The sequence below is a fragment of the Bacillus sp. bc15 genome (assembly GCF_900142585.1).
In the GTDB taxonomy this organism is placed as follows: domain Bacteria; phylum Bacillota; class Bacilli; order Bacillales; family Bacillaceae_G; genus Bacillus_A; species Bacillus_A cereus.
In genome coordinates, this window is the sequence record NZ_FRBJ01000003.1 from 57,672 (window position 1) to 115,342 (window position 57,671).

Genomic DNA, 57,671 nt, shown 5'->3' on the forward strand with positions numbered 1-57,671 from the left:
AAACAAAAAGTACAATACACTAGGGTATCCTCGTATTGCCGTTTTAGCTGTCGTCGCTCAATATGCATTTGCAAGCTACGCTTACGGCGTCGCGCATTTACCTTATATTATTTATCCTGACGTAACTGTATTTACAAGCTTTACAACGACAGAAACGTTCTATGCACTGCTCATTCTATACGCAATTGGGATTGCAATTTTATTACCAGGATTTATTTTCTTCTGGAATTTATTCTTGAAGGATCGTACTTTTTTGAAGGAAAAATAATATAGTCTTGGGGTCTGTTCCAAAAGGCATTTTGGGATGGGCTCCTTTTGTCATGTTTTGTCGATAAGTCGATATATTTTAAAAATCGCTGATATATTTTCAGTTACGCCGATATATTTCAATAATCGCTGATATATTTTCAGTTACACCTATATAAATCTCATTTACTACCTTACTGCCCAATCAATTAATAGACTCCTATCACAATAGTTATTTCACTACTAGTGACACTTGTCCTTTAGCATGAAAAACACATATTCGCTTCATCTCGTTATACGTCTAGTTCTTCTTATTTTTTGCTGAATATACTACCAATATAACCTTGAGACAAGCTACATCTATTCAAGGGAAAATAGAAAGGTAGGCAAAATATGAGCATTGAAATATGGATTACTATTATTGTATTCTTCTTAACGATGATTGTTATCTTTTGGCGGCCTCGAGGTTTAAATGAGGCGTGGCCAGCAGCAATCGGAGCTGGTATCATCATAATTACTGGACTTGTATCAAAACCAGACGTCATGGATATTATAAGTAAAATTGGCGGTGCTTCCATAACAATATTAGCGACCATCGTCATGGCAGTTATATTAGAAAGCTTCGGCTTTTTCCATTGGTCCGCAGCGAAACTAGCAAATTTAGCAAAGGGTTCTGGACGCCGCTTATACTGGTATATTCAATTATTATGTTTTCTCATGACTCTTTTATTCAATAACGACGGTAGTATTTTAATTACAACTCCAATTTTAATTCTTCTTCTAAAAAATCTTCAATTAAAACCTCATCAGCAAATTCCTTATTTATTAAGTGGTGCTTTAATCGCTACGGCATCTAGTGCACCAATTGGTGTAAGTAATATCGTAAATTTAATCGCATTAAATATCGTTAATATGACTCTTTATATGCATACTGCTATGATGTTTGTACCTGCAACATTAGGCTTATTATTTATGTCATGGCTCATGTATACAGTTTTGAAGAAAAAACTTCCGAAAAAATTACCTGTTTCTTCATATGATATTGAAGAAATTTTCTTCACGAAAAACTTCCATCCACTAAAAGGAAATAATTCTGTTGATACGAAACAAAAACGGACAAGATTCATGTTAAAAGTATTAGGTTTCGTCTTCCTTATGCGCTGCCTTCTATTCGTTGCATCCTTCTTATCCATCCCAATTGAAATCGTCGCAGTACTTGGTTCACTCGTTCTTCTCATTTGGAGATGGTACTACTTACGAACAAATCCTGTCGACATTTTGAAAAAGACACCGTGGCACATTTTAATTTTCGCCTTCTCTATGTACGTCATTATTTACGGACTCCACAACGCAGGATTAACAGCTGCACTTGTACAATGGCTCGAGCCAATTGTGAATCAGCATCTACTCTATGCTAGCTTTGCAATGGGCGGACTTGTATCCATCCTCTCTAACGTCTTCAATAACCATCCTGCCCTTATGATTGGTACAATTACATTAACAGAAATGGGACTAGATCCAGTCACATTAAAAACAATCTATCTTGCAAACATCATTGGTAGTGACATCGGTTCACTATTACTACCAATTGGTACACTAGCTTCACTCATTTGGATGTATATTCTGAAACAAAACAAAATTAAAGTAAAATGGAAAGACTATTTAAGTGTATCCCTTATCGTTATCCCGCTCACAACAGTCGTCACACTATTCCTCTTATTCTACTGGGTACATCTCTTCTTCGCCTTATAAAGTGAAACTTTAATCAGTGGGGGTTTTGTTCATCCCCCACTGATTATTAGCCTTCACCAATCGGGCTTTTACGGGCAGCCCGACCCCGACCTAACTTCTTTGCTTCCGCTGAATTTTGAGGTGGGGGTCTTACTGCCCACAAATAGCGGGATAAACAACAGAAGCCCCATTTGCTACCGTCTTAGCAAATGAGGCTTCTTCTATAATAAAGTTAGGTACTACAGTGTGATCAATCAAGTAAAGAGGTGTAACATGTTATTGATATAAATGACTACCAGCTTCTTTAAATTCTTCTGCTTTCTCTTTCATTCCTTTTTCAATTGCTTCTGTCGTTTCTAAATCATTTTCTTTTGCATACTCACGAATATCATGTGAAATTCTCATACTACAAAACTTCGGTCCACACATTGAACAGAAGTGAGCTGTCTTTGCCCCTTCTGCAGGCAACGTTTCATCGTGATATTCCATCGCACGTTCAGGATCTAAAGATAAATTAAATTGATCGCGCCAACGGAATTCGAAACGTGCTTTTGAAAGTGCATCATCACGCTGATGAGCCGTTTTATGTCCTTTCGCAAGATCAGCCGCATGCGCTGCAATTTTGTACGTAATAACACCCGTGCGTACATCATCTTTGTTTGGCAAACCTAAATGTTCTTTCGGCGTTACATAACAAAGCATCGCTGTTCCAAACCAGCCAATCATCGCAGCTCCAATCGCCGATGTAATATGGTCATAACCGGGTGCAATATCTGTCGTTAGCGGCCCAAGTGTGTAAAACGGCGCGCCCTGACAAATATCAAGCTCTTTCTCCATATTCTCTTTAATTAAGTGCATCGGTACGTGTCCAGGTCCTTCGATCATAACTTGCACATCATGTTTCCAAGCAATTTTGGTTAATTCACCAAGTGTTTCAAGCTCAGAAAACTGTGCTTCGTCATTTGCATCTGCAATAGACCCTGGACGTAATCCATCTCCAAGAGAAAACGAAACATCGTACTGCTTCATAATTTCACAAATCTCTTCAAAATGAGTATATAGGAAGTTTTCTTTATGATGGAATAAACACCACTGCGCCATAATCGAACCACCACGCGAAACGATACCTGTCGTACGCTTTGCAGTAATTGGAATGTAACGAAGTAATACACCAGCATGAATCGTAAAGTAATCCACGCCTTGCTCCGCCTGCTCAATTAACGTATCACGATATACTTCCCACGTTAAATCTTCTGCAATTCCGTTTACTTTTTCCAGCGCTTGATAGATCGGTACAGTTCCAACTGGTACAGGCGCGTTACGAATAATCCACTCACGCGTCGTATGAATATTTTTACCTGTAGATAAATCCATAATCGTATCTGCACCCCAGCGCGTTGCCCACGTCATCTTCTCTACTTCTTCTGCAATAGAAGAAGATACAGCAGAGTTTCCGATATTTGCATTTACCTTCACGTGGAAATTACGCCCGATAATCATCGGTTCTGCTTCCGGATGATTAATATTCGCTGGTAAAATAGCACGCCCTTCCGCAATTTCCTTACGAACAAACTCAGGCTCTACTCCTTCACGAATTGCAACGTATTCCATCTCAGACGTAATAATGCCATTACGCGCATAATGCATTTGCGTAACATTTGCACCTTGCTTCGCTCTAAGCGGCTGGCGATCCATTTGCGGGAAAACAGGTGTATGTTTCGAAGCCACTTTCACACCATCATCCTCTGGTTTCACCTCGCGCCCTTCATATGCCTCTACATCCCCGCGCTCCATGATCCAAGAATGACGCGGCGTTGGAATTCCCTTTTCCAGCTCCACTTTATACGCCGGATCCGTATAAGGACCGCTCGTATCATACACACGGACTGGAGGATTTGGGATGCCGTTCGTTTCGCTTTGTTCAATCTCACGCATCGGCACTTTCATGCCTGCGCGTGGTCCATCCACATATACTTTCTTACTCCCTGGTAAACTCGATTTCAATTCAATTTGCTCAGCTGAAACAGACTGTTTCATAACCTTTGTTGCCTCCCCTGTTCGTGACAAGGACGAGATATGGCCAGCGCATGCCAAAATAAAAAGAGCCAGGTCCATAAAAAAATAAGGACCTGGCTCATAAAGACATCATTATGTAAAGCCGTTAACTTCCCTACGCTGGTACGAGCCAGATCAGGTCCAAAGGGTTAAGAAGATCACGCGCTTCTCTCTCAGCCTACGCATACGTTAGGCACCCCTAGTTTATCACTGATTTAATTTTCAATACTTTCCCATCATACACGATAATCTGAAAAATGCAAAGGTTATTTCTTTTTCTATTTATGGAATCATCCACGTTAAATAATATGCTTGAACATACGTCATAATACCAACAATAATTACGAAGAACACCCTATTGTAAAAATAGTTTATGACTTAACATAGGAGTTTAAAAACATCTTCACCACAAAGAGTGTTGAGAATTTCGACCATTGTATTGAGAAAATGAAGAATACTAATATACAAGAGTTTAAGAGCTTTACGAATGGATTAGCCCGGGATATTGAAGCTGTCAGAAATGCGGTAACTTATGAGAATAATAATGGTCTTGCCGAAGGGAGCATAAACAAGTTAAAGCTTATTAAAAGAATCATGTATGGTCGATGCAAATTCTCCACATTGCGGACAAAGATTCTACTTTTGGAGAGAATGAGACTTTTCAACTAACTCCGGAAAGAACCATTTTTTACTTGCCAAATACATTCATCAGTCCCGTTTGACAAAGAGCCTTTGTCTCTGCTGCATTTGGCTACAACTGCTACTGTTACCTGCCATACAACCTGCAATAGAGATAGGTAACAATTTACTATACAAGGAACAAAATTGACCTGCTCCTCCATTTAGTGATTTAACTACCTTTATTATTCAGAGCTAAAACTCAAAGAAAAATCTCTTACATTTATTGTGACATTTTTACTTAATATGTTAATTTTTTTGTTGTCTTGTTAGTTAAAGGGGTACTTAGTACAAAAAATAACCGTAGATAGTAGCACGAACACTGTTCTTGTTATAATTAATTTTTTTCAGAACGTCTATAATCCTCTTTTAAAAAATATATGTAAATATAATAAAAAACGAATGATTAATAGAAATATTCTACGCCACTCGTTTTTTATCGGACTTCTTTTTACTGTACTTTTATTTTCTTTATGAGTTATTAGAAAAATAATTGTCTATATAAGTCTTTATTTTTTCAAAATTCTTTTCCATAAATAAGATTGCTGGTACTTCAATTATTGGAAGATTATTTTCATTATCAAAAGCTGGACACGGTTTGGGAACTACCAAATAGTCAACTGAATTTTTATCCCTAATATAATTAATTGAAACATCATAATACTTAGAAAAATATTCCTTCAAATCATCCTGATTCCTTAAAAATGGTAGAGAAAATATTGAACCATAATTTATACCAGCGTCGACAATTAATACAAAGCATATTTTTTTCATGATACACCCTCCTCGTATAATAAGTTTTAAGTTAATAACTGTTCCTTGAAAATTAAATAGTTTTTATCTTCAAGAGCTACATCAAAAAAATGATGTATGGGTAAAATTTAGTCTTGGATACTGGGGGATTTCCCCAGATAATGGAAGTATGAAAATGGATCCATCGGGAATATGCTTACTCCTCCTGTAGTTCGACCACGTTAAAAGACTGTGACCCAGACCAAAATGCACTGCATACGCACAAGCTGTATCGGTTTCCTTCACTTACCTCTCATAGTGGTGGGAGGGGCAGCTTAGATGAAGGCAATCATTGAATACTCATACGCGAGGTTGTGGCTATGTTTTTGACTCTAGGGAGATCCCACAGTATCCAAGCTCATTCCAAATACTATTCAAAGAAAGGAGATCCTTTCTTTGAGATTATTCGTAGCTATTGATGTAAGCTCTGAAAAACCTGATGTATGTTTTCTTGACAGTCATGACACTGTTTTGAAAGAAATTTGTCTTTCAAACGATGTGAATGGTGCCAACGCCATTAAGGAGGATGTTCTCCATTTTCACCAGTTGTACAACTATAAAAAAATTGTCATTGGCATGGAATCTACTTCCGTCTATAGTTTCCATCCTTCCATGTTCCTAACGGAAGATAAGGATTTGAGGGCTTTAGACGTGGAAGTGGTCGTATAAAATCCAAAAGCCATCCATCGGTATAAAAAACTCTTTGAAGAAGATAAGACCGATAAAATAGATGCTTTCCGTATTGCCGATTTTTTACGAATCGGACGGTATAATAAATTTCTTATCAAGGAGGAAAAATACGTTGCCCTTCAACGTTTAACACGATCTAGATATCAACTCGTTCACCAGCAAACAGAATGTAAGCAACACTTTCTGGAGAACCTTTACTACAAATGTAATACGTTATCGAAAGAGTTAAATACCTCTGTTTTTGGTGCGACGATGATGGAAATACTCTCAGATTCCCTTTCGTTGGATGAAATCGCAGAAATGGATCTAGAAGCACTCGCTACTCTTCTTCAGAAAAAGGGGAAAGGACGCTTTAGCGACCCGGAAGATTTAGCGAAAACCATCAAGAAAGCCATACGTGAATCCTACCGACTAGGTAAGGTCGTTCAAGACTCTGTGGACGTTGTATTAGCCACTTATGCACGATTGATTCAAACATTGAAAAAACAAATCAAAGAAATAGAAAAAAGCATTACTGCTTTTTTCGAAGCCATTCCAGAAGCGAGATATTTAACAAGTGTTCCAGGCATTGGAGTCGTATACGCCGCGGGAATCATTGCGGAAGTTGGACAAATTGAACGCTTTGAGAACGAAGCACAATTGGCCAAATACACCGGTCTTTACTGGAAAAAATCGCAATCTGGAAACTTTGAATCGGAACGAACACCCATGACACGAACGGGAAACCAGTATCTTCGTTATTACATGGTTGAAGCTGCCAACTCTGTACAACTTCGTGAAGCTACTTACCGTGCTTATTATTTAGAGAAATATGATGAAGTTCCGAAATACAAACATAAAAGAGCCCTTGTCTAAAGCCGTAACTAGATTCGCTAAATTGTTTTTCAAATATTGAACCAAGCACTTGACTGATTGCTTGTTGAACAACCCTATCCACTACTGTCGGTATTCCCAATTTGCGCATCTTCCATAAAAAGAGCCAGGTCCATAAAAAAATAAGGACCTGGCTCATAAAGACATCATTATGTAAAGCCGTTAACTTCCCTACGCTGGTACGAGCCAGATTAGGTCCAAAGGGTTAAGAAGTTCACGCGCTTCTCTCTCAGCCTACGCATACGTTAGGCACCCCTAGTTTATCACTGATTTAATTTTCAATACTTTCCCATCATACACTATAATCTGGAAAATTCAAAATTTATTTCTTTTGTTGTTTATGGAATCATCCACGTTAAATAATAAGCCTGAACATAAGTCATAATCCCTACAATTATTACGAAGAACAAACTATGCTTCACTGTAAAACGGAACAAATCCGATTCTTTTCCAGCAAGACCAACTGCTGCACAAGCAATCGCAATCGACTGCGGGGAAATCATTTTACCTGTTACACCGCCTGTTGTATTTGCTGCAACGAGAAGCACTTCAGATACGCCGACTTGCTGCGCTGTAATGGCTTGTAAATTCGAGAACAGTGCATTCGCAGACGTATCAGACCCTGTTAAGAATACGCCAATCCAGCCTAAGAAAGGTGAGAAGAACGGGAATAGTCCGCCAGTTCCGGCTAATGCTAACGCTAACGTAGAAGATAGACCAGAATAGTTTGCGATAAATGCAAACCCTAGTACGAATCCGATAGATAGAATTGGCATTTTTAATTCACTTAACGTTTCTTTAAATGTCACTACTGCATCTTTTACATTCATTTTCAAAATAAACATGGAAATGATACAAGCAATTAAAATCGCCGTTCCGGTTGCTGATAATACATCAAACTTCAGAATTGCCTCGTAAGGCGTTGGTTTATTTACAATTGGTTCTGCTTTCATTACTAGATTATGCAGACCTGGAATTTCAAACTTAAATACAAGACTTGCTAAAGCCCCTCCTGGAGCGAATAATGCCTTAAAGAAACTTTGGCTCCAAATGACTACCATAACCGTTAATACGATAAATGGAGACCATGCTTTTACTACTTTTCCAAACGTTAATTTCGGCATCGATGCTGCTGTCGTTGTTGCTGCTACTTCACTATTTGCTTGCCCGGATTGATAGATTTCTTTCGGCTGCCAAACTTTTAAGAACAGCGCTAAACTAATTAAACTTACAAGTGCCGATGTAATATCCGGAAGTTCCGGCCCTAAAAATGTCGCTGTAATGAACTGCGTAATCGCAAATGAACTACCCGCTACAAGTAACGCAGGCCACGTTTGTCTTATCCCTTTAAATCCATCCATTAAAAATACGATAAAGAATGGAACAAATAATGATAGGAATGGTAATTGATGTCCAGCCATTTGTCCAATTTTATGTGGATCAATACCTGTTACTTGTCCAGCAACTGTAATCGGAATTCCCATCGCTCCGAACGCCACTGGTGCAGTATTTGCAATCAAACAAAGACCTGCTGCGTATAAAGGATTTAACCCAAGACCCGCAAGAAGCGCTGCTGTAATCGCTACTGGCGCTCCAAATCCTGCCGCTCCTTCTAAAAATGCTCCAAATGAAAATCCAATTAAAATAACGAGTAGACGATGATCATTCGTAATCGATAATACCGATGCACGAATCACATCGAATTGGCCTGTTTTTACAGAAATTTTATATAAAAATACCGACATAATAATAATCCAAGCAATTGGCCATAACCCGTACAAAAAACCGTACCCGGTTGCTGCCATTGCCATCATGAACGGCATTTTATAAGCGAATAACGCTACTAAAACTGTAAGTACAACTGTAATAAATCCTGCCACATACCCCTTCATGCGAAAAATCGCTAAAGCTAAGAAAAAAAAGATAATCGGAATAAGTGCTACTGCTGCTGAAATCCAAATATTACCGAACGGATCATAAACTTGTGTCCATGTGTTCATTGTCCTCTCCCCCTAAAGAATCCCCTTTTAAATAAATACAACCTTATCAATAGACTATCAGGTCATCATACCTTTAAGTCTAAAAATAAAAAAACGTTTAAGAAAACGTTTTCAAAAACTTTCATTTATACTGTACCATAACAATTTCTATTAAAAAAGATTTTTTTGAAAATTTTATTATTTAACAGGAAATCTTACAAAATCGTCACGTTCTTGTAATGTTCATCGATAGGAAGTTTGCCAAAATTATTGCATAATAATAGTATAACAACAGAAATTATTCATGAGGTGATATATATGAACGGAAATAAAATATTAGCTGCGTTATCATACTTTAGTGTACTATTTGCCCCTATCTTATTCCCTATTATCGTTTGGATTGTAGGAGACGCTGAAACAAAACCACATGCAAAACGTGCTCTATGGACACACATCATTCCAAGTATCGCTACATTCATTGGCTTAACTATTTTAGGAATTATGGGTCTTGGATCTGATCAACCAGATGTAACACTTGGAATTGGATCAATGATTGTCTTAGCTATTTGCGGAATCATCAGCTTATACTACTTCATCTGGAACATTGTAAAAGGAATTAAAGTACTGAAAGCTTAATTTGAAACAAACGTTTGTTTAAAAAAGGACCCTTGCAAATTGCAAGGGTCCTTTTCCGTTCACTTTATCTTCTGCGTTTCTTCTTTTTTCTCATCATTTTCTTTCGGCGCGTATTCACTTTATCCGCTATAATGTGGAGCGTACTTGCCACAACAATTCCCATTAAGAACGTTACAATTTCAACCTCATGTTTCTTCGCAATTTCTATTAAATTACCATCCAGTGCGATTACATTTAATAGGAATAAAAATGGAGAAAAGACGATTAACATGTACGCAATACGAATCACATCACCAAGTATAATCGTATGCGTAAAGAAAGATCGATGCGGCATTACTTTTTTATAAGGATACCAAAATATACGTAAGAAACCCCATTTGTTATAAGCATTACTGTACGTATCTAAATCCGGTGTTAAAAATGAAGTACCTACTAAAAAACCAATTGCAAAAGTTAATAAAAAATCAAAATTTGTTAATCCATACGAAAAAAGCAAAAACAAAACAACCGGAAGGGATATTAAGTTTATTTTCGTATGCGTTCTTCCTGATGGCATAATGCACTTCCTCGCTTACGTTCGTCCTGTCACCTTATGACAGGTTTCACCTATTGACCTAATTTCTGATCGATAAATGTTGTGTCTATATCCGAACCAAACCATTCTGCCAACTTCACTCGTGCCTTATCTTTCACATCTTCATTGACGTATAACGACACCTGTATTAGTGCGGCCGTTAACGCCCCTAAATCATCCGTATAGCCAATTCCAGCAATGAAATCTGGAATCGCATCAATCGGTGCAATAAAATAAGCAAGTGCTCCAATTACAATAATTTTCACTCGTTTTGGAACATCGGGTCTTTGCAAAACGTAAAACAGTAATAAACTTGTATAAATGACCGACTGCCCTGCTTGCTTTGCAACATGTTTTACTTTCTCCCAAAACGCTTCAACTGAAAATTTTTGTTTCATGTAAAAGCCTCCCTATTTTTAAAAAGAAATAAGCTACAATATGTTATCAGTAAAAGTTCATAGAAATTACACAAAACCTATCAATGAACTTTCATTGTAACAAACAAACTAAAAAAGAACAAGTGTTCGTTAATTTTTACACAATTTCCTTCATATAATAGATTTCTAGATAACCCTTACCCATCTTCGTTTCTTATTTCTCAACAAAGAAAATTTTCACTTCTACTTAACATTCTGCTCTATCTTTGTTATATTTTCTAGTTGACGGACATATAAACGAATGTTAAAGTTTTCTCTGGTAGTGACAAATCTTATACAAAAAATGTAAAATGTTATAGTGTTTCTCAGAAATGAATTTTGTTGTATAATACAGAAATGACGTTATGCTTATGAGCAACAAAAGAAACCAAAAGGGTATGCATAGTTATAGTCGTATATGGGTGAATATAGAACCTTTAATTATGGCCAAGAAAACTATGTATTTTTTATTTTAGCATTTTTCGCTCCAAAATCGACCAAGCCTGATAGAGAAAGGGTGGAAATGAATGAAAGAAACCTTGAAATCACAATTTCAAAATGTGCGTTTCACTGTATTCGTAGCATTAGCCTTATGGCTGAAAACTTACATTATTACACGCACAAGCTTTGATTTAAAACTTGAATCTTTCATGCAAGAATTCATTTTATTCCTTAGCCCATTAGCAGCATCATTACTGCTTGTTGGTCTTGCATTATTTGCAAAAGGGAAAAAACGTAACTATATAGCACTTGGAATTAATTTTATCTTAACAATCGTTCTTGTTGGTAACGTAATGTTCTACGGATTCTACAATGACTTCGTTACTTTACCAGTACTCGGACAAACATCTAACTTCGGAAGTTTAGGTTCTAGTGTGAAAGAATTATTTAACTACAAAATTATTCTTGCATTTGCAGACATTATCATATTCTTCGTTCTGTTGAAGAAAATGAAGAACTTTGCACCTACAGAGCGTGTAGCACGCCCGATGCGTTCTCTATACTTCGTATCAACAGTTGCTATTTTCTTCGCAAACTTAGGACTTGCAGAAGCTGAACGCCCAGAACTATTAACACGTTCATTCGACCGCGTTATGCTTGTTAAAAACTTAGGATTATATGTACACCAAGTATACGATCTTGGCTTACAAGCAAAATCAAGTTCACAAAAAGCATTCGCTGACGGTAGTAAATTACAAGAAACAGAAAACTACGTAAAAACAACACAAAGTAAACCAGATCCAAATATGTTCGGTACTGCAAAAGGGAAAAACGTAATTGTTGTCTCTCTTGAGTCATTACAAACATTCTTAATTGGTGCAACAGTTAACGGACAAGAAGTTACACCATTCTTAAACCAATTTACGAAAGAAAGTTATTACTTTGATAACTTCTTCCATCAAACTGGTCAAGGTAAAACATCTGATGCTGAATTCCTAGTAGATACTTCGTTATATCCACTAGACCGCGGTGCTGTATTCTTCACACACGGTAACAATGAATATACAGCAACTCCAGAAATTTTACGTCAGCAAGGGTATCACACGTCGGTATTCCACGCAAACAACGCAACATTCTGGAACCGTAACATTATGTATCCAGCACTTGGTTATGATCGTTACTACAACGAGCTTGATTACAAGATTACGCCGGAAACAAAATTAAACTGGGGATTAAAAGATATCGAATACTTCGATCAATCTATTGATATGTTGAAAGAAGTGAAGCAACCATTCTATACTCGCTTCCTTACTTTAACAAATCATTACCCATTCACTTACGATGACAGTACAAAATTAATCGACGAATATAATTCTGGTGATGGAGTATTTGACCGTTACATGGTAACTGCTCGTTACTTAGACGAAGCAATGAAACACTTTATTGAGCGTCTAAAAGCAGAAGGTATTTACGACAACTCAGTAATCGTATTCTACGGTGACCACTACGGTATTTCTGAAAACCATAACCGTGCAATGGCACAGTTCTTAGGAAAAGAAGAAATCACTGCATTTGACCATATGAACTTACAAAAAACACCGATGTTTATTCACGTTCCAGGTCAAAAAGAAGGTAAAACAATTTCGAAACCAACTGGTGAAATTGACATTAAACCAACTATTCTAAACTTACTTGGTGTAGATTCTACAAATGACGTTCGATTCGGTCATGATGTATTCTCACCTGATAATAAAGGATTTGTTGTTCTTCGTGACGGTAGCTTCGTTACAGATAAATACATGTACACAAACAGTACATTCTACGACCGTGCTACTGGCGAAGTTGTACAATTACCGAAAGAAGAATCTCAACCACTAATTGATCGTGCCCAAAATGAATTGAACATGTCTGATAAAATCATTGAAGGTGACTTACTTCGCTTCTCTGAAAGTAATAAGATCAAAACTGGTGAAGTAAAAACAGCTATTAAAGAAGAAAAGAAGAGCGCTGAGTAATCTCAGCCTCTTTTTTTATTTTCTTCCATACAACTACTTATATTCATTAACTTTAAAATTACATAACCTTTACCAAATATTCACATAGTGTTAATGAAGAATCTCTATAATAAAATATGCAAACAAGGTTCTACATATTTCTTATCTCTCATCTTTCGTAAGATCCCTTAAAGAAATGTGTAAATCTTTTGTTTCTACTTTCTTATAATTGTCTTTCAACATGTTTTGTTTCCATACACAAAGCATTCAACGAGACAATGTCCCTATGAAAGATAGCTACCCTCCTTGTGCAGCATTCCATAAGAATGTTGCTTTTTTTTATCTAAAAGCAGGATTCTCATTCTTATTTTCGAATTTGTATATACAAAATGCTGTAAAGTGAAACTTTAATCAGCCCTCACCAATCGGGCATTTACGGGCATATGTAGAGAATTACTTACATAAAAATTACTATAGTGATTCTTATCTCGCATGAATGAAAGTTTCACGTTACTTACGTACTTACGAAAGGATGGGACGGAAATTGGCATACGAAAAATTTGTACTTTGGAATGATGAAGTTATTGATACAACAAAACAACAAACGTACATAGAACTTGAAGAAAGAGGTTTGCAGTTCGGAGATGGTGTCTACGAGGTTATTCGCCTATATAAAGGGAACTTTCACTTATTAGATCCGCACATAACGAGATTATATCGATCCATGGAAGAAATAGAATTATCGCTCCCTTTCTCAAAAGCTGAACTCATCACTTTACTTTACAAATTAATTGAAAGAAACCATTTCCACGAAGATGGCACAATTTATTTGCAAGTATCTCGCGGTGTACAAGCTCGCACACATATATTTTCATATGACAACCCTCCGACAATTTATGCCTATATTACAAAAAAAGAAAGGCCAGCGTTATGGATCGAATATGGTATACGCGCTATATCAGAACCCGATACACGATGGCTACGCTGTGACATTAAATCATTAAATTTATTACCAAACGTACTAGCTGCTACGAAAGCTGAACGGAAAGGCTGTAAAGAGGCACTTCTCGTAAGGAATGGTATTGTAACGGAAGGAAGCCATTCCAACTTCTTCTTAATTAAAAACGGAACTCTTTACACACATCCAGCCAATCACCTTATTTTAAATGGTATTATTCGTCAATATGTCCTTTCTTTAGCCAATACTCTTCACATTCCTGTACAGGAAGAACTTTTCAGCGTTCGTGACGTTTATCAAGCAGATGAATGCTTTTTTACAGGCACAACGATTGAAATTTTACCAATGACCCACCTTGATGGAACCGCGATTCAAGATGGGCAAGTTGGACCTATCACCAAAAAACTGCAAAAATCTTTTAATCAAATCTTGTTACAATCCAATATGGCATCTTCTTAAACACGAATAATTTCTGTCCTTTCATATTCAATATATGCATTTAAATGGAAATCAAGGTGTAATTTTATGCCTTGATTTTTTTCTTGTAATCTTTTTGTCATATTCAGATTCCTATATAAGTCTTGACAGTAATCGACATGCTCTTTAGAATTTTTAACAGTTGGTAAATATTTCTTCACTACATTACAGACAGAAAGGAATCGACAAATTATGAAAAAGTACCTTGCCGGTCTTGCGGCAGTGTCTGTAGCAGGGGGAGCAGCACCTACACTTGATAGTGTTCAAGCTGCACCTGAACAAAATACACAAAAAGCTGCTACAACTGTCCAAGCTTCTGCATCAAACGACTCATCTTATAAGGTAAACGCGAGCGTATTACATGTTCGTGCAGGATCAAGCACTTCTCACGACATCATCTCACGCGTTTATAGCGGTCAATCACTAAACGTGATTGGCGAAGAAAATGGTTGGTTCAAAATTAACATTAACGGAAAAACAGGCTTTGTTAGTGGCGAATTTGTATCAAAAAGTGGAGCAGCAAACAACAATGTAAGCACAGGTGGAAACAATAAAGTTACTGCTGATGTATTACGTGTACGTACAGCTCCTAACACTTCTAGTTCTGTTTCTGGACGTGTATATGCAGGACAAACATTAAACGTAATTGGACAAGAAAATGGTTGGGTGAAAATTAACCATAATGGACAAGTAGGTTATGTAAGTGGCGAATTCGTATCTGGCGCTTCTTCTAATGGGGGTTCTTCAAACAACAATACGAATAATAACAACCAAGAAGTAAAACCAGCAAGCGGAAACTATACAGTAAATGTATCTTCCCTTCGCGTTCGTACAGGTCCTAGCACTTCTCACACAACTGTAGGTTCTGTCAAAAAAGGACAAGTAGTACAAGTTGTCGGCGAAGTTCAAGATTGGTTCAAAATCAATTACGCAGGACAAACTGCTTATATAAGCAAAGACTACGTAACAAAAGGCGGTTCTAACGAAAACGTTACAGAAGGCAACAAACAAGAGCAAAACAATAATAATGGAACTATTCAAACTGGTGGTTCTTACGTAGTTAACGCTACATCTTTACGTGTTCGTACAGGCCCTGCCGCTTACCATAGTGTAATTGGTGGCGTTTTAAACGGTACAACATTAAACGTAGTTGGATCTGAAAACGGTTGGTTTAAAGTAAATTACCAAGGAAAAACAGGCTTTGTTAGTAGCGAATTTGTAAAATTCGTTAAAGGTGGCACTACTACTCCTGAGCAACCAAAACAACCTGAAAAACCTAACCAAGGTGCAATTGGCGACTATTACATTAATGCTTCTGCACTAAATGTACGTAGCGGCGAAGGTACAAATTATAGAATCATAGGCGCACTTCCACAAGGTCAGAAGGTTCAAGTAATCTCTGAAAACTCTGGATGGAGCAAAATTAACTACAACGGTCAAAATGGTTATATCGGAACACGTTACCTATCTAAAACACCAGTTGGAGGCGCAGTAGATAATAAGCCTAACAATAACCAAAATAACAATCAAAACAATAACAACAATAATAATACAGGCAATAATAGTGGCGACAGTTCTTCCGTACTTGCATATGCAAAATCAATGCAAGGTGTACCATACGTTTGGGGCGGAACTTCTGCTAACGGCGTAGACTGCAGTGGCTACATCTACCACGTATTTAAGAAATTTGGTCATAACATTAGCCGTCAAAGTGTTGCGGGATATTGGAGTAGCCTACCACAAACTTCAAGTCCACAACCAGGTGACTTAATTTATTTCCAAAACACTTATAAATCTGGTCCTTCTCATATGGGTATTTACCTTGGGGGCGGATCATTTATCCAAGCTGGAGATAAAGGTGTAGCAATCGCTTCATTAAGTAACTCTTATTGGAAGAGCCACTTCTTAGGATACACGAAAGCACCTTAATTAATAGTTTCAAAGCCTTCTAGTTTACTAGAAGGCTTTTTTGTACGATTTCAACACATTACTCCCTTTCCCCTAGCTTTCCCTCTACAAAAATAATGTATCTATTCTTCCATTTCATACACTTTATTCTGCAAAAACAATGCATAACGTTATCATAATGTATATATTTTCATAAAAAACATAACCTATTTCATGTCTATTTATTTTATATGTGTTTTTTTGAAGAATTTTCTTTTTATTTAAACTTTTCATCAGACGTTTGACCTCCGATGTCCATTATGATAAGTTACTTAAGATGTTATATTCGTAAACGTATAGACAACTGGTTTATACACTGTTTTTACTATGAGGAAGGAGCATACACTGCATGAATCTTTTATGGGGAATTGGCGGCGTGATTGGGGTATTAGCAATTGCTTTCTTACTATCTTCCAACCGCAAAGCTATTAATTGGCGCACAATTTTAATCGCGCTAGCATTACAAATGTCATTTTCATTTATCGTATTACGATGGGATGCTGGTAAAGCAGGTTTAAAACACGCTGCTGACGGTGTTCAAGGATTAATTAATTTTTCTTACGAGGGAATTAAGTTCGTTGCTGGGGATTTAGTCAACGCAAAAGGACCTTGGGGATTTGTATTCTTTATTCAAGCACTACTTCCAATCGTATTTATTAGTTCATTAGTAGCAATCTTATATCATTTCGGTATTATGCAGAAATTTGTTAGCGTCGTTGGTGGTGCATTAAGTAAACTTCTTGGCACTTCTAAAGCAGAAAGCTTAAACTCAGTAACGACTGTATTTTTAGGACAAACTGAAGCTCCAATTTTAATTAAACCTTACTTAGCACGCTTAACAAATAGTGAATTCTTCACTATTATGGTAAGCGGTATGACAGCTGTTGCTGGATCCGTTCTTGTCGGCTATGCAGCAATGGGTATTCCGTTAGAGCACTTATTAGCAGCTGCAATTATGGCAGCTCCATCAAGCTTATTAATTGCAAAACTAATCATGCCAGAGACAGAAAAAGTAGATAATAACGTTGAACTTTCTACAGAACGTGAAGATGCAAACGTTATCGATGCAGCTGCACGCGGTGCATCTGAAGGTATGCAACTTGTTATTAACGTAGCAGCAATGTTAATGGCTTTCATCGCATTAATCGCTTTATTAAATGGATTATTAGGATGGGTTGGTTCTTGGTTCGATATTAAACTTAGCCTTGATTTAATCTTCGGTTACTTATTATCACCATTTGCAATCTTAATCGGTGTTTCTCCAGGTGAAGCTGTACAAGCAGCAAGCTTTATCGGTCAAAAACTTGCAATCAACGAATTCGTTGCATACGCAAACTTAGGGCCACACATGGTAGAGTTCTCTGACAAAACAAATCTAATTTTAACATTTGCAATCTGTGGATTCGCAAACTTCTCTTCTATCGCAATTCAATTAGGTGTAACAGGAACTTTAGCTCCTACTCGCCGTAAACAAATTGCACAATTAGGGATTAAAGCAGTTATCGCTGGTACATTAGCGAACTTCTTAAACGCAGCAGTTGCAGGTATGATGTTCCTATAAACTTATATAGAGTCTTCTCTTTCTCCAAGAGAAGACTTTTTTCATGCAATCCAAACGTATTATATATATCTATCAACCACCTTATCCCAAATATAAGAACATTATGATACAATAATGTTTAGATCTTTTTATTTTTCTGATGAAAATAGAAATACTACTTGTTGTTGCCCTTCAAAAGAATTTAACGACATAGTCAATTTCTTAATAATTGCGCATACTACAAGTATCTATGGATGAAATAGCTTTAAGGAGGAAAGTTTTGTGAAAGATAAGTTCTATAAAATCCTCTCTATGTGGATTCTACAAATTGTATTTTATTTTACTACTGTACATGTGACGAATTATGAGCATGCGCTCATTTTTACAATAATATACGTAATCGTAAATGTACTATTCTTATTTTTAGCTGACAAAACAGCATTTATTTTCTTCATACTAGGAACCATCATTTCCGTATTTTATTTATTTTATCAAGCATGGCTTCATTTATGGAGTACATCAGTTCAATGGCAATATATGATTACCCACTTCCTGATGGCAGCTAACTTCTTCATTGTATACATAACAACTCACCTATTGAAAAAAGTGATTCATGAAAATAAAACTTTAACTGAGCGTGTGAGAACGTTGGAACAATATATTGGAGAATCAAAATTACTAACGAGACAAGAATTCGAGAGACGCCAAGCGTTATTAACGACTGCAATGAATCGTCGTAATGAAACAGGCTTTATTGTTTACTTTGATTTCACTTCCTTTAGTAAATATACGAAGGAAAGTGTTATGGACCGTGTAGCTTCCTTATTAGTTGAAACCGTAAGGAATGATTTTGACCTTGCTGCTGAATATGATAATAATACGCTAGTTATTTTATTACAAAACACAAATGAAGCTGGTGCTGATATTGTAATGAACCGCCTAAAGCCAAAAATGGAGCAATGGCTTGCAGCTGAAGCAATCCGAGATATAAAAATTTCACGTGAGCAAATTGGAAACAAAGGACAGACATTGTTATGATGACTCTCGTTATACTTCTTTTATTTCTTCTGTTTTGCGTACTCGTTTTTTGGATCAGTATCACATTTTCAATTAAATATGTTCTTATTTTTACGGCCTTTCTATTCTCTGGCTTACTCGTTTACTACTCTTTCTTAACAATTGCGGGCTTAATTCACCGAAATAGTAAACGAAAAGATCGTACATTAGAACATTATCCGAGCGTCGATATTTTCATCCCTGCTCATAATGAAGGGGTCGTTATTAAAGATACTTTAGAGGCAATGGCGAAGATTGAATATCCAGGAAAGCTAACCATTTATCTATTAAATGATAACTCTCAAGATGAAACACCTGAAATCGGCGATGATTTCGACAAAGCTTATGCCCACATTCGTCACATTCGTGTTCCACCCGGTGAACCGAAGGGTAAATCACGTGTACTAAACTACGGCCTTAGTATTTCAGATGGTGAATACTTCTGTGTTTATGATGCAGATAACCAGCCTGAGCCACACGCACTGCGAATGCTTGTAGAGCACGCTGAAACAACTGAAGATGCTGTTGGGGCTGTTGGACATGTTCGTACAGTAAATGAAAAAAGAAACTGGCTGACGCGAATGATTTCGCTAGAATTTCAAATCTTCCAGCTCCTTATGCAATCTGGACGCTGGTTACTATTCCAAACAGGCTCACTGACAGGAACAAACATGCTTCTTCGTCGCTCTGCACTAGAAGAGCTTGGTGGCTATGACCCTTATGCAATTGCAGAAGATGCCGAATTAACATTACGAATTACACAAAAAGGTTATCTCTTACCAATCGTCCCAGAATCAGTTACTTGGGAACAAGAACCAGAGCATTTAAAAATTCTTATTAAACAACGTACACGTTGGCTCCAAGGGAATTTATACATTTTAGAAAAAATGTTCTCGTCATTAAGCTTCTTTAAAGGAAAACTGCTCGTTCATTCCTTACAACAAGTTCTAGTGTATGTTGTATTTTGGCTATTCCTAATCATTTCGAACGTTTGGTTTGTAATTGGGCTACTCGGGATATTCCAAATTCAATATAGCATTCCACTACTATTTATGTGGTATGTCGCATATATTACATATGTTTCTCAATTATTTAGTGCCCAGAGTGTGGAACGAACCTTTACACCGACTAATATTTTTATTAGCGTTATTATGTACTTTACGTACGCACAGCTCTTTACGTACTTATTTATTCGCAGCTTAATCTTATACTTACGTGCGAAGAGCAAGAAACAAGTCATTGGCTGGGATAAGACAGTTCGATTCAAAAAAGATAAATAAAAATAAGCACAGAGCGCCGTATGCTCTGTGCTTATTTATTGCCGTATAAATTATATATCAGACAATACCCCTTAGCTGAAAGTAATTTCACGTCCATCCCCCAACGAACGATCGACCTTCATTTATATACGAAAAAGTGATTGCTATTTTTGTAGAACCAATTGCTTCTCTTGCTGTTCTTTGCGCGTTTCAGTCTTAGGTTCCGTGCTTTCTTGGACACTACGATGTGCCACACGTTTCAAACAAATATGCTTCCACTTTCTTTCGTAACGTTTCATTATTCTAGATGTCCCCCTTGAATGCGCTTTAAAACTATTTGAAATCGCTTACAGGAAATAATATAGCACATATATATAAACGTGACAACACATTTCCGACATATTTTTGACAAAAATACGAATAGAATTCATAAGGTATCGAATATTGTCGAAACCTATCGTTTTTTCTTCGTATAAAAGGCATACTACTTATATAGTAAAGTATTTTATTTCCCTTACCCGCATTCCAAATTCCTTCTATATAAAGTGAAACTTTAATCAGCCATCACCAATCGGACTTTTACAAGCAGCTCGATTTATTTGCTTTTGCTGAATTTTGAGGTGGGGTTCTTACTGCTCAGCAAATAGAGGGATAAAAAAAGAGCTGATATGAAATCAGCTCTTTTCCTTCTATTATTAATGACGCTTCATACGTCCTTCTTTTTGTAACTCTTTAAATAATGCTGCCATCATAAAGAAAATAACAAAGACGAACGGGAATGCTGCAATGATAGCTGCCGTTTGTAAGGCTTCTAATCCGCCAATATATAATAGCGTAGAAGCTATCGCGGCTAGAACGATACCCCAAATCATTTTAATACGATTTGGTGGGTTTAAACTACCATGTGTCGTTAACATCCCTAAAACGAATGTTGCAGAGTCTGCAGATGTAATAAAGAATGTTGCAATAAGTAAAATACCTAAAACTGATAAAGCTGATCCAAAGCTGCCCATCTGATCGAACATAGCGAATAATCCTACTTCTGTTCCCATCTCTTTCACTTTGTCGAAGATATGTGCATCACCAAACAGCTCCATATGAATACCTGTTCCGCCGAAAACGGAGAACCAAAGTGCACCAATTACAGTCGGTACGAGTAACACACCGATAACAAACTCACGAATTGTACGGCCTCGTGAAACACGAGCAATAAACGTACCTACGAATGGTGACCACGCAATCCACCATGCCCAATAGAAAATTGTCCATGACTGAATCCATTGATTTCCGCCTTCATCCAATGGACTTAAACGGAAACTCATACTTGGCAATTCCTGAATATAAGAACCTATTGTTGAAGTGAAGTAATTCATAATAAAGTTTGTTGGACCTGCAAATAATACAATGATCATAAGTGCAAATGCAAAAATAATGTTCGTATTACTTAAATATTTAATTCCTTTATCAAGACCTGTTTGTGCAGATAACATGAAAAGAACTGTTACGATTGCAATAATAACTAACTGTGTCGTTAATGAATTCGGAATAGATGTTAAATAGCTAACACCACCTGCAATTTGTTTTGCACCGAGACCTAATGATGTTGCAACACCAAACACAGTTGCGAAAACAGCTAACACATCAAATGAATGAGCAATACGCCCGTGTTCCCCGCCCTTAAATAACGGACCTACTGTCGCACTAATCGTACTTGCTTTTCCTTTTCTAAAGGTAAAGTAAGCAATACATAACGCTACAAACGCATATAGTCCCCAAGGATGTAATCCCCAATGGAAAAATGAAAAACGCAGTGCAAGGCGCGCACTTTCCTCAGTTGCACTATCCCCAAACGGAGGTGCGTATAAATGGTTTAATGGTTCGGCAACGCCCCAGAAAACTAAGCCAATACCCATACCAGCACTAAATAACATAGCAAACCATGTCATATAACTATAATCAGGTTCGTCATCATCTTTACCTAAACGAATAGAACCGTATTTCGAAACAATTAAAAAGATAGATACACCTAAAATAATAGAAACGGAAATAATATAAAACCATCCAAACTTACTAACTAATGCAGTTTGAATTGCGGTTGTTACATTTCCTAAGCTACCTTTTCCAATAATAGATTCGGGAATAATCCCCCAAATTGTAAATGCAATACATAATGTTAATGAAACGATGAATGTTTTTGTCAGTTTCCTCATCAAATCCCCCTTCGTAGGTTTCGTTTTTGTAAATAACATAAATTCCGATATGTAAAATCGGATAGAAAACTATAATTTTGCGGTGATTTTCTTACTTTCACCTTCACCAATTCGAATTCTTATGGACAGCCTTACCTTTCGTATAACCTTTTCACTCTGCAAGAGCTACAAGTTAGAAATACTGCTGTCAAATTGTGTGAGAAAAACGCGGATAGGAATGTATTTTCCTAAAAAAGGATGTGTTACATATGTAAAAAAGGGCAAAGTTCTTCCTTGCAACCCTTTCGTTTTGTAACAATTATGCGGTTTTTTTGCTAGTATATAGCACGTGTTTATAGCTTCACAAACAAAATGTTTATGTTTATATAACTATATTACCCATAAAACGGTAAAATACTCAAGGAATGTAATCGTTTAGTAAACATCATGTAACATCCCTGTAATATTCTTATTTACGTCGAAAAAAACATGTTGTATTAAATATTTTGAATATAACTAGAAACCTATGAGTCATATAGAATGAAAAACGCTTTCCTATATTTTTTGTTATATTACAGGATGTTAACGACTTATTACGAATGGTTTGTAATTGTGTGTTTTCCCCAAATCCGAAAAAATCTGTTGCTATAATGAGGACACGAAAACAAACGCAATGGAGGCTATCATGAAAAAATTAATTGGTATAGCAACAGCAGCAGTTTTTGGTCTTGGGATTTTCACATCATCTGCTAATGCAGAAACTGTTGTAACAACAGACGTACTAAACGTACGCGAAAACCCTACTACGGAATCAAAAGTTGTCGGTAAATTACTAAACGGTAATAAGATAGATGTTCAAAATACAGAGAACGGATGGTCAAAAGTTACTTTAGACGGTAAAGACGCATTCGTAAGTGCAGAGTTCACAAAAAGCATCTACTACGTAACAGCTAACGTATTAAACGTACGTGCTGAAGCGAACACAAACTCAGAAATTCTTGGAAAGTTGAAGAAAGACGATGTAATCGAAACAACGAACCAAGTACAAAATGAGTGGTTACAATTTGAATATAACGGGAAAACAGCTTATGTTCATGTTCCTTTCTTAACAGGTACAGCACCTGTAATTGAGAAACAAGAAACGACTGTTCCTGCTAAAGCTGAAGCACCAGCTAAGGCTCAAGCACCTGCAGCACCTGCAGCACAAGCAAAACCAGCTGCTAAGCCTGCTGTGAAAGCTGCTGAAACTAGCACACCATCTGGTGGTCGTGAGTTAACAGTTGTAGCTACAGCATATACAGCTCACCCGAGCGAAAACGGGGGCACATATGGCGGCCGTGTATTAACTGCAATGGGTCATGATTTAACTGCGAATCCAAACATGAAAATGATCGCTGTTGACCCGAAAGTAATCCCATTAGGATCTAAAGTATGGGTAGAAGGTTACGGAGAAGCTATCGCTGGAGATACTGGTGGCGCAATTAAAGGTAACCGTATCGACATCTTACTTGGATCAGATAGCGCTGCTCAAAAATGGGGACGCAAAACTGTTAAAGTGAAAATTTTAAAATAACCAATGACTGCTAAATTACAAGCCGGTTCTCTTTATTGAGAGCTGGCTTTTATTTATTTATAATACATATAAGGAGGCTATGCCCATGAATGTACAAGCAAAAGTAGACTGGATTGGTACGCCAAAGCCGTACATATATAAAGATGAAGTAACATATAACGCTACTTCTATTGATTTCTCACTCGCTGGCGATGATAATCGCTATAAGTTAATTGTGCTCAAGTCTGAAAACAATACACATTACAAAATTGTGCAATATGGAATAAAACCAGGCTCTCAAAAACCATTTCCTATCGACATTCCATTTGAACAAAATATGTTGCCAATTATAGAGCGAATATTACATGATTCGTATGTACAAGCGATATTAAAGGAAACGCACTCATAATCGTAAAAAAAGATATCACCTCGCCGGATTTTTCGGCTAAGTGATATCTTTTTTATTTTCCCTTCATGAACAAAATTTAAGAAAAATATATCAACGATTTTCCGAATATATCTATCATAAATCGCAATATATCAACGATTTTTCAATTATATCTATCATAACTTACGATATATCAACGGTTTGACACGAAATATCGATTTAGCTACAAAAAGGGGCTGTTCAAATATTGAACAGCCTCTTTCATATTAACGAGTTGGACCAGATACATCTTCTGATTTCAACGTATTATTTGCACCAAGAGAATGATACAACATCTTTCCATTTCCATTCACAGTTACAATATGTTCGTTATTAAAACTTTTGAACTTCACAGATCCATCACCGTAACGAATATGATACTCTTCATATGTCGTTACTTTATATTTCGTATCACTTTGACGCTCTACATTACGAACTTCCATCGTTAATAAGTCTTCTGTAATTCCTTTTTTGTGTAAATACTGTATATAATCACGGTCTTCCTTATACGATTTCCCGCTCTTATCATAATTATTTTCAATTAAACTAAAATCATTTAATGAAATTGCACGTACGTTAGCATAAATATGATTTTTTACAAAGTCGCCCACTGCTGAATTTGATGTTTCTTTCGGGAATTTTAAGTAATACGTGCTTTGGTCTCCAATTTTAACACTTTCAGATTTCATCACACCGAAATCAGTAGTTTTCTCTAAATGTACTTCTACTGTTTCATCTGTGGATACAGGACCAAGCTTATAACTTCCATAACTTAATTTTCCACGTTTTTTCCCGTTCACAAATACAGTTGCATCACTTTTATCAGAAGAAATGCTTACATAATTGCCTTCAAGCGATAAATCAATTTTCACTTTCTCGCTCTGTTCATCCGCTAAATCTACTTCTTTCTCTGTTTCTAATTCAGTAAGTTCTGTCTTCGCCATTGCCTTTACAACATATGTACCTGGGAAGTATGGCCCCAACTCTTTCGAATTTTTATCACTAGAAAGCTCTGTTTCTTTTTTGTCATTCACATATATTTCTGCATTCTTTGCAGTTGTACTTACATTCATATAATAAGATTTCATGCTGAACTTATACTTTGGATATAAGAACCACTCTTTTCCCTCTTCTACTATTTCCCCGTCTTTAAATGCAGGTTTATCTTTTGTTAACTTTTGATCTACTGTCTCTTTCTGTAAATAAGACAACAATTGTTTGTTGTAAGAAGGATTCTCTTTTAAATAACGCATGTACGCTTTAATATCCTCTGTCTTAATCTTTAAGCTTGAATCATTTGCTTTCACAAACTCATCAATTGCGTTAATATCTTTCTTTTGGAATGCTTCAATCATTACATTTACTTGCTTTTCTTTTGAAAACTTATATGCTCCAAATTTATATGCCCCAAATAATAAAATAACAATAATAGCTAAACCAATGATTAAAAATACATTTTTCTTACTTTTCACTGGTTTTGTCTCGCTTTGTAATTCTGTATATGAAGCAGCAGTGTTATCAACGATTACTTCTACTTTACTCCCACACTCAGGACAAAAGTTTAAATGGTCTGCAACGTTCTTTTTACATGTTCCACAAAACTTCAACGTGCTCTCCTCCTATTTTTTAGCTAATTTCATTCCAGCAAATGCTGCTACATATGTCACAATCAAGCTAAACAAAGTTAAATATATAAATGAATTTTGCATAGATAATACCGTTCCACTTGTTCCAAATAAACCTGTTACAGTTCCTGAAACATTAATTTGGAACTTAGAAATCATATTCATTACAATCATCATAATTGTGTAAGAACCACTGCATACCGCTAATGTAATATATATATTGGCAGTCGGTAATTTAGCTAACTTTCTTCCCGCTCTAAACATAAAGAACAATGGAATAATAAGCAGTAATAAACCATAATGGAATACGTTATTCACTTTATCAAATTCTGCAAGGCTTTCCTCATTTGCTCCTTTTGAAATCAATATCTCTCTGAGCTCTACGCCATTTACAGAGACGCCTGATATAAATGAAAACGATAGTGTGCTCTCATCCGCTTTTGATTTCTTACCAATTCCAGTAAATTCCTTACTAAGTGCTGGACTTGATACTTCTAACGGCGCAAAATGAGCCATACTCCATAATTGAGGTGTTAACTCTAATGCTAATAATGTACTTTCAGATTTTAAAGTTGTTATTTCTTTTAATGGTTCAATACCATCTTCCTTACTTACTAACGCCATAATACAAACCGCTACTGCTGTTACTAAAAGTCCCTTTATCATAGCTGAAACACCGTAATAAACAGACGCTCCATATGGCATTAACTCTTGAAATGCTGCTGCCATATTGTTTTTGCTTGTATGAGCAATAAATCCTAATAAGGTAAATAATGTCCCACATACAAAACCACTCAATAAACTCTTAATCGCTGAATAGCCAACCGTAATCTTACCTGCTTCTGAGAATGGAATTGCAAAAGATTGTGATGCTATAAAACTTATAATGAATAAAAAGACGCCATAAATAATACCAACTGTTGATGCCATAAAAATTTGATCTTTAATCGTTTTCGCAACATGCTGCTTCCCTAACCAAATTCCTGTACCAGCGAAAATAATAAATGGAATGATTAATAGTAATGTAAATGGAGTATGCCAAGATAAAGAAAATATCAATCCACTATCGTCGTTAGCTGTAAAACCAAGTAAATGATAACTTAACATCGTAGAAGTTGCACTCGAATAAAAATTCGGCAACATTTCTAATTCTTTCGCAAATTTGCTAAACATCTCACTTAACATAGAAGCAAATAATAAACTACCAATCCAACCAGCAATTAACATGAGAATACTTGCAACAGCCCCACCAATAAAACCTTTTTGTAAAACGGCTTTATCTGCTTTAAATTCAACTTTAGGAGCACCATCCATTGTAGGCAATTTTACAGATTGTTCTTTTTTCTTCGCAACAAATAAAGAATACCCACACTTTTGACAATATAAATTTTTTTGAGCATTTTCATTGCCACAACCTTTGCAGTATTTTGCAGTATCTTTTTCTAATGTTATTGCATCTATAGCTCCTGCAATCTCCATACTACCTTCATTTGGACAATAATTTACTTCTTCACCATGTTGTTTTCCACATGTGCGACAATACATTTAATTCACTCCCCACTTTGCTTAATTCCACAAACTGGACAGTAAGTAGAGTTTTTATCGATATGCTCATTACATGAAATACAATTTACCGTTTCACCTTCATTTTCTACTGCTAACATTGGGTTAGGCTTTCCACACGAACCACAAAACTTATCATTTATTGATAAAGGTCCACCACATTCACATGTAGCTTTTTCACCTTGTTGTTTTTGCAATTCAACAATGCGTTTTCTTGCTTGATAAATAGCTACATCAAATTCTTGAACTGGAGCAATCATTTCTTTTAAGCTCGCTTCATTTACTCCATTTCCTCTTAATTGAACGTACACTTGCTGTCCAACCTCTAATAGAACCTCTGCTTTTTTCTGCATTTGCACTTGCATTCCCTTTTTCAATTGAGCAATTTCTTGTGCAACTTGCAACTTCATTTTCCCTTGTTCTATTCCTTCTTGTAACTTATTCATTCCACTACCTAACTTCGTCTGTAAATCTGACAAATTATTTCTCCTCCTATACGTATATATTCATATACGAAATTAACATTTTATATATTACCATGATTTTCAAGTTATGTAATCCAAATTTCATTTTTTCTGTTTTGAGCATTTTTTGTTTATAATGGTAAAGGAAAGAAATATGTGTACGGAGGAATATTATGCTGCAACACTCAATTACGAAAGATGAAATTATGATGATTGCGAATGAGTTCGTTCAAGGACTAGATCCACAGCAAACAGCTGATCAGGAACATGTCGCTACAGCTCGGCACCTATATCGTAGTGGTGTTGTCTACAATGTTGACTTTGATGGTTATACACTATCAGGAACTGTAGATGCGGAAGGCAACGTATATAGCGTTCATATTCCGATTCGTAACGTCGCTGAAAGTTATTGTGATTGCTTCGCACCAACACAATGTGAGCATATGCTTGCTGTATTACTATCTGCAGCGTCTAGTTTCGGGCAAGTAGGAGATGTATTAACTTTATTTAAAAATAATACGAAACCTTCCCTTCCTCCTATTCGAACTGCAAGACAAGTATTGCAATCATCAGCTTTTGAAGAAACCGATTATAAAAGTTGGCAATCGTATTTTGAAAAAGAATATGAATCATTTAAAAAAGAACAAGCTCGGCTTACTTATAAACAAATGTATTTTCTTATGAGTATCTTTACAGATTTCTATACGAAACTTGAGCGGAAAGCTCCGCGTGTCATTGCGATACATGAATTATTCAGGTTACACGCAGCACTTTACTGCTTTCAAAAGTTATTAGAAGAAATTCAGGCATTCGACGCAAACAAAACGTATTCTTATCACCAACCTGTTAATGTCATTCGCCTATTTGTAGACAAAGTGGAATCCATCGTTCGGGACTTACAATCAGAAGCGATTCCTTCAGAGTCTGAAATAATTTTACAAGAAACAGCTCGTCTCGTTCATGAAGTATTCTTCTCTACCGACACTTATACGCAAGAGCGATTTTTCATTTATCGTCACATATGGAGTGAACTTTTAAACAATAAAGAGAAAATACAAGAAGAAGAAAAACGAATCGATACGAAAATCAATCCACTATCCAAAGCGTTAGCGTCTTCCCATCTTCTCTTTTTGAATGACGAAGATCTACTAGCGATGGACTTACTAAAAAAACAGCCTGCTTCTGTTGTGAGTCTATACTTCTATTGGTTAGAAGAACTATTAAGTGCCATGCAGTGGGATCGTGCGAAAAATTGGCTTTCCTTTACGTATAAACAAGTAAAGAAAACAATCCAAGATCACGAAAATACGATTTTTATAAAAGATGTCGTTCGCCTATTTGTAATCATGTATGAAACATATGCAACACATACAAATGAACAAGCGGGTTTCGAAATGATCTTACAAGAACTATTACCGTATAGTTTCACAAACTATGAACAGTACGTACTCGCGAAAAAACAGTATCGCACATGGGCAGAGCTTCATCTCCTATATGGATTTGAAGCAATTGAACTGTTAAAAGAGCCACTGAAAGATATTGAAAAAGAAGCGCCAGAAGCGGCACTTCCTCTTTACCATCTTGCTGCTGTAGAGGCGATTGAAGAACGCAATCGCAAATCATATAAACGCGCAGTTCGTTACTTAAAGAAATTACGCACATTATATAAACGATTAAAACGCACCGATGAATGGGATGCTTTCATTATTCACATCGCCAATCTCCATTCACGTCTGCGTGCACTACAAGAGGAATTACGGAAAGGAAAATTAATCGATGATCAATCAAACTGAAGTAACAATTAGGCTCCAGCATGTTAGTCAAGGTTGGTTCCTTTGGGGAGAAGATGACAGCGGTACTCCATTATCCGTAACAAGTTGGAAACGAAATGCATTCACATGGCACTCCACTTCTTTCTACGGTACGTTTCTAAAAGAAGCAACCTTCGAAGGAAAACAAGGTGTTATGCTAACAAACGCACAAGCATTTGAATACATTGCAAACAAACCGATGAATTCATTTGCACATATGCAAATAAACGGACCTATTACAGCCCTTACGAAAGATGCAAATGAATTATGGGATGCCTTTACGAGTGGTAACTTCGTACCAGATATGAATCATTGGTCCAAACAACCATCTTGGAAAGTCCAAAATACAGCAATTGAAGATGACACATTAGCATCTCTTTTCTCAGCAGCAGTTAATGAAAGCATATTACAAGATAATCGCTCAAATGACGGCTGGGAAGATGCCAAAAGACTATATGAACATTACGACTTTACGAAAAGACAATTGGAAACAGCACTACATGAAGAAGATTGGCTTCGAAAAATTGGTTATATTGAAGATGATCTTCCGTTTACAATCGGACTAAGACTGCAAGAACCACAAGAAGAATTTGAAATGTGGAAGCTTGAAACAATTGTGACACCAAAGCGTGGGGCGCATCGCATATATGTATATGAAAACATCGATTCCTTACCGAAAAGATGGCACGATTACGAAGAACGGATTACAGAGACACAAGAAGGTTTTAGTAAGCTCATACCGTGGTTAAAAGAAGAAGATACGTTCCGAAACGAGCTCTTTGAAACAGAAGCGTGGAACTTCTTAACAGAAGCAAGCAATGAATTACTTGCAGCCGGCATTACAATTTTACTACCATCATGGTGGCAAAATTTAAAAGCAACAAAACCGAAATTACGTGTCCAGTTGAAGCAAAATACAGCACAAACACAATCGTTCTTCGGTATGAATACGCTCGTTAATTTTGACTGGCGCATTTCGACGAACGGCATTGATTTATCAGAAAGCGAATTTTTCGAGCTCGTTGAACAAAACAAACGTCTATTTAATATAAACGGTCAATGGATGCGACTAGATCCAGCCTTTATCGAAGAAGTAAGGAAACTCATGAACCGTGCCGATAAATACGGACTAGAGATGAAAGATGTCCTGCAGCAACATTTATCAAATACGGCTGAAACGGAAATTGTAGAAGATAATAGTCCGTTTACTGATATTGAAATCGAACTAGATGGATATTATGAAGAACTCTTCCAGAAGCTGCTTCATATTGGAGATATTCCAAAAGTAGATGTCCCTACTTCACTAAACGCAACACTTCGTCCGTATCAACAACACGGTATTGAATGGTTATTATATTTACGAAAGCTTGGATTTGGAGCATTGCTAGCTGACGATATGGGACTCGGGAAAAGTATTCAAACAATCTCTTACTTACTATATATAAAAGAAAACAATCTCAAAAAAGGCCCTGCATTAATCGTAGCACCGACATCTGTTCTTGGAAATTGGCAAAAAGAATTTGAGCGTTTCGCACCGAATTTACGTGTTCAATTACATTACGGAAGTAATAGAGATAAGGGCAATTCATTTGAAGATTTCCTTCAATCAGCAGATGTTGTATTAACATCTTATGCATTGGCTCAACTCGATGAGGAAGAACTAACTTCATTATGCTGGGATGCTGTTATTTTGGATGAAGCACAAAATATTAAGAACCCACATACGAAACAGTCGAAAGCAGTACGAAACTTGCAAGCAAATCACAAAATCGCTTTAACTGGTACGCCGATGGAAAATCGCCTCGCTGAACTTTGGTCCATTTTCGACTTTATTAATCATGGATATCTCGGAAGCTTAGGGCAATTCCAGCGCCGCTTCGTCACACCGATTGAAAAAGATCGTGATGAAGGAAAAATCCAGCAAGTTCAACGGTTTATCTCACCATTTTTACTGCGCCGAACGAAGAAAGATCAAACAGTCGCATTAAATTTACCAGATAAACAAGAACAAAAAGCTTATTGTCCTCTTACTGGTGAACAAGCTTCCTTATATGAACAACTTGTTCAAGATACACTGCAAAATGTAGAAGGATTAAGCGGAATTGAAAGACGCGGCTTTATATTACTTATGCTGAACAAGCTAAAACAAATTTGTAATCATCCTGCTCTTTATTTAAAAGAAGAAGAGCCACAAAATGTCGTTGAACGCTCCATGAAAACAAAAATATTAATGGAGCTCATCGAAAATATAAAAGATCAAAATGAAAGTTGCCTCATCTTCACTCAATACATCGGCATGGGGAACATGCTAAAACGTGTGCTAGAAGAAAAATTCGGCCAGCGTGTCCTCTTCTTAAACGGTAGTGTACCGAAAAAAGATCGTGACAAGATGATTGAGGAATTCCAAAATGGAACGTATGACATTTTCATCTTATCTTTAAAAGCTGGCGGAACAGGACTAAACTTAACCGCTGCCAACCATGTCATTCACTACGATCGTTGGTGGAATCCAGCTGTGGAAAATCAAGCAACAGACCGCGCATATCGCATTGGTCAAAAACGGTTTGTTCATGTTCACAAACTCATTACAACAGGAACATTAGAAGAAAAAATTGATGAAATGCTAGAAAGAAAACAATCTCTAAACAATGCGGTCATCACAAGCGATAGTTGGATGACTGAACTATCAACAGACGAACTAAAAGAATTACTTGGTGTATAAAGTGAAACTTTAATCAGGCCAGTTACGGGGAGTTTTACTACCCGCAAAAAAGCGCTAATCTCAAAATGAGATTAGCGCTTTTTTCTATTCCAAAACCAATTACTTATTATAATTCCCGTTAATCCGCCACACGTATCAAGCAATGAATCTTGCCACATTGGTGTACGGTCTCCCGTATACCATTGGTGAATTTCATCAAATGTTGCATAACCCGCAACGAAAAGAATGGCATATATAAAACATCTTTTCCTCGAATGACCTGATCGATGAAAAGCGTAATAAATCAATGAACCTAGCATAAAGAACACCATAAAATGAGCACCTTTACGAAGGAAAAACTCAATAAATCCGCCTACACCTTTATTCGCAATACTAACAGGGGTTCCTCCACCATAATCGATAGATACCCATGAAAAATGCTCTTTCACAAATTCAACATTCACATATTGTTCAATATCTGAACGCATATCCTGCTTTTTATATGGTTGTGCCGAAGAATAGAAAATCAGCCCCATCCATAGTAATACAGGAATCCAAAATAACCATTTACGATTCATTATCCAGAATTCTCCTCTCTTAATCTTTTAAGGGTACCAAAAAAAAGAAAAAATTTCACGCCAAAACATGACATTTGTACCCTATTTATAAAGTGAAAGGAGGTGATACACATGGCAATTGAAACAATCGTAATGGATTTAACTTTACGTCTTGTCTTAAACAACGGATTAGATAAGAACGGCAAAACAGTTTTCAAGAGCAAACAATTTAAACGTGTTAAAACAAATGCGAGCTTAGATCAAGTACACAACGTAGCTCATGCTCTCGCTTCCTTACAAGCATCACCACTTCACGCTGTACAACTTGTAAGCACATCAGATCTTTCTAAACTATAAAGTAAAACTCGGATCAGTGGGGATTTTATTCATCCCCACTGATTATTAGCCCGCAATTTAACCGGCAGACCCAACCCCCGTAAATAGCGGGATAAATACAAAGGAGGGAATAACACATGCAAGTACTAGAATTGATTTTCGCGAAAGAAGATGGAAAAACAGTCGTTTTTTCTATCGATACGCCTATCACACCAATCGATGCACAAGTCGTAAATCAAGTAATGGATACAATCCTTGCCTCATCTGTATTTTCATCCATTGATGAAAATACAAGAAAAAAAGGAGCTCGCCTTGTAGAAAAAAATGTATCTGAAGTTCCAATTACTCTATAAAATAAAAAAGACGAATCTGCATCATTTTGCAGATTCGTCTTTTTTCTTCGGCATTTCAATCGGGATAAAAATCTTTGAAAAACCGACGCATACATACTTATAATGTTCTTCACCTATATCAAACTCAGTCGTATATGTTGAGAAGAATATATAATCATTTCGCTTCGTATAATGATCAATTAATAACCCAACTTGTGGCTCAACATACTTTTTCGCTAACTTTTTACCGGCCGATGCCAAGTCGCCAAGGAGACCCTCTTCATTCTCTTTTTGAACTTCATCTAGCTTCTTACTCACATCATTTCGCTTCATAAACTGCTTCGCTGCCCATTCTGTATATTCTCCTTTACTCGGATTGCTGTTTGCTAAATATACTAGGAGAATGACAACTAAAGCCATAATAATATACTTTTTCTTCATACTATATCACCGCCTACTCTTTTCTATTTTCATATATATGTACAAGCGATGCAAATTAGAAAGACTATCACCTATTGATTGTAAACGAATAGCCAAAATTTACAATATGAAATAGAATATTAACAATCAATTTACTTAATTTATATATAATTATATTCAGAATGAAAATTATAAGGGAGGATATAGAATTATGGATAATGAAAACAACATTTTTATTTCTAGTTCTACAATGATGCTTGAACCATGTAAACACCCTTATTACCGTACAAAAATTATCGACAGTAGCGGAAACCATCTTTACTCCTGTCAAACTGCTCTCCAACTTATACAGAAATCTTGTCTAACAAATATTCATTCTACCTATCAAGGGAGACGTAATGCCGTAAAAACAAAATTTAAATTTAAACAAAACGTTCCAATTCCGATCAATCATAGAGAATATATTTGTGCTTTCCCAACAGAATCTCCTGCTTCTCCAAATTGTATTTGGCTTTTCTTTAAACATGTTCATACAATAGAGTTTTTCCAAAAAGCTAAACGAGCTAAAATTCATTTTTCAAACGGAGCTACCGTAACGATACAAATTAGTTCCCATAAGCTAAGTCAGCAATTATGGAAAGCTGGATATGTATTATCCCAAATGAACATGCAAGATTCATCACCTTAATAACAAATAGAATGGAAGGTAGTATTTCCTTACCTTCCATTCTATTTGCTATTTTTATCCTCTTACACTATCTCGCATTTTCTCGAGTGCTTGCCGATACATCCATCTTACTTGATAATATGTCATTTCCGCCTCTAAAGCGATTTCTCCCATCGTCTTCCCTACAAAAAAACGTTCAAAAATAATATACTTCTCCTTCTCGTCTAACACACTCATAAAATCCTTCACTCTCATTTCAACATCTTCAAAATGAAAGATGTCCTCATACTCTCCTACACATACACATCTTTCTTGTACAGTAGATTCTTTCTTCAATCTTTCTAATATATAACCACGCACTGTTACAAGTGCATATGCAGGGAAATACCCCTTCTTTGCATCAAATCTTTCATACGCATGCCAAAGACCAATTAAACCACATTGATAATACTCTTCATAATCTTGGCGAATACCTAATTTCTTTATTTGATTTACAATCATTCCTTCATACAAAACAACTGCCTCTGTAAAAGTCGCTGGCTTCACACAGTACCCGTTTCTAAAAGGTATACCTTTCTAGTATTCCGCGGTACCTTCACAATATAAAAATAAAGAATAGATTTCACTGTGAGTAATTTCAAATACTACCGACGGAATTTGAAATTACACTATGTAGTATTTGAAATTTTGTTGGTGATATTTGAAATAGGGGTAAAAATAAAAAAGGTGACTCTCTTGAAGAGTCACCTTTTTAAAATAATATGTTATGCACCAAAGCCGCTTACTAAACCTCTTACAACGCCGAATGCAATTGTTAGGATAAAGAAGATTACAATTAAAATCGTAGCTTGTTTCTTACTTAAACCAGCTACAATGTGTAAGCCTAGTCCTGTTAGAATGAGGCTCCAAATATTAAAAATTTCAATTGAAGAGGCAATTCCATGTGCTACTGTCCCTTGTTCAAATAAAGGAGCTAAACTTGTATAAACATCAGTGCCATTTCCATCAAAAATAAAGCCTAATCCTGCATTTAACAATCCGCCGATATAATAAACCAGATTAGCATATAAGTAAATCGATAGTATTTTCATGTACGGTGTATCATTGCTCATAAACATCATAATAATTTTATAAAAACCTGCCGCAATAAAGAGACCTATAGGTGTTCCTAATAGACCAACAAGTGCGCCTCCACCAAGGGTAAATCCTTTTACCATTGCCCCTGCTTCACCATTTAATTCTTTTGCCAATTCTGGAGTACTAATTAATGTTAAGTAAGACACTGCTGTTGCTATAATCGTTCCTAATATAACAAATAAGAAAAATACTCCCCAAACCGGACTTTTCGTCTTCATTCTCTCAAATTGCTCACCTGGAGAAGTAATCATTCCTAATAATGATGGCTTCTTCGCACCTACATCTTGCGTATTAATATTAGCTTCCATTATAACGCCTCCTTCTATTTATATAACCCGTTCTAACGGGCGGTTCACTTCCTCATGCAAGAGGCTACGAACCGCCCACTAGAACGGTAATGTGTAGTTCTACTACCCTATTAATTACTCATAACGCAATGCTTCAATTGGATCTAATTTCGCAGCTTTGTTTGCTGGAATTAATCCGAAAATGATACCGAGTGTCATCGAGAACAGTACGCCTCCAACGACAACTTCCCATGAAACGAGTGGTGGCCATTTTGCGAATGTAGAAACGATATATGCTCCGCCATACCCAAGACCAATTCCGATCAAACCACCTAGAAGTGTTAACATAACTGCTTCAATTAAAAATTGTAATAAAATTTTACTACGCGTTGCTCCAAGTGCTTTACGTACACCAATTTCACGCGTACGCTCCGTTACAGATACAAGCATGATGTTCATAACACCAATTCCACCAACGACTAATGAAATACCAGCGATACCACCGATGATCATTGTCATAATGTTAGTAACTTTAGAAACATTTTCTTGGAATTCTTTTAAATTAACCAGTTCATATTTACCCGGAATTTCACTTGGCTTACGACTATTTAATACATCAACAGCTTGTTTCCCTGCTGCTTCTAAATCGTCTACATTTTTAGCTTGAATTGCGATACTTTGAATTTCATCTGTTCCGTATAAAACAGGCCATAACGTAAGAGGGATTAACGCTTCTTCCATTTCAAATCCCATAAATTCATTATCAGATGTATACACACCGACAATTTGCATCGGTTGTCCTTTCATCTCAATAATTTGTCCTACTGGATTTACGCCCTTAAATAACGTCTCTTCTGTTTTTGTACTAATCATCACAACGTTATTTGCATGAGAAATATCTGATTCATTTAAAGTACGTCCCTTTACGACCTTTACTTTATTAACCGCAAAATATTCATTATCAAGACCAATAACATTCAAATTTGCTTTTTTATCATTTACATCAAGCACCTCTGAATTCTGGTTTGTCGTAATAACATGTGAAACATCTTTCACTTGTTTTACTTCCAAAATATCCTCTTCCGTTAGCTTCGGCATTTCAAAACCACCTATAGCAAACTCATCATTAATATCTGGTTTAAATTGAATTGGCATAAGGTTATTACCACCAGAACCTGCGAATTTCGACTTCAGCATCGCTTCCCCGCCTTGCCCAATTGCAACGACTGTAATAATCGAACCTACCCCGATAATAATACCGAGCATCGTAAGAGCTGAACGTAATTTATGAGCTAAAATAGAAGATAGGGCAATTTTTATACTATCTAGTAAACTCATACCGCACACCTTCTATCTTCTGTAACTTTCCCGTCTCGCAGTACAATGCGGCGGGAAGAATACGCTGCTACTTCCTCTTCATGCGTAACCATAACAATCGTCGTACCTTCTGCATTAAGCTTCGTGAAAATATCCATAACTTGCTCACCAGACTTCGTATCAAGTGCACCAGTCGGTTCATCGGCCATAATGAACGTTGGGTTATTCGCAATCGCTCTTGCAATCGCTACACGCTGCTTCTGTCCACCGGATAACTCATTTGGTAAATGATGCACGCGGTCTGCCAATCCAACTTTACCTAACGCCTCCAAAGCACGCTTGCGACGCTCCGCTTTCTTCACGCCACCGTATACGAGCGGAAGCTCAACATTTTCCACTGCGGAAAGACGAGGCAGTAAATTAAAATGCTGGAATACAAAGCCAATATATTCATTACGAATTAAAGCAAGCTTTGATTCGTCTGCTGTTAAGATATTCACGTCATTCAGCATATATTCGCCTTCTGTTGGACGATCTAAGCAACCAATAATATTCATAAGCGTCGACTTACCAGAACCAGACGGTCCCATAATCGAAACGAACTCACCACTCTGAATCGTTAAACTAATACCATGCAAAATCGGCACCGCCAATTTTCCTTGATAATACGTTTTAGCAATATTATTTAACGTAATCATTTCTCTTTCACTTCCATTCCGTCATACACATCGTCGGAAGGATTTTTAACCACCTTTTGCCCCACTGTTACGCCTTCTACAACCTCTGTCCAGTCTCCATCAGTAGAACCTTTTTTCACATTTTGTTTACGAAGCTTCCCTTTATCCTCAACATAAACAAATGCATCATCGCCTTTTTCTACAATGCTCTTACTTGGAACAGCAATCATCGTCTTATTCTCTAAGTTTACTTGCAGAGAAACGTGATAACCTGGAGATAAACCATCTTGACTATCAAGGCTAGCTTTATATGTATATTGGGACATATTTTGAGTTGCTTCACCCATGCCGCCAGCTTGCGCCATCTCTGCACTCGTAGGGAACTCACTTACCTCTGTAATCTTACCTGTCCACTTCTTCTTATTATTTGCTTTCGCCGTTACAGTGAATGTTTGATCCTTTTGAATTTGTGACTTCTGAAGCTCAGTTAACGTACCTTGAACTTGGAATGGGTCTTTAGAAGCTACTTGTAAAAACGATTTTCCTTGACCACCTAACGCTTGAGATGAACTTTGTGCCGCATCTTTATCTAACTTTTGAACAACACCAGCGAAATTACTATAGATCGTAAGCTCTTTCTGCTTCTTACTTAACTCTTCTTTCTGCAACTTTCCTTTTTCTTTCTCAAGATCAGTTGTCTTTTGAGCTATCTCTAACTCGTTTACTTGCTCGTCCATCGGATCTGTTACTTCTTTCCCAGCTCCGCTATCTTTCGCCTTCTTAATTTCTTTCTTTAACGAATCAATCTTCTTTTTCCCTTGATCATAACGCATATCCGCCATCTTCTGATCAAGCTCAGCTTGCTTCATTTGAAGGTTAATCTCTTCATTGTCATAAGAGAATAACTTCGTACCTTTTTCTACCTCTTGCCCTTCTTTTACTTCAATATCTTTCACTTTTCCTTTGGTCGGATCTGCATAGAAGCTTTCAATATTACCAGGCTTCACCTGACCAGAAATTAACTTTGTATTATTCAGCTTACGCTCTGTCACTTTCTCAAAACTTACAGCATCAGACGTTGTTGATGCACCCTTCTTCTTACCTTGCATAACAAAAATATTAATTGCCGCTACAATAACAATTAGTGCAATAACCCCAATAATGATCCATTTCTTCTTCTTGTTTGGAGTACGAACCGTATTTGGTAACATATTCTCTCTCCCTTTATAAATTAGTAGTTTAATAAATACCATAATTGTATAAAACTTTCTGAAAATAAATTGTATATTATTACAATCTTTTTACAAAGTTTTACACATCCATTTATATTGTAACAAAAATTCCAATGATTAGAAATATGACATTATATCTTTTAAGATAGATTTAAGGAAAGATTATATTATATAGAAAAAGCCATCCAAAATAATAATTGGATAGCTTTTTCAAACAAAATATTACGCTACTTTAGGATCTTTTCTCTCATGTCCACGTTGAACAATAAATAAGAAGATTGTTGATAAAACCGCACCTGTTAATAGTAAGATGAAACAACCATCCCAGCCAGAACGATCAACAATAACACCAATTGCTGCGTTTGCTACAAGACTTCCACCTACATAACCGAACAGACCACACATACCAACTGTCGTACCTACTGCAAATTTCGGTACTAATTCCATCGCACTTAAACCGATTAAGAACTGTGGTACATAAATTAAACAACCGATAATAGAAACTGCAATACTTACAACAAGTACGCTAGTTGCTTGCCAATATATAAACGTACCAATAACAACTCCAACCATACTAATAATACATAATGGCATACGTTTTCCTTTAAATAATTTATCACTTAAAAAACCAACGATTAATGAACTTGGAATTGCCATACCTTCAAAGATTGCATATGCCGCATGAGCTTCTGCTTTTGAAAATCCTTTAACTGTCGTTAAATAAAGTGGAACCCAGTTAATAACACCGAAACGAATTAAATAAACAAAAGCATTCGCAATACATAAGAACCATACAAATTTATTTTTCACAACATACTTCATTAAAATTTCTTTTGGTGACATCTTGTTAGCATTATCTGCTTTTTCAAGATTTTCATAGTCATTACGATACTCATCAATTGGAGGAAGACCTTCAGATTCTGGTGTATCCTTCGCATTAATCCAAACAAGAACTGAAATTACCATTGCGATAATTGCAGGGAAAATAAACACGCCGCCTTGCCAATGGTTTTCACCAAAAATACCTACACCAATTCCGACAAGTGGTGGCACAAGCATTCCACCAACGTTATGTGAAATATTCCAAAGACCTGTTTTCGTACCGCGTTCTTTCTTCGAGAACCATTTCGTCATAACAATACTACAAGGTGGTGCTCCCATACCTTGTACAATACCGTTAACAACAAGTAATGTAACAATCATCCCAAATGATGATGCAAAGCCGAAACAAATATTTACAAGCCCTGATAAGAATAAACCGACTGCGATAAAGCGCTGGGCGAAAGCTTTATCTGATAAATTACCCATAAAGAACTTACTAAATCCATAAACAATTGCCATTACTGAACCTAGTAGACCAATTTCAGCTGTACTAAAACCATATTCTTGTACTAAATACGTACTTGATAACGTAAAGTTACTACGAACTAAATAATAAGCAGCATATCCAACTGAAATCCCGATTAACACACGAATACGTAGTAATCGATATACACGGTCAATCATATCCGCTGGCAATCTTTCAATTGCAGGTGCTGGCTTGAGCCATTTAAACATATATTTTCGTCTCCTTTTCTCACTTCAGAGAGAGACGCTGTCTATTCCATATCTCGATTATTCCGCTATTTGATATATTTTGATTCGTCATTCTAACCGGCTGTCCTTCTATTTCTTTCTCATTCTTCGCAAACATCGTTGGTACGCCAAACGACACTTTTTCTAAAATGTGACCCGCTTCTTCTGATAAACAATAATCAATAAATAAATCCGCAATAATACCACTCGGTGCACGTTTTAGTTTAGAAATCGCATTAACGGATAACCCTGTTTGCTCAGGTTCGTTACTTAAAATCGGAAAGCCTTGTTTTTGAAGCATTCTCTGATCTCCCATAAAGTTGATGCCTATCATATATTCACCACTCGCAACAAGTTCTGCTGGGATGTAACCATTCACTGTTACTTCTCCCACTTGTTCTGCCAGATTCTTCACATATTCCTTCGCTTCCTCTTCACCTAATGTATCAATAAGTGATTGGAAAAACGTATATGCTGTACCTGAAACATTTGGATCGGGCATGACAATCTTTCCCTTATATACTGGATTCAATAAATCTTTCCATCTTAACGGATACGAGAGACCAAGCGGCGCTATTTCCTCGTTCCACCGCTCTTTATTAATCGCAATTGCCAGCTTCTCCACTTCATAACCGTACCAATAACCATCTTTATCTTTAACAGTTTTTGAAATACGATTTGCATGTTGGCTTATCACAGGAATAGAAAGATTTTTTTGCTTCATCATTTGATGCGCATCTACTGTACCGCCAATAATAATATCCGCCTTCGGATTTCCAGCTTCTTCTTCCACTCTACGAAGAAGTTCTTCTGTTGAAAGACGAATAAATTCATACGTACATCCGCGCGGCTTACAAAATGATGAAAGTAACGCTTCACCAACTTCCTCACGAGCCGCTACATACGCAACAATATGACGATCATCCAAAATAGGGAGACCATTTTTACTATATTTAATAGAGGTTGTATCTCGAGAGCAACTAGACATCGCTCCTCCAATTACTAGCAAAAAGAAGAAAAAGGCTATCTTTCTCATGACGCATTCTCCTTTACGAATAACTCTGCTAGAGAGCCTTTCATATACATGACATTTCCGTTATTATCACCGAGATATTGCACAACAAAGTAAGATGGATACACAGAAATTGTAAGAATATCTTCACGATCATTCTTTACACGCTTACCTGTTTTATAAGCTGTAATATAAGCAATCGGTTCATTCTGCGATTGTAATAACTTCTGAATTTCTCCGTAATCAGTAATTTGCTTTGCGTATCGAATAGAATCAAGTATGTGCGTAAGATTGATAGTACGTACCACATCGCCTTGACGTACTACGACGTCCTTTGCTGAAGCAAAGAAATCACTAATACGCTCTGGCGTGTAATACAGGCTTAATAAATACGTTTGAAGTGCTGAAATCATCGGATCCATGCCATTCTTTCCGTATACATTTTCCCCATACTGGAACAAGTCACCTACTGCAAAAGTACGCTTATGTCCATTCAAGTACGTTACTTCTCCAGTAAATACTTGTTCTTGGCTCTTAACGCCCTCAGGCTCTATTCGAATTCGGTCAAAGAATGAAACAATCGTATGCAAACGAACTTCATCCGTTACAACAATTTCTCCCCACTTTTCATGTCTTACTTTCACTTCAATTGGAAGAGATTCATTCACCCTTTGTAAAACGGCTTGTTTATCATTTACAATGTTGATTCGATTATATATTTGCTTCTCCATAACATAAAACAAAACAAGAGAAACAATCATACAAATGACAAACATAAGAATTTGAAATGATAGCCTTTTCATTTCTGCCTACCTCCAAGATAAAAAAACGTTGTTTCGAAAATACCGCATAATTGTTTCATAAATGTATCATTTAACCGCTTTCAAGTTTTTTATGTCTTCCATCCTTCTCGGAAGCAAAAATGTAATGAATATTGTAGTACCTATTTCTTCACTACTCTCAATCCGCATGCTTCCGCCCTGCTTATTCATAATCTCCTGACAAATATACAAACCATAACCATTCCCGTAGCTAGAAGGAAGTGCCTTTCCTTTCGGAGACTCATTCCACTCTGCAAGCACCACTTCATCTATACCGATCCCATCATCATGAACAAAAACCTTCGCCTCATACTCATTCACAATTACATTCATACGAATGTGCGAAGCATCACTATACTTAATTGCATTATCAAGCACATTTAAGAAAATTTGCTTCGTCTTATCAAAATCCGCAACAACATGTACATCCGTTAACTCGTTTATCACTTCAATTTCAAATTGATTTAGGCGAGGTTTCACAATTGAAACTGCTTCTTCTGCCAATTCCTTTATATTCACAACTGTAGGAGACACTTCAAACGTACTCTTCCCATATTTCGAAGACTTAAGCAGTTCCTCTACAAGTGATAATAAACGCTCACTTTCCACAGATACATAACGAAGACTTTCCTGTACATCTTCTTTCGATTGTAACTTCGGAATTAAATCAACATAACCGATAATTGCCGTTAGCGGTGTTTTTAGCTCATGCGTAATGCGGTCTAGGAAATCTTTCTGCTTCTCTTTCTCCTCCTGCAATTGCTTAATATGCAGTTCAATTCCATCAGCCATCGCGTTAAAAGATGCGGAAAGCTGAGCGATTTCCACGTACTCATTTAACTCAATCTTACTCTTATAATCACCATTTGCAAGCCGCTGTGCCATTTGTCTCAACTGATCAATTGGTTTATGAAGAGACTTCGCCAAACGAATCGCAAAGAAAATACCCGCAGCTACTAAACAAAGGGACGCCATTAAGAATGTCCAGCTCACATTTGTTAAAACTTCCTTCTCACCCGTTAACTCATTTATAAAACGAATACTTCCAATGACATCGTTTCCATAATACACCGGGCTTGAAAACAAAAGAATAGGAGCTGGATCCGCCTCCTCAAAAACATAAGACTTCTTCCCCTTCAAAGAACTCTCAATGTCGATGTTACGGTGAAGCAACGCTCCTTTTTGTGTATCTGCAACAACATCGCCATTTTTCCCGATCATCTGCACACGGACATCCATACGCTTCGCTAAATACGACGCAATTAAAAGTGAATTCGGACCAAGCGTATCCACTTCTGCTTCCTTCTCTAAATAATTCATCGTATAAATTTGTGCTTCTACACTTAACTTTTCTAAAGAATCTGCTGCGTTATGATACATATTCTTTTCTAACGTAATATAAACAACTGCATATAAAAGAACAAAAATCGGAATTAACAGCCCAACTATTCCGAACACCATATTTCGCTTTAAAGACATACCATCACCACTTAACAATCCAGTTTATAGCCAACGCCATAAATTGTCTTAATATATTCTCCGCTCGTCCCAAGCTTCTTTCGAAGTCTCTGCACCATAATATCAACTGCTCTCGTATTTCCGATATACTCAAATCCCCATACTTTCTCAAGCAACTCATCCCTCATAAACACACGCTGCGGATTTGAAACAAACAACTGACATAAATTAAACTCTCGGTACGTTAACTGAATCTCCTGTCCACTCACATGTACCTTTCTTTCCTTAGGACAAATCACTATCTCTCCAGCCTCAATTACTTCATGACTTACAGCCGCCTCCGTCTTCTTTACACGCCGCGCCATATTCTTAACCCGAAGAATAAGCTCCGCATAATTAAACGGCTTCGTCACATAATCATCAGCACCAAGCTGCAAGCCAAGCAACTTATCATTCATCTGACTCTTTGCCGTTAACATAAGCACCGGAATATCCCTATCCCTCTCACGGAACAAACGAAGCAACTCATACCCATCCGTATCCGGAAGCATAACATCCAAAATCAATACATCCGGCCCTTCATTCCATCTCTCTAAAGCTTCTCTCCCATCAGCCGCTGCCAATACTTCATAACCTTCCATCTCCAACTGCATCCGAATCAAATTACGAATACTCGATTCATCATCAACCACAAGTATTTTCATTATTCTCCTCCTTCCATCATGTATTATAGTACAGTTTAGTATAGCAAAAATCGTACAAAAAAAGAGAGGGTATTGTCGAACATATTTTGTCGACGATACCCTCTCTTTTTATATTTTCTCTTACACACTCGCAACAATAACTTCAGCACGCCCTACAATCTTATATTCCCCAAAGTTACTTGGTAATATGAAATGATCCCCTTCTTCAAATCGATACGTTTCATTACCATGTATTAACTCTCCTTCTCCATCTATTACACTTAAGAGAAGAAATGGACTTTTTTGCGTTAAATTAACCACTCCATCTAAATTCCATTTATTCACAGAAAAATAAGAGCACTCAATAAACTTGGTTACACATAAATCTTCTATTTCTTCATATTGAACAACTTGTTGACTTGAAATAAATGGTGTTTCTATTACTTCCATACTTTTATCAAGATGAAGTTCACGTAAATTCCCCTCTGAATCTGTTCTATTATAATCATATAATCGATAAGTAGTATCAGAGTTTTGTTGTGTTTCTAATATTAAAATACCTTCACCAATTGCATGAACCGTTCCACTTGGAACAAAGAAGAAATCACCTGGCTTTACTCTCACACGTTTTAATAGCTTGTCCCATTCTTCTTGTTCAACCATATTTACTAGTTCATCTTTTGTCTTTGCGTGATGCCCATAAATAATCTCAGCTCCTTCTTTACAATCAATGATATACCAGCATTCAGTCTTTCCTAGCTCACCATTTTCATTTATACGTGCATACTCATCATTTGGATGCACTTGAACAGATAAGTCACGATTTGCATCTAAAATTTTTGTAAGAAGAGGGAATCGATTTCCCTCAATATCCCCAAATAACTCTCGATGATTATTCCACAATTGTCCTAAAGACAGCCCTTTATACTTTCCAATTTTAACTACGCTTTGTCCATTTTGATGCGCAGCAAACGCCCAACATTCTCCCGTTTGTTCTGATGGTATTTCATATCCGAAAGAAGTTAATTTCGTACCACCCCAAATTCTTTCTTTAAAAATGGGTGCAAAAAATAATGGTTCTGTCATGATTAAAATCCTCCATTTTATACGATGTCGTCTAATAATTTATATGCTTCCTCTTTCGTTTGGACAGATATTAACCGCTCTCTATAACTATCATCCATAAGCTTTCGTGAAAGCATTTGAAGAATCTTCAAGTGCTCATTTCCTTCACTCTCTCTCGGAACTGCAATCATAAATACTAATTTTGCATCCGTTCCGTCTAAACTTTTCCAATCTACCCCCGATTGTTTAATCCCGAATACAACACTCGGTTTTTTTACTGCATCCGACTTTCCATGAGGAATTGCAATGTTCATTCCAATCCCTGTACTACTCTCTGCTTCTCGACTCATAATAGCTTGCTTAAACTCCGAATCTGAATGTAAAACACCTACAACATTTAATTTCTCAATCATTTCATCAATAATATCGTCACGTGTCTCTCCTGCTAAATTAATATCAATTAGCTCCAGACTCGTTATATCTGTTAATTTCTGAATTTCAACTTTTTCAGCTTTCTTTTCTATTACTTGCTCTTGAACTTCTGCTACTTCCTTTGTTGCTGACACTTCTTTCATTTCTTTTAATTCCTGTGTTTCTTCAGCTTTTGAAATATCTTTCTTTAATACATTCACAATAACCGCTGTAACAAGAGAACCTGCAATAATAGCAATAAAGAACATAAACACGTTATCTACAGCTCCTAGTACCGCAACAATTGGTCCACCATGTGCTACTCTATCCCCTACGTTACCAATCATTGCAATAACAGCACCTGTCATCGAACCAGCCATAATACTTGGAATAACACGTAATGGATCCTGCGCTGCAAAAGGAATAGCTCCTTCTGTAATACCGAATAAGCCCATCGTAAATGAGGCTTTCCCCATTTCCTTTTCCGACTCTTGGAACTTTCTCTTTCCTATAAATGTAGCAAGTCCCATCCCAATTGGCGGAATACAAATTGCTGCTGCAATCGGTCCCATAATTTCATAATTTCCTTCTCCAATCATTGCGGAACCAAATAAGAATGCCACCTTATTTACTGGACCACCCATATCAAATGAAATCATTGCACCTAAAATTAAGGCTAAAAGAATCGAACTTGAACCTTGCATACCAGATAACCAAGCTGTTAACGATTCAAATACTTGCGCTACAGGAGCACCAATAATAAACACAAACGCTAAACCTACAATAAGTGATGTAAATACCGGAATAATAATAATTGGCATAATTGGTTGAATTGCTTTTGGCACTTTTAACTTTTTAATTCCCAGAGCTACATAACCAGCTAAGAAACCTGCGATAATTCCACCTAGGAAGCCAGCCCCACTCTCACTACCATAAAAACTTCCCGTTGCTGCGATATATCCGCCAATCATACCAGGAACTAGTCCAGGTTTATCAGCTATACTATACGCAATATAACCAGCTAAAATTGGCACCATGAATGCAAATGAAGCTCCACCTATTTGCTCAATTGGTTTCCAAAAAGATCCTTCTGGTATTACTAAACCGCCAGGAGTTTTTTCGCCGCCAAGTGTCAATGCAATTGCGATTAATAATCCCCCAACAACAATGAAAGGAACCATGAATGATACACCATTCATTAAATGACGGTATATAGGGTTTTGTTTTTTTCCTTGCGAATCATTTCCTGTTTTTTGCACATCCGAATGATACACAGGAACATTGCCATCTATTACTTTTCGAATGAGTTCCTCTGGTTTACGAATACCCTCTTTAACTCCTACAACTAATAACTTTTTACCTATGAATCTATCTTTATTTACTACTCGATCCGCAGCTATAATGATGCCATCAGCTTCACGAATCTCTTGCTCAGTAAGTTCATTTTCAACACCTATACCACCTTGTGTTTCAACTTTCATTTGAATCCCTAATTTATCCGCTGCTTTTTGCAAGTTTTCTGCAGCCATATACGTATGGGCAATCCCATTTGGACACGATGTAATCGCTAATACTTTCATTTTAATCCTCCTCAACCCTTATGTAAGCGCCTACAAATACTATATATCAATATTCGATTCATAAAAGTTTTCTTTTTTACCGTAACCTCCGGAAAAAACATTATTTTACCGGAGCAAACAAAAAAGTAAGGCTTCTCGCCTTACCTATTCATATCTTAAATAAGATAAAAACTTCATTATATTGGTTTCCTTTATAAGTTTCTGTACAAAAACAGGTTGTTCACTTATAAAAGACAACTCATGAAATAACTGCTTCGTAACTTCCTTACCATCACTCTTAACTGCTAACATAAATACGAGCGATACTTTCTCTACTCCCCAATCCAACGGCTCCCTAAGCGTAGCCACTGCAATTGCGGATTGTTTAATTAACTTAGGACTTCCGTGCGGGATAGAGACTCCTGCACCAATTGTCGTTGCTGACATTCTATCTCTAGCAATTGCACTTTCAATATACTCTTTCTCTACATATCCCTTTTCATAAAGAGATCTCGCCAATCTTTCAATTAATTCGTAACGATGTTCTAATTCTTGTTGTAAAAAGACTAAAAAAGGCGTTGTGTAATTCAATAACGCAAAGTCCTTATTTCCGTTAGACGGTAGTTCATCTAATTTCTTCATAAAATCCTCTAACTTACTTTCTTCACTCCGCTCTAATAAAGGAGATACAACAAAATGAGGGATATTTAACCGCGGGAGATCTATCGTAGAAATAATAAGCTCTATCTTTTTATTTTTCATTAAGTATCCTTCTAAATCGGACTTTGCGATACAATCCATTACATGGACATACCGGAATTTCCTTTCGATTTTTGTCCGTAATAATTGCGATATCCCTATTCCCATATGACAAACAATAATTACATTTTTCGATACCTTTTTATCACTCAAACGATCCATTGCCGCCTGAAAATGTAAAGTAAGGTAGGCTGCTTCTTCCTCAGGGATTTGTAGACTTAATGATTTATTAATATCATCCAGCTCATGAATTAACATATCAAACATATACGGATACATTCGCTTAATTTCATGAAGCATCGGATTCGAGACAGAAAGATTATACTGCAAACGATTTAATGTCGTATACAAATGCATCTGCAATCCCTCTAATAAATACGTATCCTTCTCGAAATCAATTTCATTCAACCTAGACATACGATCTATTAAATACGATACAATTTGTGAAAGCACAGGACTACTCACATTTAACTTACTTCTTTCCCATCCATCTTGATAGCGAAACTTTCCACCTAAAATATGAATGGCTAAATAAGCTACCTCTTCCTCAGTAAAATGAACCGTAAATATAAACTCTAACCTTGTTAAAAAATCTAATGTCCACCCATACTCTTTCGTCTCCTGCACAACGTTCAAATCATCTTTAGACATTGAAATTGGTTGTTTTAACTTCATCCTCCGCACCATGATTAATGTATGTAATAAAAGATTCTCTAACGTATCGTCTGTAAAAAACGTACCATATCTTTGTTGTAACGCTTTCAATTCAGTCATTACAAACTCAATTTCATGATACAAAAATTGATTTTTAATAAATTGATTCATTAATTCACGATTATTAATTAAATCTGATAGTTTAGCTAATGCCTTCCTCTTACTTCTCTCATCGCTCCCTACCGTTAATCCTATTCTTTGCTTTACAACTAAATCTAACCCTAGTTCCTCAAGCCACGTTTCAATTCTATCTAAATCTTTCTTAACCGTAGCTCTATTAACAAAATACTGCTCAGCAAGCACCTTCACTGTAACCGGCTTAACATTCATCAACAAGCTATACGCAATTTGCAACACTCTCTCCTCGTCTGAGGAATAGCCTACATCCTGTTTTACAGCATACAATTTATTGAACAAACTGGACTTATCATAATCCTTAATTTCTAAACAGACACCTAAACCCGGTCTCCGAATAAGAAGTGCATCTGAATACTGCTCTAAATATCCCTCAATCACCTTAAAATCATTACGAATCGTCTTCTCCGAACATTCTACCCTATCAGCAAGCTCCTTCACTAACAAATACTCATTAGACTCAGATAATAAAACTTGTAAAATTTCCTGTTGTCTTTTATTCATCTGCTTCACCTGTTTCTTCTATCCTTTGTACCCCATATGTTACTAACATAGTGCATTTATCATAACACATTGGTGTGTTGGTGAATTACGGGATTTTATTGTTTGAAATTTGTTCATTTTTACATAAACAAAAAACCTCAAAAAGTAGTTGAAACTACTTTTTGAGGTTTAAAAAATTATTACTTTTCATACCCATTAGGTTTCTTCTGATGCCAATTCCAAGCATGCTCAATGATTGTCTTCACATTTACATACTGAGGATCCCATCCTAACTTCTCTTTCGCTTTCTGAGAAGAAGCAACTAAACGTGCTGGATCTCCCGCACGGCGCGGTGCTACCTCTGCAGGAATTTCATGATTTGTAACTTCACGAACTGCATCAACGATTTCTTTTACACTGAAACCATTACCATTCCCTAAGTTATAGAAATCACTTTCTCCGCCGTTCTGTAGGTCTTTAAGCCCTAAGAAGTGGGCTGCCACTAAATCTTCAACATGAATATAATCACGGATACAAGTACCATCTGGTGTATTATAATCGTCACCAAACATCATAATCTTCTCACGTTGACCTAACGCCACTTGTAATACAAGAGGAATTAAATGTGTCTCTGGGCGATGATCTTCCCCAATAATACCATTTGGAGTTGCACCAGCCACATTAAAGTATCTGAAAATCTTATAACGTAAATTAGAAGCTTGGCTATACCAATGAAGCATCTTTTCGATTGCTAACTTCGTTTCTCCATACGTATTCGTTGGATTTGTCATCGTTTCCTCAGTAATAAGATCCACATCTACCTCACCATACGTTGCCGCAGTAGAAGAGAAAATAAACTTATCTACCTTAAACTCATCCATTACCTCTAATAAGCAAAGTGCACCATACACATTATTATTATAATATTGAAGAGGCTTCTCCATACTGACTCCAACTAAAGAATCCGCTGCGAAATGCATAATCGCCTCAATATTTTCTTGTTTAAAAACATCTCTTAAAAATGCTTTATCACGAAGGTCGCCATTATAAAACTTCGCACCTTCCGTAATTGCATCCTCATGACCAGTTTGTAAGTTATCTACCACTACTACCGATAAACCTTCGTCTACTAATTTTTTTACAGCGTGAGAGCCGATATAGCCTGCTCCGCCGCAGATTAAGATTGAATTCATTGTTTTCCTCCTACATATATACTAGCATTTCTTAATTAATCCACTAATATAAAAGGTATACGAGCGCTCGTATACCTTTTATATCTTCTTCATTACTTAGCCACAAAATAATCTGTTACATATTGCGCCCAAATTTCATGACCCTTAGCAGTTGGGAAACCAAATTCTTCTTTTAAATATGGTAGGATAGCCTTTGTTGTTGCATCCGGCCATGCCCCCCAATGATCAACATATGTATAATTATTTTGCGTAGCAAATTGTTTTAATGCTTCAATCGCTTTCGGATAATTCTTCGCACCATACACTGGATTTGATGGTTGAATCATAATCGTAGCACCCTTTGCACTAGTAGAAAGTGCTTGAACGAACTTCTGTGTATTTACTACAGAGTTTCCATTACCAGTTTTACCATTATCAGTAATAAATGGCGGTTCAAATAAAATCACATCTGGATTCTCTTTCGCAATCTCTTTATCACGTTTATTCGTAATTAATTCTTCTGTGCTTTCGCCCTTATATTCCTTTACCTTTACATTCCATAAACCTTTACCGTAAGCAGTTTCTAAATTAGCCGTTAACTTGGCTGCCCAAGCACCTTTTTCAGATGAAGAAGCTTCATCACCAACAATAACAAGATTTACAGCTTTTTTATCCTCAGAAGCTTTCTTCAACTTCTCTTTCACTTCATCTGGTAAGTTCTTCGCGTATGCTTCATTAAAAGATGGCTTCGCATCTTGTTTTTTCTCTTCTTTCTTCGCTCCGCTATCTTTCACTTCAGCCTTTGTTTTCGTCACTTCACTCTTCTGTCCCGTTGCATTTGCAACTTTCTTATTCCAGTACAATTTACCGCTCACAATCGAAGCAACAAACAATACAAAAACAACAAGAACAAGTACTGCTTTCTTATTCATCGATTCACCTCATCTATTAATCTCACAATATATAATACTAATATAAATCTATGCAAAAATAAACCCAACTCCTTCCAAAGGAGTTGGGTTATTACATAATTACTTAGTCAATTCAAGGTGCGCTCTTAACTTATTCGTTAAATCTTGTTTCGCTGCATCTGGAACATAATAGTACCAAATACCATCAGCGGCTTTATGGCCGTCACCTGGGATTTGGATTTCTTCACTGTTCTGCATACAGTCTTTATAGTTCTTTTGAATATCAAACATTTGCTCTTGCGTTAAACTTGTTTTAACGTTTTTCTCAATTGCTTTTAACACGTCACCATAGTTTGCTAGAGAAGATACATTTGCACCTTTTTTAATTACAGCTTGAATAACTTGACGTTGACGCATCTGACGACCAAAGTCACCGCGTGGATCTTGATATCTCATTCTAGAATATAGTAATGCTTTATCTCCCTTTAAATGTAATTCACCTTTTGCATAATGAACGCCATCAATTGTAAAGTCCATATCATTATTAATATCTACTCCACCAACAGCATCCACAATATCTTTAAAACCAGCCATATTCACTTCAATATAATGATCAACTGGTACATTAAGAAAATTCTCAACTGTTTTCACAGCCATATCAATACCACCAAATGCATAAGCATGGTTAATCTTATCTTTTTTACCTTTCCCAACAATTTCTGTATAAGAATCACGTGGTATACTTGTAATTTTCATAGACTTTGTCTTTGGATTTAAAGTAAACAACATTAGAGAATCTGATCGTCCTACCTCATCTTTTCGTTGATCACTTCCCATTAACAAAATTGAGATTGGTTTTTTATCTGCTACATCTACTTTTTCCGATCGTTTATCTGACTTTTCACGATCTAACGGTTTATGCACAGCATCTAACGTGTTAGATACATTAGAATAAACATGGTAAGCATACGCTCCACCACCAATAATCAGCACTCCTATTATACCGAGAATCCAAAATAAAATTTTCTTTTTCATTTCTATACCCTCTTTGCTTATAATTACAAATAAAATACTAAGACCTCTTCATTATATTATAGCAATAATACTAAATATTAAAGTTAAATTCCAAAATTAATTTGACCTATCCTATGGATGAGAGATAATTAAAGTCACATTTCCTTTTATAACAAAACTTTCAATTCCAGCAGGAAGAATAAAGTGATCTCCTTTTTTTATACTAAATTCACCACTTACGGTTCTTAATGTCGCTTCACCTTCAATTACACTGGCTAATTGAAATGGTTGATTTTGCTGAAAAGATGCTTCTATTTGAATCTCCCATTTATAAACTGAAAAGTACTTTTCCCTTACATACTTAGTAATAATGGCACCATTCTTTTTTTCAATTTCAGGATAAACCTTATAATCCTCATGGGGAATTGTTGATACAGCAACTGATTTTTCAACATGTAGTTCTCGCTTATTCCCATCACTATCAATACGATCATAATCATACACACGATATGTCGTATCTGAACTTTGTTGTGTCTCTAATACTAATGTTCCTTCACATAACGCATGGATAGTTCCACTTGGTACGTAGAAAAAATCCCCTGGCTTAATTAATCTACGGCATAATAAACGACCCCAGTCACTGTTTTCAACCATATATTTAAATTCATCATTATTTTTAGCAGTATGACCATAAACAATTTCAGCATTTTCTTCACAATCAATAATATACCAGCATTCCGTTTTTCCTAACTCACCATTTTCATGAATATTTGCAAATTCATCATTTGGATGTACTTGTACAGACAAATCCTTCTTTGCATCTAAAATTTTAGTTAGTAACGGAAATCGTTCAGCTTGATGGTCTCCAAATAATGTTCTATGTTCATCCCACAGTTGCTTTAATGTTAAGCCTTTATATTTACCACCCATTACAATACTTGGACCATTTAAATGAGCAGAAATCCCCCAACACTCACCGACCGTTTGGGAAGGTAAATCATAATTAAATTCTTTTAAAGATTCTCCCCCCCAAATCCTTTCCTGCAACACGGGTTGAAAAAATAACGGTTCTTTATACAAAATAACTCCACCTCTAGCTACTCTCACTACTAATTTTTAACCTTTCAAATAACAAACTTCCTCTATTTCTTTCCATTGCATATAAATCCGAACAATATCTTCCTCAACTAATTCGCTACCTGATTGTACTTCAATAAACTCTAAATCTGTAACAGCCTTAATTGCATGCCTCTGTCTCGGCTGAATTTCTAACACATCCCCAGGCCGAACAACTCGTATTTCATTATCTAATACAAAAATACCTTCACCTTTTACAATTGTCCAAACTTCACTTCTATTATGATGATATTGATAGCTTAAATTTTTACTGGCTGTAATACCAATGCGCTTTGTTAATACTTCGTTTCCATCATCATATTTAGTATGATCTAGTACACGGTACCAACCCCAGCGACGCTCTTCATACATTGGCCTTTGATCCCAATCCCCCACTAATTCTTTCACTCGAGGACTTGCATCTTTTTCTGAAACTAAAATACCATCTGGACTAGCAGCTACAATTATATTAGAAAGACCTAGTACAGAAACTGGGATATCTAGCTCATTAATAATATGGTTTTGCTCACATTCAATCCCCATATTCCCCTTACCAAGGATGTTCATCCCCATTTCTTCTGTAAGGGTATTCCAAGTTCCAAGATCTTTCCATGAACCGTTATAAGGAAGTGCAATAATATTTTCTGTTTTCTCTACTACCTCATAGTCAAAACTTATCTTTGGTAAACTTGCATATCGTTGAACTAAAACATCATATTGAACAGGAAGTCCTTTTTGATCTAATAGGGAGATAATTTTATCTAATTTAAATGCAAATACACCGCTGTTCCAAAGCGCATTTTGTTTTAGTAACTCTTCCGCCTCGGTAGCGGCTGGCTTTTCTTTAAAATGACTTACCTGAATGAGTTCCTGTGTGCTCTCCTCTATATCAGGAACAATATAACCATATTTTTCAGATGGATATGTAGGGGTAACCCCCATTAAACCTAGATCTGCATTTGAAGAGTTTAGTGCCTTTTCTAAATCCAATAACCTTTCAAAGAAACTATTTTCTACGTATGGATCTACAGGTAATACCCCTACAACCTCATCCAAATCAACGTGCTCTTTAGAATATAGATATGAAGCAGCAAGAGCGATTGCCGGGAATGTATCACGACGTTCTGGCTCGATGATAATAGGTACATCATTTCCTAGTTGACTATTAATCATATCTACTTGAGATTTACTTGTAGCAATAACTGCATCATTTTCAATACCTAAGCTTGTTAATTGGCCCCATACCCTTTGAACCATAGATTGCATTTCATCATTCTCATTTTTAAGTACTTTTAAAAATTGCTTAGAACGCGAATCATTTGATAATGGCCATAGACGTTTTCCTGAACCACCAGATAATAATATTAATTTCATTTTTCCACTCCCTTACCAAAAATAAAAAAGGTGAAGATATTATCTCCTCACCCTAGAAATTTTTCATTATATTTTTCCTCTACAATACTTCTAATCTCTTCTCTAAATCTCTCCGGAGAAAATCTTATAGCATTCTCCCTACAATTAGTTGGAGTAAACTTATCATAACTTTTTTCAAATTCATTAATCTTCTCAACAATACTTCCAACAGTTTGCTCTTTAAAGAATAGACCAGTCGGTTTCTCATGATTTAAATCTAAAACAGTTTCTGTAGCACCACCCTTACCATATGTAATAACAGGTGTACCACAAGCCTGTGCTTCCACTGGTGTAATCCCAAAATCTTCTTCTGCAGCAAATACAAAGCCTTTTGCACGTTGCATATGATCCTTAAGTACCTCAAATGATTGATAACCTAAAATTTGAATATTACCTTTAGCCTTAGCTTTCACTTTTTCAAAATCTGGTCCGTCTCCAATAACAACCAACTTTTTATCTGGCATATTTGCAAAGGCTTCTACAATTAAATCAATTTTTTTATATGGAACCATACGTGATGCCGTTAAATAAAAATCTTCTTTTTGTTCATGTAATGTAAATGCAGAAATATCAACAGGCGGATATATTACCTCTGATTCCCTTCTATATACCTTCCATATTCTACGCCCAATAAAATTTGAATTACCAATGAAATAATCAACGCCATTTGCAGTACGGTAATCCCAATTTCTAACCTTATGTAAAATGGATTTTGTTATTAATCCTTTAATTCCTTTGTCTAATTTAGACTCTCTTAAATATTGATGTTGCAAATCCCAAGCATAACGAATAGGAGAATGTACATATGAAATATGTATCTGATCTGGACCAGTTAAGACTCCTTTTGCTACAGCATGTGAGCTAGAAAGGATTACATCATATTGAGATAAATCCAATTGTTCAATTGCTAAAGGCATTAATGGTAAATAATTTCTATATTTTTTCTTTGAGAAAGGTAATTTTTGAATAAAGGTAGTTTTTACTTCTTTATTTTTTATAAATCCTCTATTCTCCCCTAGATGATCCACAACGCTAAATAAATCCGCTTCTGGAAAAACATCTAACATTTGCTCTACAACTTTTTCAGCACCCGCATATGTCACAAACCAATCATGTACAATTGCTATTTTCATTTAGAAACACCACTAATCTTAGAATATATTTGTTTTGTACCTTTTACCATTTGCTGCACACTATATTTACTAACAATCTTTTCTCTCGCTTTAGTCGACATATCAATCCACTTTTCATCTTTTAATTGAACCATTAAGTCAACTATTTTATCCATATCATCTAATTCGTATAAATAACCATCTTTACCATGTTCCACAATATCTCGGTTTCCAACTACATTAGACAATACTGCAGGTAACCCCACTGACATTGCCTCTAATACCGCTAAAGGCATACCTTCCCACTTTGCAGATGATAAATACATGTTATACTTCTGCATTTCCTTTATTACATTTTGCGTAGGACCGAAAAATATAATATTCCTCTCCAGTTTCCTCATGTTTACATAATCTTGTAATTCTTGCATTTGAGGTCCTTGACCTATAAAAGTTAAGGTAGAATCTTCATATCCATGCCTTTTAATGAGAGTTTCCATTATCTCTATAGATTTTTTTGAGTTTTTTTGATTATCAAACCTCGTTACTGAAACGATGTTAAAAGTTTGATTATTATTAACTACATGATCCCTTGGAATTTCCACACCATTTACAATAACATTGA

48 protein-coding genes, 2 pseudogenes and 2 riboswitches (2 of these 52 cut by a window edge) are annotated in these 57,671 nt (G+C 36.4%); of the genes and pseudogenes, 18 read left to right on the forward strand and 32 right to left on the reverse strand.

Annotated elements, in window-relative coordinates; genetic code table 11:
* Both BUA87_RS14085 and BUA87_RS14090 read left to right on the forward strand, forming a co-directional pair.
* Positions 1-268, forward strand: partial view of a cytochrome d ubiquinol oxidase subunit II gene (locus tag BUA87_RS14085; protein ID WP_000544183.1) — the end only. Its footprint begins 758 nt before the window's first position; the window shows 268 of its 1,026 coding nt (coding positions 759-1,026); its start codon lies off the left edge, out of view; the stop codon is at positions 266-268.
* Between the two features lie 371 nt (positions 269-639).
* The gene (locus BUA87_RS14090) at positions 640-1,998 is read left to right on the forward strand and encodes an arsenic transporter (protein ID WP_000021123.1); all 1,359 of its coding nucleotides are present in this window, start codon (positions 640-642) and stop codon (positions 1,996-1,998) included.
* A gap of 255 nt (positions 1,999-2,253) precedes the next feature.
* Here the strand turns inward: BUA87_RS14090 and thiC are convergent, their stop codons facing one another.
* Complete coding sequence (thiC, locus tag BUA87_RS14095; protein ID WP_000814450.1) at positions 2,254-4,014, reverse strand: phosphomethylpyrimidine synthase ThiC; 1,761 nt, start codon at positions 4,012-4,014, stop codon at positions 2,254-2,256.
* 113 nt (positions 4,015-4,127) lie between these two features.
* A riboswitch (TPP riboswitch) is annotated at positions 4,128-4,243 on the reverse strand.
* Between the two features lie 188 nt (positions 4,244-4,431).
* Here thiC and BUA87_RS14100 point away from each other — a divergent pair.
* Positions 4,432-4,701, forward strand: coding sequence for an ISL3 family transposase (locus tag BUA87_RS14100; RefSeq protein ID WP_024927962.1), 270 nt, complete (start codon positions 4,432-4,434; stop codon positions 4,699-4,701).
* Between the two features lie 480 nt (positions 4,702-5,181).
* On the opposite strand, the gene BUA87_RS14105 is transcribed toward BUA87_RS14100, so the two are convergent.
* A complete protein-coding gene (locus BUA87_RS14105) occupies positions 5,182-5,484 on the reverse strand; it encodes a hypothetical protein (RefSeq protein WP_000717611.1) in 303 nt (100 codons plus the stop codon).
* Positions 5,485-5,898: 414 nt separating this feature from the next.
* Here BUA87_RS14105 and BUA87_RS14110 point away from each other — a divergent pair.
* Positions 5,899-7,044 (forward strand): annotated as a pseudogene (locus BUA87_RS14110) (IS110 family transposase); the annotation flags it as partial.
* Here BUA87_RS14110 and BUA87_RS31845 read toward each other — a convergent pair.
* Together BUA87_RS31845 and lldP are read right to left on the reverse strand one after the other, a co-directional pair.
* Positions 7,043-7,159: pseudogene (locus tag BUA87_RS31845) on the reverse strand (Retron-type RNA-directed DNA polymerase); the annotation flags it as partial. The pseudogenes BUA87_RS14110 and BUA87_RS31845 overlap by 2 nt on opposite strands.
* A gap of 57 nt (positions 7,160-7,216) precedes the next feature.
* A riboswitch (TPP riboswitch) is annotated at positions 7,217-7,332 on the reverse strand.
* Positions 7,333-7,403: 71 nt separating this feature from the next.
* Positions 7,404-9,065 (reverse strand): L-lactate permease, encoded by a 1,662-nt coding sequence (lldP, locus tag BUA87_RS14120; RefSeq protein WP_001099307.1) that lies wholly within the window; start codon positions 9,063-9,065, stop codon positions 7,404-7,406.
* 297 nt (positions 9,066-9,362) lie between these two features.
* Between lldP and BUA87_RS14125 the strand changes: the two genes are divergently transcribed.
* Positions 9,363-9,680 (forward strand): magnetosome magnetite crystal formation protein family, encoded by a 318-nt coding sequence (locus BUA87_RS14125; protein WP_001014092.1) that lies wholly within the window; start codon positions 9,363-9,365, stop codon positions 9,678-9,680.
* A gap of 64 nt (positions 9,681-9,744) precedes the next feature.
* Here the strand turns inward: BUA87_RS14125 and BUA87_RS14130 are convergent, their stop codons facing one another.
* On the reverse strand, positions 9,745-10,236 hold the full coding sequence (locus tag BUA87_RS14130; protein WP_001139059.1) for a metal-binding protein: 492 nt from the start codon (positions 10,234-10,236) through the stop codon (positions 9,745-9,747).
* Between the two features lie 50 nt (positions 10,237-10,286).
* Entirely contained in the window at positions 10,287-10,652 is a 366-nt protein-coding gene (locus BUA87_RS14135) for a YkvA family protein (RefSeq protein ID WP_072940029.1), read from the reverse strand.
* A gap of 545 nt (positions 10,653-11,197) precedes the next feature.
* On the opposite strand from BUA87_RS14135, the gene BUA87_RS14140 reads away from it, so the two are divergent.
* The 6 genes from BUA87_RS14140 (at position 11,198) to BUA87_RS14170 (ending at position 20,363) form a co-directional block, all read left to right on the forward strand.
* On the forward strand, positions 11,198-13,126 hold the full coding sequence (locus BUA87_RS14140) for an LTA synthase family protein (protein WP_000665343.1): 1,929 nt from the start codon (positions 11,198-11,200) through the stop codon (positions 13,124-13,126).
* Positions 13,127-13,637: 511 nt separating this feature from the next.
* Positions 13,638-14,522 (forward strand): D-amino-acid transaminase, encoded by an 885-nt coding sequence (locus BUA87_RS14145; protein WP_074593743.1) that lies wholly within the window; start codon positions 13,638-13,640, stop codon positions 14,520-14,522.
* Positions 14,523-14,732: 210 nt separating this feature from the next.
* Entirely contained in the window at positions 14,733-16,469 is a 1,737-nt protein-coding gene (locus tag BUA87_RS14155; RefSeq protein WP_071714005.1) for a C40 family peptidase, read from the forward strand.
* A 367-nt stretch (positions 16,470-16,836) separates the two neighbouring features.
* The gene (locus BUA87_RS14160) at positions 16,837-18,048 is read left to right on the forward strand and encodes a NupC/NupG family nucleoside CNT transporter (RefSeq protein ID WP_071714004.1); all 1,212 of its coding nucleotides are present in this window, start codon (positions 16,837-16,839) and stop codon (positions 18,046-18,048) included.
* 261 nt (positions 18,049-18,309) lie between these two features.
* On the forward strand, positions 18,310-19,065 hold the full coding sequence (locus BUA87_RS14165) for a nucleotidyl cyclase domain-containing protein (RefSeq protein ID WP_065229578.1): 756 nt from the start codon (positions 18,310-18,312) through the stop codon (positions 19,063-19,065).
* The gene (locus BUA87_RS14170; RefSeq protein ID WP_000988751.1) at positions 19,062-20,363 is read left to right on the forward strand and encodes a glycosyltransferase family 2 protein; all 1,302 of its coding nucleotides are present in this window, start codon (positions 19,062-19,064) and stop codon (positions 20,361-20,363) included. The genes BUA87_RS14165 and BUA87_RS14170 overlap by 4 nt, the downstream gene beginning before the upstream one ends.
* Before the next feature lie 674 nt (positions 20,364-21,037).
* Here the strand turns inward: BUA87_RS14170 and opuD are convergent.
* The gene (gene opuD / locus BUA87_RS14175; RefSeq protein WP_001229103.1) at positions 21,038-22,552 is read right to left on the reverse strand and encodes a glycine betaine transporter OpuD; all 1,515 of its coding nucleotides are present in this window, start codon (positions 22,550-22,552) and stop codon (positions 21,038-21,040) included.
* A gap of 664 nt (positions 22,553-23,216) precedes the next feature.
* On the opposite strand from opuD, the gene BUA87_RS14185 reads away from it, so the two are divergent.
* Positions 23,217-24,104, forward strand: a complete 888-nt coding sequence (locus tag BUA87_RS14185) for a cell wall-binding protein EntA (protein ID WP_000733342.1) — start codon at positions 23,217-23,219, stop codon at positions 24,102-24,104.
* A gap of 85 nt (positions 24,105-24,189) precedes the next feature.
* Positions 24,190-24,492 (forward strand): DUF3910 family protein, encoded by a 303-nt coding sequence (locus BUA87_RS14190; protein ID WP_072940031.1) that lies wholly within the window; start codon positions 24,190-24,192, stop codon positions 24,490-24,492.
* 245 nt (positions 24,493-24,737) lie between these two features.
* On the opposite strand, the gene BUA87_RS14195 is transcribed toward BUA87_RS14190, so the two are convergent.
* Genes BUA87_RS14195 through BUA87_RS14205 form a run of 3 tightly spaced genes read right to left on the reverse strand, consistent with a single transcriptional unit; the run spans position 24,738 to position 28,177 of the window.
* A complete protein-coding gene (locus BUA87_RS14195) occupies positions 24,738-26,117 on the reverse strand; it encodes a zinc ribbon domain-containing protein (protein WP_072940032.1) in 1,380 nt (459 codons plus the stop codon).
* 12 nt (positions 26,118-26,129) lie between these two features.
* A complete protein-coding gene (locus BUA87_RS14200; protein ID WP_065229580.1) occupies positions 26,130-27,680 on the reverse strand; it encodes a zinc ribbon domain-containing protein in 1,551 nt (516 codons plus the stop codon).
* Positions 27,681-27,685: 5 nt separating this feature from the next.
* Entirely contained in the window at positions 27,686-28,177 is a 492-nt protein-coding gene (locus tag BUA87_RS14205; protein ID WP_001281749.1) for a zinc ribbon domain-containing protein, read from the reverse strand.
* Positions 28,178-28,335: 158 nt separating this feature from the next.
* Here BUA87_RS14205 and BUA87_RS14210 point away from each other — a divergent pair, with 158 nt between their 5' ends.
* On the forward strand, positions 28,336-29,955 hold the full coding sequence (locus BUA87_RS14210) for an SWIM zinc finger family protein (RefSeq protein ID WP_000939149.1): 1,620 nt from the start codon (positions 28,336-28,338) through the stop codon (positions 29,953-29,955).
* Entirely contained in the window at positions 29,939-32,695 is a 2,757-nt protein-coding gene (locus BUA87_RS14215) for a DEAD/DEAH box helicase (protein WP_072940035.1), read from the forward strand. The genes BUA87_RS14210 and BUA87_RS14215 overlap by 17 nt, the downstream gene beginning before the upstream one ends.
* 71 nt (positions 32,696-32,766) lie before the next feature.
* Here BUA87_RS14215 and BUA87_RS14220 read toward each other — a convergent pair whose 3' ends face one another.
* A complete protein-coding gene (locus tag BUA87_RS14220) occupies positions 32,767-33,252 on the reverse strand; it encodes a VanZ family protein (protein WP_001080704.1) in 486 nt (161 codons plus the stop codon).
* 111 nt (positions 33,253-33,363) lie between these two features.
* Between BUA87_RS14220 and BUA87_RS14225 the strand changes: the two genes are divergently transcribed.
* Positions 33,364-33,588, forward strand: coding sequence for a DUF1659 domain-containing protein (locus tag BUA87_RS14225; RefSeq protein ID WP_000963861.1), 225 nt, complete (start codon positions 33,364-33,366; stop codon positions 33,586-33,588).
* Between the two features lie 116 nt (positions 33,589-33,704).
* Positions 33,705-33,920: a DUF2922 domain-containing protein gene (locus BUA87_RS14230; protein WP_001197593.1), complete on the forward strand. Its 216-nt coding sequence runs from the start codon at positions 33,705-33,707 to the stop codon at positions 33,918-33,920.
* Positions 33,921-33,941: 21 nt separating this feature from the next.
* Here BUA87_RS14230 and BUA87_RS14235 read toward each other — a convergent pair whose 3' ends face one another.
* Positions 33,942-34,340: a DUF4359 domain-containing protein gene (locus BUA87_RS14235; RefSeq protein ID WP_000731400.1), complete on the reverse strand. Its 399-nt coding sequence runs from the start codon at positions 34,338-34,340 to the stop codon at positions 33,942-33,944.
* A 190-nt stretch (positions 34,341-34,530) separates the two neighbouring features.
* On the opposite strand from BUA87_RS14235, the gene BUA87_RS14240 reads away from it, so the two are divergent.
* Positions 34,531-35,007, forward strand: a complete 477-nt coding sequence (locus tag BUA87_RS14240) for a competence protein ComK (protein WP_000368314.1) — start codon at positions 34,531-34,533, stop codon at positions 35,005-35,007.
* 54 nt (positions 35,008-35,061) lie between these two features.
* Here BUA87_RS14240 and BUA87_RS14245 read toward each other — a convergent pair whose 3' ends face one another.
* The 20 genes from BUA87_RS14245 to BUA87_RS14340 form a co-directional block, all read right to left on the reverse strand.
* The gene (locus BUA87_RS14245; RefSeq protein WP_072940038.1) at positions 35,062-35,532 is read right to left on the reverse strand and encodes a sigma-70 family RNA polymerase sigma factor; all 471 of its coding nucleotides are present in this window, start codon (positions 35,530-35,532) and stop codon (positions 35,062-35,064) included.
* A gap of 218 nt (positions 35,533-35,750) precedes the next feature.
* Entirely contained in the window at positions 35,751-36,431 is a 681-nt protein-coding gene (locus BUA87_RS14250) for a YknW family membrane protein (protein WP_000387927.1), read from the reverse strand.
* Between the two features lie 114 nt (positions 36,432-36,545).
* Positions 36,546-37,748: an ABC transporter permease gene (locus BUA87_RS14255; protein WP_000054363.1), complete on the reverse strand. Its 1,203-nt coding sequence runs from the start codon at positions 37,746-37,748 to the stop codon at positions 36,546-36,548.
* Positions 37,745-38,425 (reverse strand): ABC transporter ATP-binding protein, encoded by a 681-nt coding sequence (locus BUA87_RS14260; protein WP_000631624.1) that lies wholly within the window; start codon positions 38,423-38,425, stop codon positions 37,745-37,747. Before BUA87_RS14260 ends, BUA87_RS14255 begins: the two co-directional genes overlap by 4 nt.
* A complete protein-coding gene (locus BUA87_RS14265; protein ID WP_000937333.1) occupies positions 38,422-39,615 on the reverse strand; it encodes an efflux RND transporter periplasmic adaptor subunit in 1,194 nt (397 codons plus the stop codon). Before BUA87_RS14265 ends, BUA87_RS14260 begins: the two co-directional genes overlap by 4 nt.
* Before the next feature lie 243 nt (positions 39,616-39,858).
* Positions 39,859-41,193 carry an MFS transporter gene (locus tag BUA87_RS14270; RefSeq protein ID WP_000477603.1) on the reverse strand — a complete coding sequence of 445 codons (1,335 nt, stop codon included), beginning with the start codon at positions 41,191-41,193 and terminating at the stop codon, positions 39,859-39,861.
* 19 nt (positions 41,194-41,212) lie between these two features.
* Positions 41,213-42,247, reverse strand: coding sequence for an ABC transporter substrate-binding protein (locus BUA87_RS14275; protein ID WP_072940041.1), 1,035 nt, complete (start codon positions 42,245-42,247; stop codon positions 41,213-41,215).
* A complete protein-coding gene (locus BUA87_RS14280; RefSeq protein ID WP_000826618.1) occupies positions 42,244-43,026 on the reverse strand; it encodes a DUF3919 family protein in 783 nt (260 codons plus the stop codon). The genes BUA87_RS14275 and BUA87_RS14280 overlap by 4 nt, the downstream gene beginning before the upstream one ends.
* Before the next feature lie 66 nt (positions 43,027-43,092).
* A complete protein-coding gene (locus tag BUA87_RS14285) occupies positions 43,093-44,523 on the reverse strand; it encodes a HAMP domain-containing sensor histidine kinase (RefSeq protein ID WP_046393092.1) in 1,431 nt (476 codons plus the stop codon).
* 11 nt (positions 44,524-44,534) lie between these two features.
* A complete protein-coding gene (locus tag BUA87_RS14290; protein WP_000699553.1) occupies positions 44,535-45,206 on the reverse strand; it encodes a response regulator transcription factor in 672 nt (223 codons plus the stop codon).
* Between the two features lie 120 nt (positions 45,207-45,326).
* Positions 45,327-46,271, reverse strand: coding sequence for a mannose-6-phosphate isomerase, class I (gene manA / locus BUA87_RS14295; protein WP_072940044.1), 945 nt, complete (start codon positions 46,269-46,271; stop codon positions 45,327-45,329).
* Between the two features lie 17 nt (positions 46,272-46,288).
* A complete protein-coding gene (locus BUA87_RS14300) occupies positions 46,289-48,241 on the reverse strand; it encodes a PTS fructose transporter subunit IIABC (RefSeq protein WP_072940047.1) in 1,953 nt (650 codons plus the stop codon).
* A 144-nt stretch (positions 48,242-48,385) separates the two neighbouring features.
* On the reverse strand, positions 48,386-50,332 hold the full coding sequence (locus tag BUA87_RS14305; RefSeq protein WP_072940051.1) for a BglG family transcription antiterminator: 1,947 nt from the start codon (positions 50,330-50,332) through the stop codon (positions 48,386-48,388).
* Positions 50,333-50,511: 179 nt separating this feature from the next.
* Complete coding sequence (gene galE / locus BUA87_RS14310; RefSeq protein WP_072940054.1) at positions 50,512-51,504, reverse strand: UDP-glucose 4-epimerase GalE; 993 nt, start codon at positions 51,502-51,504, stop codon at positions 50,512-50,514.
* A 92-nt stretch (positions 51,505-51,596) separates the two neighbouring features.
* Complete coding sequence (locus BUA87_RS14315) at positions 51,597-52,415, reverse strand: SGNH/GDSL hydrolase family protein (RefSeq protein ID WP_001034211.1); 819 nt, start codon at positions 52,413-52,415, stop codon at positions 51,597-51,599.
* Positions 52,416-52,514: 99 nt separating this feature from the next.
* Positions 52,515-53,429 carry a polyisoprenyl-teichoic acid--peptidoglycan teichoic acid transferase TagU gene (locus tag BUA87_RS14320; RefSeq protein ID WP_000727049.1) on the reverse strand — a complete coding sequence of 305 codons (915 nt, stop codon included), beginning with the start codon at positions 53,427-53,429 and terminating at the stop codon, positions 52,515-52,517.
* 111 nt (positions 53,430-53,540) lie between these two features.
* Complete coding sequence (manA, locus tag BUA87_RS14325) at positions 53,541-54,488, reverse strand: mannose-6-phosphate isomerase, class I (protein ID WP_000276318.1); 948 nt, start codon at positions 54,486-54,488, stop codon at positions 53,541-53,543.
* Positions 54,489-54,524: 36 nt separating this feature from the next.
* The gene (locus BUA87_RS14330; RefSeq protein ID WP_000767078.1) at positions 54,525-55,898 is read right to left on the reverse strand and encodes a sugar phosphate nucleotidyltransferase; all 1,374 of its coding nucleotides are present in this window, start codon (positions 55,896-55,898) and stop codon (positions 54,525-54,527) included.
* A 47-nt stretch (positions 55,899-55,945) separates the two neighbouring features.
* Positions 55,946-57,070, reverse strand: a complete 1,125-nt coding sequence (locus BUA87_RS14335) for a glycosyltransferase family 4 protein (RefSeq protein WP_000684573.1) — start codon at positions 57,068-57,070, stop codon at positions 55,946-55,948.
* Positions 57,067-57,671, reverse strand: the 3' portion of a protein-coding gene (locus BUA87_RS14340) for a glycosyltransferase (RefSeq protein WP_072940057.1). It continues 490 nt past the right edge of the window; the window shows 605 of its 1,095 coding nt (coding positions 491-1,095); its start codon lies beyond the right edge, outside the window — the gene reads right to left on this strand; its stop codon occupies positions 57,067-57,069. Before BUA87_RS14340 ends, BUA87_RS14335 begins: the two co-directional genes overlap by 4 nt.

Coding starts and splice junctions, on each gene's coding strand:
- BUA87_RS14090 (WP_000021123.1), top strand. CDS start 640: ATGAGCATTGAAATATGGATTACTATTATTGTATTCTTCTTAACGATG.
- thiC (WP_000814450.1), bottom strand. CDS start 4,014: ATGAAACAGTCTGTTTCAGCTGAGCAAATTGAATTGAAATCGAGTTTA.
- BUA87_RS14105 (WP_000717611.1), bottom strand. CDS start 5,484: ATGAAAAAAATATGCTTTGTATTAATTGTCGACGCTGGTATAAATTAT.
- lldP (WP_001099307.1), bottom strand. CDS start 9,065: ATGAACACATGGACACAAGTTTATGATCCGTTCGGTAATATTTGGATT.
- BUA87_RS14125 (WP_001014092.1), top strand. CDS start 9,363: ATGAACGGAAATAAAATATTAGCTGCGTTATCATACTTTAGTGTACTA.
- BUA87_RS14130 (WP_001139059.1), bottom strand. CDS start 10,236: ATGCCATCAGGAAGAACGCATACGAAAATAAACTTAATATCCCTTCCG.
- BUA87_RS14135 (WP_072940029.1), bottom strand. CDS start 10,652: ATGAAACAAAAATTTTCAGTTGAAGCGTTTTGGGAGAAAGTAAAACAT.
- BUA87_RS14140 (WP_000665343.1), top strand. CDS start 11,198: ATGAAAGAAACCTTGAAATCACAATTTCAAAATGTGCGTTTCACTGTA.
- BUA87_RS14145 (WP_074593743.1), top strand. CDS start 13,638: ATGGGACGGAAATTGGCATACGAAAAATTTGTACTTTGGAATGATGAA.
- BUA87_RS14155 (WP_071714005.1), top strand. CDS start 14,733: ATGAAAAAGTACCTTGCCGGTCTTGCGGCAGTGTCTGTAGCAGGGGGA.
- BUA87_RS14160 (WP_071714004.1), top strand. CDS start 16,837: ATGAATCTTTTATGGGGAATTGGCGGCGTGATTGGGGTATTAGCAATT.
- BUA87_RS14170 (WP_000988751.1), top strand. CDS start 19,062: ATGATGACTCTCGTTATACTTCTTTTATTTCTTCTGTTTTGCGTACTC.
- opuD (WP_001229103.1), bottom strand. CDS start 22,552: ATGAGGAAACTGACAAAAACATTCATCGTTTCATTAACATTATGTATT.
- BUA87_RS14185 (WP_000733342.1), top strand. CDS start 23,217: ATGAAAAAATTAATTGGTATAGCAACAGCAGCAGTTTTTGGTCTTGGG.
- BUA87_RS14190 (WP_072940031.1), top strand. CDS start 24,190: ATGAATGTACAAGCAAAAGTAGACTGGATTGGTACGCCAAAGCCGTAC.
- BUA87_RS14200 (WP_065229580.1), bottom strand. CDS start 27,680: ATGTATTGTCGCACATGTGGAAAACAACATGGTGAAGAAGTAAATTAT.
- BUA87_RS14210 (WP_000939149.1), top strand. CDS start 28,336: ATGCTGCAACACTCAATTACGAAAGATGAAATTATGATGATTGCGAAT.
- BUA87_RS14215 (WP_072940035.1), top strand. CDS start 29,939: ATGATCAATCAAACTGAAGTAACAATTAGGCTCCAGCATGTTAGTCAA.
- BUA87_RS14220 (WP_001080704.1), bottom strand. CDS start 33,252: ATGAATCGTAAATGGTTATTTTGGATTCCTGTATTACTATGGATGGGG.
- BUA87_RS14225 (WP_000963861.1), top strand. CDS start 33,364: ATGGCAATTGAAACAATCGTAATGGATTTAACTTTACGTCTTGTCTTA.
- BUA87_RS14230 (WP_001197593.1), top strand. CDS start 33,705: ATGCAAGTACTAGAATTGATTTTCGCGAAAGAAGATGGAAAAACAGTC.
- BUA87_RS14235 (WP_000731400.1), bottom strand. CDS start 34,340: ATGAAGAAAAAGTATATTATTATGGCTTTAGTTGTCATTCTCCTAGTA.
- BUA87_RS14240 (WP_000368314.1), top strand. CDS start 34,531: ATGGATAATGAAAACAACATTTTTATTTCTAGTTCTACAATGATGCTT.
- BUA87_RS14250 (WP_000387927.1), bottom strand. CDS start 36,431: ATGGAAGCTAATATTAATACGCAAGATGTAGGTGCGAAGAAGCCATCA.
- BUA87_RS14255 (WP_000054363.1), bottom strand. CDS start 37,748: ATGAGTTTACTAGATAGTATAAAAATTGCCCTATCTTCTATTTTAGCT.
- BUA87_RS14260 (WP_000631624.1), bottom strand. CDS start 38,425: ATGATTACGTTAAATAATATTGCTAAAACGTATTATCAAGGAAAATTG.
- BUA87_RS14265 (WP_000937333.1), bottom strand. CDS start 39,615: ATGTTACCAAATACGGTTCGTACTCCAAACAAGAAGAAGAAATGGATC.
- BUA87_RS14270 (WP_000477603.1), bottom strand. CDS start 41,193: ATGTTTAAATGGCTCAAGCCAGCACCTGCAATTGAAAGATTGCCAGCG.
- BUA87_RS14275 (WP_072940041.1), bottom strand. CDS start 42,247: ATGAGAAAGATAGCCTTTTTCTTCTTTTTGCTAGTAATTGGAGGAGCG.
- BUA87_RS14280 (WP_000826618.1), bottom strand. CDS start 43,026: ATGAAAAGGCTATCATTTCAAATTCTTATGTTTGTCATTTGTATGATT.
- BUA87_RS14285 (WP_046393092.1), bottom strand. CDS start 44,523: ATGTCTTTAAAGCGAAATATGGTGTTCGGAATAGTTGGGCTGTTAATT.
- BUA87_RS14290 (WP_000699553.1), bottom strand. CDS start 45,206: ATGAAAATACTTGTGGTTGATGATGAATCGAGTATTCGTAATTTGATT.
- manA (WP_072940044.1), bottom strand. CDS start 46,271: ATGACAGAACCATTATTTTTTGCACCCATTTTTAAAGAAAGAATTTGG.
- BUA87_RS14300 (WP_072940047.1), bottom strand. CDS start 48,241: ATGAAAGTATTAGCGATTACATCGTGTCCAAATGGGATTGCCCATACG.
- BUA87_RS14305 (WP_072940051.1), bottom strand. CDS start 50,332: ATGAATAAAAGACAACAGGAAATTTTACAAGTTTTATTATCTGAGTCT.
- galE (WP_072940054.1), bottom strand. CDS start 51,504: ATGAATTCAATCTTAATCTGCGGCGGAGCAGGCTATATCGGCTCTCAC.
- BUA87_RS14315 (WP_001034211.1), bottom strand. CDS start 52,415: ATGAATAAGAAAGCAGTACTTGTTCTTGTTGTTTTTGTATTGTTTGTT.
- BUA87_RS14320 (WP_000727049.1), bottom strand. CDS start 53,429: ATGAAAAAGAAAATTTTATTTTGGATTCTCGGTATAATAGGAGTGCTG.
- BUA87_RS14330 (WP_000767078.1), bottom strand. CDS start 55,898: ATGAAATTAATATTATTATCTGGTGGTTCAGGAAAACGTCTATGGCCA.
- BUA87_RS14335 (WP_000684573.1), bottom strand. CDS start 57,070: ATGAAAATAGCAATTGTACATGATTGGTTTGTGACATATGCGGGTGCT.